The 57,671-nt window shown below is 43.1% G+C and carries 52 protein-coding genes and 4 tRNA genes (2 of these 56 running past the window's edge); 19 read left to right on the top strand and 37 right to left on the bottom strand.

The window, feature by feature from the left end; genetic code table 11:
* Positions 1 to 400 carry the 3' portion of a FadR/GntR family transcriptional regulator gene (locus tag ACSLUR_RS02430; RefSeq protein ID WP_448551467.1) on the top strand. The gene continues 329 nt to the left of window position 1, outside the view, so the window shows 400 of its 729 coding nt (coding positions 330–729); the start codon falls outside the window, past its left edge; the stop codon is at positions 398 to 400.
* A 717-nt stretch (positions 401 to 1,117) separates the two neighbouring features.
* Positions 1,118 to 4,072: a TonB-dependent receptor gene (locus tag ACSLUR_RS02425; RefSeq protein ID WP_448551465.1), complete on the top strand. Its 2,955-nt coding sequence runs from the start codon at positions 1,118 to 1,120 to the stop codon at positions 4,070 to 4,072.
* Between the two features lie 242 nt (positions 4,073 to 4,314).
* On the opposite strand, the gene ACSLUR_RS02420 is transcribed toward ACSLUR_RS02425, so the two are convergent.
* Complete coding sequence (locus ACSLUR_RS02420) at positions 4,315 to 4,938, bottom strand: CCXG family PEP-CTERM protein (RefSeq protein WP_448551463.1); 624 nt, start codon at positions 4,936 to 4,938, stop codon at positions 4,315 to 4,317.
* A 274-nt stretch (positions 4,939 to 5,212) separates the two neighbouring features.
* Between ACSLUR_RS02420 and ACSLUR_RS02415 the strand changes: the two genes are divergently transcribed.
* Positions 5,213 to 5,674, top strand: a complete 462-nt coding sequence (locus tag ACSLUR_RS02415; protein WP_448551461.1) for a nuclear transport factor 2 family protein — start codon at positions 5,213 to 5,215, stop codon at positions 5,672 to 5,674.
* Between the two features lie 122 nt (positions 5,675 to 5,796).
* Here ACSLUR_RS02415 and ACSLUR_RS02410 read toward each other — a convergent pair whose 3' ends face one another.
* The 4 genes from ACSLUR_RS02410 to ACSLUR_RS02395 form a co-directional block, all read right to left on the bottom strand.
* Positions 5,797 to 7,593, bottom strand: a complete 1,797-nt coding sequence (locus ACSLUR_RS02410) for a TIGR03545 family protein (RefSeq protein WP_448551459.1) — start codon at positions 7,591 to 7,593, stop codon at positions 5,797 to 5,799.
* Positions 7,590 to 8,111, bottom strand: a complete 522-nt coding sequence (locus tag ACSLUR_RS02405; RefSeq protein ID WP_448551457.1) for a TIGR03546 family protein — start codon at positions 8,109 to 8,111, stop codon at positions 7,590 to 7,592. The genes ACSLUR_RS02410 and ACSLUR_RS02405 overlap by 4 nt, the downstream gene beginning before the upstream one ends.
* Before the next feature lie 119 nt (positions 8,112 to 8,230).
* Positions 8,231 to 9,010 carry a peroxide stress protein YaaA gene (yaaA, locus tag ACSLUR_RS02400; RefSeq protein WP_448551455.1) on the bottom strand — a complete coding sequence of 260 codons (780 nt, stop codon included), beginning with the start codon at positions 9,008 to 9,010 and terminating at the stop codon, positions 8,231 to 8,233.
* A gap of 196 nt (positions 9,011 to 9,206) precedes the next feature.
* The gene (locus ACSLUR_RS02395; protein WP_116014928.1) at positions 9,207 to 9,440 is read right to left on the bottom strand and encodes a hypothetical protein; all 234 of its coding nucleotides are present in this window, start codon (positions 9,438 to 9,440) and stop codon (positions 9,207 to 9,209) included.
* 14 nt (positions 9,441 to 9,454) lie between these two features.
* On the opposite strand from ACSLUR_RS02395, the gene tal reads away from it, so the two are divergent.
* The 4 genes from tal to ACSLUR_RS02375 all read left to right on the top strand — a co-directional run bounded on the left by tal (position 9,455) and on the right by ACSLUR_RS02375 (position 12,199).
* A complete protein-coding gene (tal, locus tag ACSLUR_RS02390) occupies positions 9,455 to 10,405 on the top strand; it encodes a transaldolase (RefSeq protein WP_448551452.1) in 951 nt (316 codons plus the stop codon).
* A gap of 384 nt (positions 10,406 to 10,789) precedes the next feature.
* Positions 10,790 to 10,963 (top strand): DUF3545 family protein, encoded by a 174-nt coding sequence (locus ACSLUR_RS02385; protein WP_115999165.1) that lies wholly within the window; start codon positions 10,790 to 10,792, stop codon positions 10,961 to 10,963.
* A 162-nt stretch (positions 10,964 to 11,125) separates the two neighbouring features.
* Complete coding sequence (locus tag ACSLUR_RS02380; protein WP_448551449.1) at positions 11,126 to 11,632, top strand: DUF6942 family protein; 507 nt, start codon at positions 11,126 to 11,128, stop codon at positions 11,630 to 11,632.
* Positions 11,633 to 11,764: 132 nt separating this feature from the next.
* Positions 11,765 to 12,199, top strand: coding sequence for a hypothetical protein (locus ACSLUR_RS02375; RefSeq protein ID WP_448551447.1), 435 nt, complete (start codon positions 11,765 to 11,767; stop codon positions 12,197 to 12,199).
* A 37-nt stretch (positions 12,200 to 12,236) separates the two neighbouring features.
* Here the strand turns inward: ACSLUR_RS02375 and ACSLUR_RS02370 are convergent, their stop codons facing one another.
* Positions 12,237 to 13,250 carry an ABC transporter permease gene (locus ACSLUR_RS02370; protein WP_448551445.1) on the bottom strand — a complete coding sequence of 338 codons (1,014 nt, stop codon included), beginning with the start codon at positions 13,248 to 13,250 and terminating at the stop codon, positions 12,237 to 12,239.
* Between the two features lie 2 nt (positions 13,251 to 13,252).
* Complete coding sequence (locus ACSLUR_RS02365; protein ID WP_448551443.1) at positions 13,253 to 14,134, bottom strand: ABC transporter ATP-binding protein; 882 nt, start codon at positions 14,132 to 14,134, stop codon at positions 13,253 to 13,255.
* A 127-nt stretch (positions 14,135 to 14,261) separates the two neighbouring features.
* Here ACSLUR_RS02365 and ACSLUR_RS02360 point away from each other — a divergent pair, with 127 nt between their 5' ends.
* A complete protein-coding gene (locus tag ACSLUR_RS02360) occupies positions 14,262 to 14,450 on the top strand; it encodes a hypothetical protein (protein WP_448551441.1) in 189 nt (62 codons plus the stop codon).
* A complete protein-coding gene (locus ACSLUR_RS02355; protein ID WP_448551439.1) occupies positions 14,447 to 14,743 on the top strand; it encodes a hypothetical protein in 297 nt (98 codons plus the stop codon). The genes ACSLUR_RS02360 and ACSLUR_RS02355 overlap by 4 nt, the downstream gene beginning before the upstream one ends.
* Before the next feature lie 42 nt (positions 14,744 to 14,785).
* On the opposite strand, the gene ACSLUR_RS02350 is transcribed toward ACSLUR_RS02355, so the two are convergent.
* A complete protein-coding gene (locus tag ACSLUR_RS02350; RefSeq protein ID WP_448551437.1) occupies positions 14,786 to 17,275 on the bottom strand; it encodes a GNAT family N-acetyltransferase in 2,490 nt (829 codons plus the stop codon).
* A 238-nt stretch (positions 17,276 to 17,513) separates the two neighbouring features.
* Here ACSLUR_RS02350 and napE point away from each other — a divergent pair, with 238 nt between their 5' ends.
* The 9 genes from napE to pdxH all read left to right on the top strand — a co-directional run bounded on the left by napE (position 17,514) and on the right by pdxH (position 24,830).
* The gene (gene napE, locus ACSLUR_RS02345; RefSeq protein ID WP_115999158.1) at positions 17,514 to 17,684 is read left to right on the top strand and encodes a periplasmic nitrate reductase, NapE protein; all 171 of its coding nucleotides are present in this window, start codon (positions 17,514 to 17,516) and stop codon (positions 17,682 to 17,684) included.
* Positions 17,685 to 17,742: 58 nt separating this feature from the next.
* Positions 17,743 to 18,315 (top strand): ferredoxin-type protein NapF, encoded by a 573-nt coding sequence (gene napF / locus ACSLUR_RS02340; RefSeq protein ID WP_448551434.1) that lies wholly within the window; start codon positions 17,743 to 17,745, stop codon positions 18,313 to 18,315.
* Complete coding sequence (locus ACSLUR_RS02335) at positions 18,296 to 18,637, top strand: chaperone NapD (protein WP_448551432.1); 342 nt, start codon at positions 18,296 to 18,298, stop codon at positions 18,635 to 18,637. Before napF ends, ACSLUR_RS02335 begins: the two co-directional genes overlap by 20 nt.
* A gap of 1 nt (position 18,638) precedes the next feature.
* Positions 18,639 to 21,134 (top strand): nitrate reductase catalytic subunit NapA, encoded by a 2,496-nt coding sequence (napA, locus tag ACSLUR_RS02330; protein WP_448551430.1) that lies wholly within the window; start codon positions 18,639 to 18,641, stop codon positions 21,132 to 21,134.
* Between the two features lie 11 nt (positions 21,135 to 21,145).
* Positions 21,146 to 21,622 carry a nitrate reductase cytochrome c-type subunit gene (locus tag ACSLUR_RS02325; protein WP_448551428.1) on the top strand — a complete coding sequence of 159 codons (477 nt, stop codon included), beginning with the start codon at positions 21,146 to 21,148 and terminating at the stop codon, positions 21,620 to 21,622.
* 10 nt (positions 21,623 to 21,632) lie between these two features.
* Positions 21,633 to 22,220 (top strand): cytochrome c3 family protein, encoded by a 588-nt coding sequence (locus tag ACSLUR_RS02320; protein ID WP_115999153.1) that lies wholly within the window; start codon positions 21,633 to 21,635, stop codon positions 22,218 to 22,220.
* Positions 22,221 to 22,431: 211 nt separating this feature from the next.
* Complete coding sequence (locus tag ACSLUR_RS02315; protein ID WP_147301926.1) at positions 22,432 to 22,611, top strand: PA3496 family putative envelope integrity protein; 180 nt, start codon at positions 22,432 to 22,434, stop codon at positions 22,609 to 22,611.
* Between the two features lie 95 nt (positions 22,612 to 22,706).
* Positions 22,707 to 24,020 (top strand): amidohydrolase, encoded by a 1,314-nt coding sequence (locus ACSLUR_RS02310; protein WP_448551425.1) that lies wholly within the window; start codon positions 22,707 to 22,709, stop codon positions 24,018 to 24,020.
* A 147-nt stretch (positions 24,021 to 24,167) separates the two neighbouring features.
* The gene (gene pdxH / locus ACSLUR_RS02305; RefSeq protein WP_448551423.1) at positions 24,168 to 24,830 is read left to right on the top strand and encodes a pyridoxamine 5'-phosphate oxidase; all 663 of its coding nucleotides are present in this window, start codon (positions 24,168 to 24,170) and stop codon (positions 24,828 to 24,830) included.
* A gap of 118 nt (positions 24,831 to 24,948) precedes the next feature.
* Here the strand turns inward: pdxH and ACSLUR_RS02300 are convergent, their stop codons facing one another.
* The 13 genes from ACSLUR_RS02300 to ACSLUR_RS02240 form a co-directional block, all read right to left on the bottom strand.
* Complete coding sequence (locus ACSLUR_RS02300) at positions 24,949 to 26,079, bottom strand: sodium ion-translocating decarboxylase subunit beta (protein ID WP_115999149.1); 1,131 nt, start codon at positions 26,077 to 26,079, stop codon at positions 24,949 to 24,951.
* 9 nt (positions 26,080 to 26,088) lie between these two features.
* Positions 26,089 to 27,888 (bottom strand): sodium-extruding oxaloacetate decarboxylase subunit alpha, encoded by a 1,800-nt coding sequence (gene oadA / locus ACSLUR_RS02295; protein WP_448551421.1) that lies wholly within the window; start codon positions 27,886 to 27,888, stop codon positions 26,089 to 26,091.
* 14 nt (positions 27,889 to 27,902) lie between these two features.
* Complete coding sequence (locus tag ACSLUR_RS02290) at positions 27,903 to 28,169, bottom strand: OadG family protein (protein ID WP_115999147.1); 267 nt, start codon at positions 28,167 to 28,169, stop codon at positions 27,903 to 27,905.
* Positions 28,170 to 28,941: 772 nt separating this feature from the next.
* Positions 28,942 to 29,018, bottom strand: a tRNA-Arg gene (locus ACSLUR_RS02285).
* A 166-nt stretch (positions 29,019 to 29,184) separates the two neighbouring features.
* A tRNA-Arg gene (locus tag ACSLUR_RS02280) sits at positions 29,185 to 29,261 on the bottom strand.
* Positions 29,262 to 29,357: 96 nt separating this feature from the next.
* Positions 29,358 to 29,434, bottom strand: a tRNA-Arg gene (locus ACSLUR_RS02275).
* Positions 29,435 to 29,486: 52 nt separating this feature from the next.
* Positions 29,487 to 29,579: transfer RNA gene (locus tag ACSLUR_RS02270), tRNA-Ser, on the bottom strand.
* Between the two features lie 234 nt (positions 29,580 to 29,813).
* The gene (locus tag ACSLUR_RS02265) at positions 29,814 to 32,546 is read right to left on the bottom strand and encodes a M16 family metallopeptidase (protein WP_448551419.1); all 2,733 of its coding nucleotides are present in this window, start codon (positions 32,544 to 32,546) and stop codon (positions 29,814 to 29,816) included.
* A gap of 140 nt (positions 32,547 to 32,686) precedes the next feature.
* Positions 32,687 to 32,884, bottom strand: a complete 198-nt coding sequence (csrA, locus tag ACSLUR_RS02260; RefSeq protein ID WP_115999145.1) for a carbon storage regulator CsrA — start codon at positions 32,882 to 32,884, stop codon at positions 32,687 to 32,689.
* A 128-nt stretch (positions 32,885 to 33,012) separates the two neighbouring features.
* Positions 33,013 to 34,203 carry an aspartate kinase gene (locus ACSLUR_RS02255; protein ID WP_448551417.1) on the bottom strand — a complete coding sequence of 397 codons (1,191 nt, stop codon included), beginning with the start codon at positions 34,201 to 34,203 and terminating at the stop codon, positions 33,013 to 33,015.
* Between the two features lie 56 nt (positions 34,204 to 34,259).
* Positions 34,260 to 36,884, bottom strand: coding sequence for an alanine--tRNA ligase (gene alaS / locus ACSLUR_RS02250; RefSeq protein WP_448551415.1), 2,625 nt, complete (start codon positions 36,882 to 36,884; stop codon positions 34,260 to 34,262).
* A 20-nt stretch (positions 36,885 to 36,904) separates the two neighbouring features.
* Positions 36,905 to 37,342 (bottom strand): regulatory protein RecX, encoded by a 438-nt coding sequence (locus tag ACSLUR_RS02245; RefSeq protein ID WP_448551413.1) that lies wholly within the window; start codon positions 37,340 to 37,342, stop codon positions 36,905 to 36,907.
* A 177-nt stretch (positions 37,343 to 37,519) separates the two neighbouring features.
* Entirely contained in the window at positions 37,520 to 38,371 is an 852-nt protein-coding gene (locus ACSLUR_RS02240; protein ID WP_448551411.1) for an MBL fold metallo-hydrolase, read from the bottom strand.
* Positions 38,372 to 38,615: 244 nt separating this feature from the next.
* On the opposite strand from ACSLUR_RS02240, the gene ACSLUR_RS02235 reads away from it, so the two are divergent.
* Positions 38,616 to 40,316 carry a methyl-accepting chemotaxis protein gene (locus ACSLUR_RS02235; RefSeq protein WP_448551409.1) on the top strand — a complete coding sequence of 567 codons (1,701 nt, stop codon included), beginning with the start codon at positions 38,616 to 38,618 and terminating at the stop codon, positions 40,314 to 40,316.
* Positions 40,317 to 40,405: 89 nt separating this feature from the next.
* Here ACSLUR_RS02235 and ACSLUR_RS02230 read toward each other — a convergent pair whose 3' ends face one another.
* The 16 genes from ACSLUR_RS02230 to ACSLUR_RS02155 all read right to left on the bottom strand — a co-directional run.
* Positions 40,406 to 41,545 carry a PAZ domain-containing protein gene (locus ACSLUR_RS02230; protein ID WP_448551407.1) on the bottom strand — a complete coding sequence of 380 codons (1,140 nt, stop codon included), beginning with the start codon at positions 41,543 to 41,545 and terminating at the stop codon, positions 40,406 to 40,408.
* Entirely contained in the window at positions 41,520 to 42,944 is a 1,425-nt protein-coding gene (locus ACSLUR_RS02225) for an MBOAT family O-acyltransferase (protein WP_448551405.1), read from the bottom strand. The genes ACSLUR_RS02230 and ACSLUR_RS02225 overlap by 26 nt, the downstream gene beginning before the upstream one ends.
* A gap of 349 nt (positions 42,945 to 43,293) precedes the next feature.
* Positions 43,294 to 44,358 carry a DNA polymerase IV gene (gene dinB, locus ACSLUR_RS02220; protein ID WP_448551402.1) on the bottom strand — a complete coding sequence of 355 codons (1,065 nt, stop codon included), beginning with the start codon at positions 44,356 to 44,358 and terminating at the stop codon, positions 43,294 to 43,296.
* A 181-nt stretch (positions 44,359 to 44,539) separates the two neighbouring features.
* Positions 44,540 to 45,328, bottom strand: coding sequence for a tetratricopeptide repeat protein (locus tag ACSLUR_RS02215; RefSeq protein WP_448551400.1), 789 nt, complete (start codon positions 45,326 to 45,328; stop codon positions 44,540 to 44,542).
* Between the two features lie 197 nt (positions 45,329 to 45,525).
* On the bottom strand, positions 45,526 to 45,747 hold the full coding sequence (nqrM, locus tag ACSLUR_RS02210; RefSeq protein ID WP_116014970.1) for a (Na+)-NQR maturation NqrM: 222 nt from the start codon (positions 45,745 to 45,747) through the stop codon (positions 45,526 to 45,528).
* Between the two features lie 200 nt (positions 45,748 to 45,947).
* Positions 45,948 to 46,979: an FAD:protein FMN transferase gene (locus tag ACSLUR_RS02205; protein WP_448551398.1), complete on the bottom strand. Its 1,032-nt coding sequence runs from the start codon at positions 46,977 to 46,979 to the stop codon at positions 45,948 to 45,950.
* Between the two features lie 112 nt (positions 46,980 to 47,091).
* Positions 47,092 to 48,315: an NADH:ubiquinone reductase (Na(+)-transporting) subunit F gene (gene nqrF / locus ACSLUR_RS02200; protein ID WP_115999136.1), complete on the bottom strand. Its 1,224-nt coding sequence runs from the start codon at positions 48,313 to 48,315 to the stop codon at positions 47,092 to 47,094.
* A gap of 66 nt (positions 48,316 to 48,381) precedes the next feature.
* Positions 48,382 to 49,005: an NADH:ubiquinone reductase (Na(+)-transporting) subunit E gene (nqrE, locus tag ACSLUR_RS02195; protein ID WP_115999135.1), complete on the bottom strand. Its 624-nt coding sequence runs from the start codon at positions 49,003 to 49,005 to the stop codon at positions 48,382 to 48,384.
* Between the two features lie 5 nt (positions 49,006 to 49,010).
* On the bottom strand, positions 49,011 to 49,634 hold the full coding sequence (locus ACSLUR_RS02190) for an NADH:ubiquinone reductase (Na(+)-transporting) subunit D (protein ID WP_115999134.1): 624 nt from the start codon (positions 49,632 to 49,634) through the stop codon (positions 49,011 to 49,013).
* Positions 49,634 to 50,407 carry a Na(+)-translocating NADH-quinone reductase subunit C gene (locus tag ACSLUR_RS02185; RefSeq protein WP_115999133.1) on the bottom strand — a complete coding sequence of 258 codons (774 nt, stop codon included), beginning with the start codon at positions 50,405 to 50,407 and terminating at the stop codon, positions 49,634 to 49,636. The genes ACSLUR_RS02190 and ACSLUR_RS02185 overlap by 1 nt, the downstream gene beginning before the upstream one ends.
* Complete coding sequence (locus tag ACSLUR_RS02180) at positions 50,397 to 51,608, bottom strand: NADH:ubiquinone reductase (Na(+)-transporting) subunit B (RefSeq protein ID WP_448551395.1); 1,212 nt, start codon at positions 51,606 to 51,608, stop codon at positions 50,397 to 50,399. Before ACSLUR_RS02180 ends, ACSLUR_RS02185 begins: the two co-directional genes overlap by 11 nt.
* Positions 51,609 to 51,610: 2 nt before the next feature.
* Entirely contained in the window at positions 51,611 to 52,948 is a 1,338-nt protein-coding gene (locus tag ACSLUR_RS02175; protein WP_448551393.1) for a Na(+)-translocating NADH-quinone reductase subunit A, read from the bottom strand.
* A gap of 379 nt (positions 52,949 to 53,327) precedes the next feature.
* A complete protein-coding gene (fabV, locus tag ACSLUR_RS02170) occupies positions 53,328 to 54,518 on the bottom strand; it encodes an enoyl-ACP reductase FabV (RefSeq protein WP_448551391.1) in 1,191 nt (396 codons plus the stop codon).
* 122 nt (positions 54,519 to 54,640) lie between these two features.
* Positions 54,641 to 55,738, bottom strand: a complete 1,098-nt coding sequence (locus ACSLUR_RS02165; protein ID WP_448551389.1) for a TRAP transporter substrate-binding protein — start codon at positions 55,736 to 55,738, stop codon at positions 54,641 to 54,643.
* A gap of 65 nt (positions 55,739 to 55,803) precedes the next feature.
* Entirely contained in the window at positions 55,804 to 57,189 is a 1,386-nt protein-coding gene (locus ACSLUR_RS02160) for a TRAP transporter large permease (RefSeq protein WP_448552966.1), read from the bottom strand.
* Positions 57,189 to 57,671, bottom strand: the 3' portion of a protein-coding gene (locus ACSLUR_RS02155) for a TRAP transporter small permease subunit (RefSeq protein WP_448551387.1). The gene runs 93 nt beyond the window's last position; the window shows 483 of its 576 coding nt (coding positions 94–576); its start codon lies beyond the right edge, outside the window; its stop codon occupies positions 57,189 to 57,191. Before ACSLUR_RS02155 ends, ACSLUR_RS02160 begins: the two co-directional genes overlap by 1 nt.

Here is a 57,671-nt window from a genome sequence, read left to right as displayed (position 1 = left end):
ACTTGAAAAGTTAAATCAAACCTTAGTTGATATGGAGCAAGGTAAGAACATGGAGGCGGCTGATCAAAGCTTTCACCGTATTATTGCCGACGCAACACGCAATGAAGCGATGAAAAATTTGGTTAAAAACCTCTGGAGTTTGCGCGCCTCATCTATTGAAGTGATTCAAGATTACGACAGTGTTTGTAGTAAAGACAACAAGAAAACTATTGCTGAGCACAGGGCAATTTACAAAGCGTTGAAATTACGTGACGCAACCAAAGCGCGTAAAGCAATGCACGAACATTTTGATCGTTTAATCAACACCTTATTTGATGCGGAAGAAACGCGAGCGCTCGAAGAAATTAAGCGTAAGAGCAGTGAAAAGCGCGATCTTTACTCGATTCGCAGGGAAGCATAAGCAAGCCTCTGTTTATGGTAAATCAGCGCACGGCAAATCAGTTCACCGCAAATCTTTTCACCGAATAATAGTAAAAAACATAGCTGAGCATTAGGTGGCAGCTGTGTTTACTAGTAGTCTTTTTACTAGTACTTTTAGCACTCCGTTCTGATCAAAAGCGTTAGGTAGCGTATAAAATTCCTCTCTTGTTTTTATACGCCTCTACTGCGCTGTCTCCCCCATTTAGTAAATTTCAAATAGCCTTGGCACTATTAAAAATATCTGTTTAATCGATAACTTTTAACACGATGGTTGACCAAGTTGTACAGAGCTTTTCACTAGTTTTGTGCATTAACAATGGCCTCCCCTTAATACTTGAACTATATCTTGTATCACCACTTTAATAGTTGCCTGCAAACCTACTCTCATTTTTTAAAGTGGCTCAAAGTCAAATTGATGCATCAGTCATTTACCCCTTAAACCTTGGCCATTAACACTATGTTTTAATTATTTTTTGTTAGTTTATTGATTATCCACCAAACCACAAGGTAATACCAATAAATTTGGTTTTGGTAAAAATATATTTGAAATTGGTTATTATTTGATCTATAAAATTGCTACGTTCATAAGTTTTACAATATTTAATAATCATTACGATTAACAAAACACTTAGAACAAATCTTGGTCATACCAAATAAAATCAAGCAGGCCAAGGAAAACCAAAAGGGGAGAGTTAAAATGCAAAGAAAACTATCGAAGATTACGGTAGCCATTTTGTCTGTATCGACATTGGTGTTGAGTAACGCTAGTGCAGCGCAAGAGACTAACAGTGCTGATGACGTAGAAGTTATCGAGATCACAGGTATTCGTGGTTCACTTACTTCTGCACTGGCACAAAAACGCTCCGCAGAGAATTTGATTGAAGTAATCAAAGCAGAAGATATCGGTAAACTACCTGATCAAAATTTGGCTGAGGTGTTAGAAAACGTCACGGGTATTCAAATTACGCGCTCAGCTGGCGTCGGTACAGGGGTGCAAATTCGCGGTACAAATGCCAACCGCACAGAAATTAACGGTGTATCAACCGTTGGCTCTGGCGCAGGTCGAAGTGGTATTAACTTTGAGGATGTTTCTGCTGCCATTATTTCTAGTGTTGAAGTTGTTAAAGCACCTGAAGCAAAAACTATCGAAGGTTCCGTTGGCGGAACGATTAATTTGCAAACTATTAGACCCTTACAACTAGATGAGACACTCGCAGCTTTTCGAGTACAAGGTGAAGACAGCAGCCTATCAACCGATGATATTAAGCCACGTATTTCAGGCTCGTATGGCGACAATTGGGAAACTGACATGGGTAAGTTTGGCATTGTATTAAGTGCCAGTTACGCCGAGCAAGACGTCACTGCATTTCGCCCACGTGTTGACCGGGACAATATCGTTAGAGCCAATAGTGGCGACCCTAGCGCACAAGCCTTTGATTTTCTCCCCATTCAATTTCTCAACCAAGATTACGACAATTTTGAGTACGAAACTAAAAACTATGTCGCTACCTTAGAGTGGGCTCCCAACAGCAATGCCAAATTATGGTTTGATGCCGTTGTTAATCGCCAAGAGCGTTATGAAGAAAGTACTCGCGTGCAAGCATCAGGTGTGAGTAACTTAAGAGATATTTCAATTCCCGATGAATTTGAAACCATAGACTTCGGCTCATTAGATGGGCAAGACTTGGGCACCATTCAAGCAGCACTTCGCGGTGTCATACCGGTCGATTTAGCCAATGATGATGATGACCCTAACCTGCGTTTTTCGAGTGATACCAACTCGCGCGAAACCGATAGCGATATTTTCCGTATTGGCGGTGAATGGCATGGCGATCGCTTGCACGTGAGTATCGAAGCATCAACCTCGGAGTCAGAATCCAGCAACCCTAGAATCAATACCACACTGAACTTTATCAACCCTAACGCACCGCTAGACCCTGGTGGAGCAAACGACAATAGTATTCCGTTTGAGTACGACCTTACCGGCGGGGCTTTAGCGTTTGGTGTTGCCTTTGGTACGCCGTTTGCCCCTTCTGCTAGCGACTTGCTCGATCCGAACAATGTAGTCTTGCGCGATGTGCAAATAGCTCGCGATAAAGTGGAAAACTCCGAAGATGCGTTTAGAGCAGATTTTACCTACGATTTAGATTGGTCAGTATTTACCTCGCTTGAATTTGGCTATCGTTATAGCAAAGCAGCAAATACCACAGATGAAATTCGCTCGAATTTAGGATTGCGTAGTATGTCTGACAGCCCACGCGGCTCTTTATTCGCAGAACTCTTAACCGCTGGGCCAAACAATTTTGGTGATGCTGATGGCAGACAGCTGTTTGTAAGAGACTTTCTAATTGTAAACCCGGAGCTAGTTGCCTCAAACCCCGATTTTGTGCTGAACACCTTAAATGATGCTATTACTGCACATGGTGGCTCTAGACCCATTAACGATCCCACGTCAGGAGTTGACGCGTTCTTTGATATCGAAGAAAAAACACATGCGCTCTATGCGCAAGTAAGTTTTGAAACAGAGATGCTACGCGGTAATTTTGGCCTTCGCTATTTAAAAACAGATGTAGATTCGCTGGGTAACTCAGTAACGGAAGAGTCTGATGGCACAGAAACCATTACCCAAGTAGTGACTAAAAGCGATTACGATTTCTTATTGCCACGTTTTAACATTGTTGCTGATGTTCATGAAGACGTTGTAGTGCGAGCATCTTGGAGCAAAGACATACGCCGCCCTGATTTTAACGATCTATCAACCTCAGTTAAACTAAGTACTAGCCCTAACCCGGCGGTTAGTATTGGTAACCCCGACCTAGAGCCTGAAGAAGTTACTTCGTTTGATATCAGTGCTGAATGGTATTTTGATGAAGCAAGTGTCGTTAGCCTTGGTTACTTCCATAAAAAGCGCAAAGATTTACACGTTTCCCAGCAATCAAACCCGTTTGAAGACCCAAATACTGGCTTTCGTGATACTGAAGGACCAATTTGTGAGCAAGGCGGATTCTGGAACCCTATTGCTGACGTAAACGTTTTTGGTCCAGATGGCGGTGTAGGTGTCTGTGTACCATTATCAACGACTATCAACGACGACGGTGAAACCACCCAAAAAGGCTACGAGTTCGCCTTCCAATACGACCTTTCTAGCTTTGAAGATAAATTAGGTTGGGCATCTGGCTTTGGTGTTTTAGCAAACTACACTTACCAGCAATTTTCGGGTGGTAAGGCAGTTGATAATGCCACTAGCCGAGCTAGTGCGGTATTTGCTGCAACAACAGGAATTGATGATATTGAAGTCAGCGCCGTGCAATCGTTAATTGACCTGTCAGAGAACGCTTACAATATCACCTTATACTATGAAAAATACGATATTTCAGCGCGTATGCGTTACACCTGGCGAGAAGCTTATCGCTCTACTGATTTTGGCAGTACGTCGAGCTTTCCTTGGGGATTTCCAGTCGTGCAGGATGATAGAGGCCAGCTAAACGCTAGCGTTAGCTACACCGTTAACGAAAACCTGACACTAGGTGTTGAGGCGGTCAACATTACGGAATCAGACGTTGACCAATACTGTGTTAATGAAGGTGCCCTACTGTGCTTCCAAGGGCTAACAGATCGCCGTATTACTTTTGGTGCTAGCTACCGTTTCTAAAAGTATTCGCCCAACAGGCAATGGTTTGCATGTCGGGCGCTTTTATTTTTGCTTCTTCTTTATCGTTTTTACTGTCGATATGTCAGCGATAGATAGAATGCAACTCCACTCTCTAAATGATTAGCAATAAGTGTCATGTGTGAAATCATGCGACGTCCTTGTCTTGTCAAACTCGTTACCTAGTTAATCTAGTCTTTGCTCGCCAATCGTGTTTTGATTACGCTTTTCCGAAGCGAACAGTTTTAATGCGAGTAACGACGTTTAAAGCTAGTAAAAAATAAACCAACTAAGGCTATCCCAAAAAGTGAAATTGAAACGGGATTTGGAATTTCAAATGAGCTCAGTGCCGCTCGATTTAACACCGAAGTAACACCTGAACTTTGCTCGATAAATCTAATACTATTAAAGCCGTTACAGCAGTTTTCTAACCAATAAAATTCAAGTTGATGTGAGCCTTGGCTAAGGCTTAGATTTTCAATTTTAACCGTATCGCTATGATTCCAATTATACGCCCACCACAGGTCGGTGCTGTCTTTAAAAATAGATAAGCCATCCAAATAAACTTGAGCCCCTAAACCCGCGTCTAAGCCTGCTTGCAGTGTCCAAACAGTGTCTTCTGCAAGATTCAGATCAATGGTTAGATGACTAAAGGTTTGATTGCCCGACCATACCCTCTCAAATTCATAAAGCGACTGTGAATTGATATCACCATCTAAACTGAGCCAGATGGTTTTCAAGTCTAAACTGGAAAAATTGCCTGTAAAGCCTTGGGTTTCATAAGTAATTAATGCCGCCTGAGTTTTGAGAGAAACTGCACAGCAGCACAATATCAACCCCAACAACATGTTTGATAAACTAGCCTTCATCACAGCCACTCCTTACCGCTTACGAGGTTTCAAACTCGTGTATAGTTGTTAAAACGATAAAACATTACTGGCAATACACTGTTTAACTCACTAGCCACGTAACGCTTTACACAACATTTGTTAAAGCAAAACTAACGCCAAAAAATTTAATCAATATTTTTCAATCAGTTAGACAACAAGGCGAGTGAATTAAAATAAGCTATTTGCACATTGCGAGAGATCATCATTGCATTTTGCAATGAAAGATTGGGTCGTATGCCAAAATGGGAATATTATGAAAAGGTCACAAATGAATGCCGATGCAAATACCGATGTAAGTACCGATGTAAATACCGACGGTGAGACAGAAAAGACAACGTTCGCATCACCTAAAAAGATAGTAAAACAGTGGGTTGCTGCATTTAATAACGGTGATGCTGAACTGCTGAGTAGTTTTTATCACAGTAATGCGGTTAACCATCAAGTCGCGAATGACCCCGTTGTTGGTAAGCAGGCGATTTATCAAATGTTTCGCGAAGAATTCGCCAATGCCGAGATGGTGTGTATCGTCGAAAATATTTTTCAAGACGGTGAATGGGCAATATTGGAGTGGAAAGATCCAATTGGCTTAAGAGGCTGTGGCTTTTTCCATATTCAAAACGCTTTAATTGTGATGCAGCGTGGCTATTGGGATAAGCTGAGCTTTCTAAGAGCGCATAACTTGCCCATTCCCTCAACTAAAAGTCCTAACAATTAAAGTGCACAGCCGTTTGTAAATAGCAGAAAAAAGAAAAGCCCACTGTGGGGCTTTTCGTTCTAGTGACTTGTACTAGTGACTGGCCTTGTCACTAGCTAAGGTAAAGCTCAATTAAGCTACTCTTAACCGCCAAACAGCTTACCTAGCTTGTCTTTAATTTTGTCTTTCGCTTTATCTTCTAGCTTTTTACGTTGCTGTTTTACTACATCGTTATTCGCCAAATTCTCAAAGGCTTTATCGCTGTCATTAAGCAAGGTTTCAAAATCGAGCAATTCGCCCAACTGCCCTTCACCAAGCGATAATGAGCCTGCCATTTTGTCATTTAGCCCAGCTTGCAGCTCACTCTTAAAGCCAGCCAGTTTAGTTTCTACTTGTTGCGCTAGCGCATTCCCCAAAATATTGTCTAAGTCTGAGCTGACGCCCCAGTCAGGTGATAGCCAGTTGCCATTAGCATTAACGGTTAAGCCCAACGCTTGATTCGCTTTAAGGGTATCGAGTACCACATTGGCAATTTTTGAATCGGCACTACCATCAAATTGGCTACTGGCTAAATCAAAGTCACTGGTGAGTGCCAGCTCGCCGTTATTGACTGACATATTCCCTGCGACCGACAGTAGCGCAGAAACCAGTTGCAGCGTTAGGTTATCGGTTTCTTGTAAGCCAATATTTTCCAGAGGTAGCTTAGCCAACTGCCAATTACCTTGACTGGTCAGTTGCTGGCTAGCATCGAGCGTGAAATCCAGAGCCGCATCTAATGCTCCCTGACCTTGAATCCCATCCGCAGCGATTTTGATATCACTGGCCTTGTCGATTAGCCAATGTTGCATCGTAATATCGCTGAGCTTAGCTTGATAACGCGCATCACCTGCAACCACTTCTACGCTGCCTTGTTTTAGCCAGAAATCAGGTAGCGGAGAGTCTTCCTCAAAATGCACAAATCGACCTTGTTCTTTAGCAAGGGCTGTTTGCTCACTTGCTGCTTGCTCACCATCAGCTTTATTCGCGAGTAAGGGTTTAACATGAGCAAAAACAATATCCGCCCATTGGTAATATTCACGTGCTTTTTCACCAAATAAAATATGCGCAAAATCTTCCGCTTCTAGCGTTTGCAATTGGTATTGCTGTGAAATATTTTGCCAATCTTCACTCGGCGCATTCTTAAGCGCAACGACTTGCTCGCTTAACGTATTTTTAGCCGCAATAACATCTGCTTTTGCTTGTTTGATCTTCTCGCGCTCTTGCTTAAAGTCGGCTTTTAACTTGTCAAAATCAGCTTTGATTTTTTCAATATCAGCCAGTGACTTTACTTTTACGTCGCCTAAAGCTTTAACGCGAGCTTGATAATCTTTTAAGGTTTCTTTGGTTGGTAATTTAGCTTTGGTGCGCTCAACTAAATCTTTTTCTTGCTGGTAAGTAGCTTCCAGTGCTTTGGCTCGTTGCACCGTCAGTAAGTTACTTTGTGCAAGCAGCTCATTGGGATCAGGTAAATTGGCCTGTATATCGTCTTGCCATTGCTCAGTCATATTGCCAATCGCAGATTCGTCTGGCGCTCGATAAACACGGCCAGCCGATTGACGGGCAGTGTTAAAGCTCAGCGCCTTAACTTCGATATTCTCAACAATAGTTTTGCCAAATAAGAATGGCCACAAATCAACGCTTGCGTCTGCATGTTCAAAAGCGACCATGTTTTGCTCTGGTGCTTTTGGGTCGGTTGCTTGCAGCTGCCAAATTTCGACACCAAAAGGTGCGAAGTTTACATCGACCCTGTCAACATTTACTTCTGCACCAGTGTAATTGCCTCCGAAGCGTTCAATCGCCATTTTGGCAATCGGCCCAGCAAATAGCACCACAGAGCCAAGAATAAGCGCCAGAATAACGACAAAAGCGATTAGCCCTTGCCAGCGGATCACTTTGCTCATGCTCGACCTCCCAGCTTTGGCAATTCCTGATAAATAGCAAATACACGGCTCGCTTTGAGGGCTTTGACTATCGCCAAGCGCTCGAAGAAAGCTTTAATATGCTCACGATACTTATCAATTAAAACTTTAGTGACAAAGTACAGCGGAATAGCCAAGGCAATACCAAGTATTAACGCCCCTAAATTGAAGGTATGATGTAATTGCGCCAGCTTAAATACGTCGAATTGATACAAGCCAGTAAATAGGCTTTGCAAACTGGCGTTGGTTAATAAGCTTTCACCAATACCTATGATGGTAGTGTTGAGTATCACCCTCACCCCTTCAAATACTGTGATGGCCACTAAAAACGACGCCAAATGAACGCGAATCAGTAGCACAATAAATAAAATGAAAAAGGCTTGTAACGAAAGCAAAGGGGATAATGCAAAAATGAGCGCTAACGCGACCGCGGCAGCAATTTGGCGTGTTGAATTTTCCGAATGTAACGCCTGAAATAACTTAGCTAAAATTGTGAGCATATACTCTCCTGTCACTCACGAGGTTAAAGAGTAATATTATCAGTAAGATAGTTATAAAGCACGAAAGCTACAGAATAAGCTCTCGCGCTTTATCTTACCGTGAACTTAACTATGGCCTGTTAATCTTGTTCACGGCGGGTAAAGACAAAATCATCGCCTTTGGTTAATTCTTCATTATAGCTATAGCCAGCTAAGTCAAAGCCTTTTAGCTGTTCAACATCTGTAATTTGATTTTGAATAATATAACGCGCCATTAAACCACGAGCTTTTTTCGCAAAGAAACTGATCATTTTGTATTGACCATTCTTCCAATCTTTAAACTGTGGAGTGATCAAACGCTCAGCTGTTAACGACTTTTTCTTTACTGATTTAAAGTACTCTGTTGAGGCAAGGTTAACCAGCACTTGATCACCCTGAGCAGACAATGCTTCGTTCACTTTGTCTGTGATGATCTCACCCCAGAACTGATACAAGTTAGTGCCGCGATCATTAGCCAGTTTAGTACCCATTTCTAGGCGGTAAGCTTGCATTAAATCAAGCGGTTTTAATAAACCGTATAAACCTGACAAAATTCGCAAGTGCTGCTGAGCAAAGTCAAAATCTTGCTCAGAAAAGCTTGCCGCATCTAAACCAGTGTATACGTCGCCATTAAACGCAAGCACTGCTTGGCGCGCATTGTCTTGAGTAAAAGGCGTTGCCCACTCACCAAAACGCGCGGCATTTAAGCCGGCAATTTTGTCACTTACGCCCATTAGTGAACTAATATCGGCTGGTGTCAATGTTTTACACACTTCAATTAACGCTTGGCTGTGCTCCAGTAACTCTGGCTGTGTATGGCTTTGCGTTGCCAGTGGTGATTCGTAATCTAAATTTTTTGCAGGTGAGACAACAATTAACATAAATATCGCCTTTTCAATCAATTAATGGTGACACTATACCACAGCAGATTTTACGTAAACATGGCAGATGCCTGCTAAATAATTGATAAGAGTCATCAACAAAATAGAACGTAAGTCTTCAACAAAATAGAACGTAAGTCTTCAACAAAATAGAGCGTGTGTTTTCAACAAAATTAAATGTCAGCAATCTGGAAAACTACACAAAGCTAAGTGTTAAAATGCCATTATTGAGCAATCGGTCAATTATTCTTAATAATTCCAATTTATTCTTGGCTAAGCGGTAGGCAAAGCGCCGTAAATTTGATAAAAATACGGCAACAAACCACTTGTTATCGGTTAAATAACCAACAGTCTCAAACAACTCAACAGCAGATTGTTGTAATTTTTCATCATCTGGCCGATCACTCTGTTTTTCATATTCATATTTCATGTAGAGGAAAATCCATGAATCAATTAGATCAACTAAAGCAAATGACGACAGTTGTTGCCGATACTGGTGATATTGAAGCCATTGCTAAATTTCAGCCGCAAGACGCAACGACTAACCCGTCTTTACTCTTAAAAGCTGCATCACTGCCAGCATATCAACCGTTACTAGAGCAAGCTTGCGCATGGGCAAAAGCTCAATCTGATGACGCCGCTCAGCAAGTTATCGATGCTGCAGATAAATTGTCTGTACTTATCGGTTTAGAGATTTTGAACGTTGTACCTGGCCGTATTTCAACTGAAGTTGATGCACGTTTATCGTTTGATACCGCTGCAAGTGTCGCGAAAGCAGAAAAGTTAATCGCACTTTATAACGAAGCAGGTATTAGCAACGATCGTATTTTGATCAAACTTGCTTCAACGTGGGAAGGCATTAAAGCAGCTGAAATTCTAGAAAAGAAAGGTATCAACTGTAACTTAACGCTGCTATTTAGCTTTGCACAAGCACAAGCCTGTGCCGAAGCGGGTGTTTACTTAATCTCGCCATTCGTCGGTCGTATCTTAGATTGGTTTAAAGCAAACACTGATAAGAAAGAGTATGCGCCGTTAGAAGATCCAGGCGTAGTTTCGGTGACTGAAATCTACAACTACTACAAAGCTAAAGGCTATAACACAGTTGTTATGGGTGCGAGCTTCAGAAACACAGGTGAAGTATTAGCATTAGCAGGCTGTGATCGCTTAACTATTAGCCCACAATTAATGGATGAGCTTGCAGCAAGTGACGCGCCAGTAGAACAGCAGTTATCAAGCGAGCAAGCAGCAATTGCTGCCGAGCCTGCACTAACCGAACAAGCTTTCCGCTGGGCAATGAACCAAGATGCAATGGCGACTGAAAAATTAGCTGAAGGTATTCGCAATTTTGCTGTTGACCAAGAAAAACTTGAGCGCCAGTTAGCTGAATTATTTTAATCTATACGCGCCAAATCGACTCGCTTAACTAAGCGAAAATTTGCGTCAATAAAAGGTGGCTTAGTTCGTTTATACAACGACAGTCGCCTTTTTTATTACCCTTTCAAAACTCCCAAGTACGTTAATTAAAACTATTCGCCAAGCCTTATTTATAAAGTACTAACGCTAACCTTCCCCACTACGTACCCTGCTTAATTTTCGCTTTTCGCAACCCTAATTTGAGACTTTTTATTAGCACTTTGAGCCAAATCAAATTTGTGACTTTGTGTAACCAATTAGTAATCAATGTTCATTTTTCTGTCAAAAAAAGATCACAAAAACTGTTTTATTATGCGCGCAGGTGTGATATTTAAAACATGCAGTTGTAGAAAAAAGGAGCATTCCATGGATAAACTTCAAGCAGTATTGGACTCGTTCGAAAAACAGCCGAAGGCCAAAGCAAGTACTAACAAAAAACGTAAGTGGCGTGAAATTGAACAACTGAAAGAGAAGTTCCAACTAGAGAAAGAATTGAGGGCTTATGAAGACTCGTTGGAATATATGTTAGATGAATTTTAAGCGCTATTAATTAATTAAACATTAACAAAGCTAAATAAAATCAACTAATCATGCAAAAACCCGGTATCGCCGGGTTTTTTATTGCTTCTTGTTAAAAGCAGCTTGTGAGTAACCGTTCAGGCTAGCGATAATAGCTAGCTATTTCCATTCACCTACATTGTTATGCATTATGTTGGCTTGGGCTCGCTCGACGCCCCAATTTACTTTTATATCGAGAATATTCCTCCGCTTCCTTTTTATCAAAACCTCGATGAAATGTTCGGTATGCAAGGAGAAGATATCTATCAGGTTGGCCAACAAACGGGTAACCATTGGCGAAAAGTTTTCAATGTTTTTGCTAAATTAGAGTTTGAACGCAACCCAAATGACTTTATGACTTGGCAACAATTAAGAGATACCAATTTGCTGCATTGCAACGGCCAACAATGTTTATTATTCAATGGCAGTGAGTCGTATCAACCAACAAGCGCTAATCACTTGGAAAGAATTCACATTGTGATTGGCAAAACCTATGCAGATAAATTAGGTGTTGCTGCTCATTGTCAGTGGTTAAACGAATTTTTTGCTATCAATACAAACACTCGAACAATTGTCTGTCCCTATTTCGATTATCGGCAGTTATCAAATATAAAAATCAGCCAGTTAGTACGCCTAATTCAACAGCTATAAGCGTACATAAAGGCTGTTCTAAATAAAGGTGTTAACAGGCTGTAAATATTAAAAAATAAAGCTTGTTTAACGAATTTATACGAGGTAAATTTCGCCTTTAGTTTGTAATCAAATGTAATTGAAGTAAGTAAGTTGTCTACCTCATCAGCCATTTTAAATGTTGCTCACGGAAAGTTTCAGTTAGCGATAGAAGAAGATATTCTAAGTATCATCCTACGTGGTGAAGCTAATGAGCAGTCGGCTGCCAAGTACATTGATTGTGTTGCGACACAAGTAAATAAACTCAGCCACAAGCCCTTTGGTATTTTAATCGATACTTCTGGCTTTAGAGGCGCAACTCCAGGCGCTTTTGAAGTTTCTAATCGCTACAATAAACAATTGCTGAACATGCCGAGCTTTGCTGGTAAAGCCGTTGTTTGCTCGCCATCAATGTCTGCTGTCTACAATATTTCGGTTGCTCAACAGCACCACGCACAGCAGCAAGTAGAGCAAGGGCTACAAAAACGATTTCATGATACCGCCAGCGCAAGCCAGTGGCTGCGCCAGCAAATTATCGAGCGTTACTAATCTCGCTTGTTAGTCGTTTGTATACAACCACTGACCGCTAGCGATCAGTATTCCAACTAAACAAATATGCCCCTAATGCCAAAAACACGCTGGTCATAATCGCGAGCACAGTTACATGGTAACTAACATCGACAAGGGTTGCGCCTTCGGTCATGATCTCGCGCGCGGCACTGACTAAATGGGTAAGCGGTAACACATCAGCAAACCATTGAACTTCTTTCGGTGCTCCTTCTAAACTAAACCAAACACCAGAGAGCAACATCATTGGCCAAGAAGTTAAATTTAACAAACCACCAATTAACTCTTCACTTTTACTGCGCGAAGCCACTAATAACCCCAATGTAATTAAACTCATCGCCCCCAGCATAGCAACAATAAGCAAGTCTACGTAGCTACCCAGCATGTAGAAGTCAAACATAAAGTTGCAGCCAACAAACACAACGGTCGACATAAAGGTGACAATAAACAAGCGAGAGAGTAGTTGTGCTGAGACAAATTCTAATGCCGACAACGGCGTTGCCTTTAAGCGTTTGAGAACATGGTTTTTACGATAGCGAACAATCACATAGCCAACCCCGAATAAGCAGCTAAACATCATGTTCATGCCCAAAATCCCTGGTAGCACCCAATCGACGTAACGAATGGCTTCGCCCGCTACTGTCTTTGCGCTAAAAGAAGCTTCCTCGGCGAGAAAGAGCTTTTCGGTGAAGTAACTATTCGTAGATAACTCATTGCGCCAGTATTCGCGATTGTCGAAGTCAATCAACAGGTCAACACTATGGCGGGTTAGCTTTTGTTTCGCTTTTTCTATATCACCATACTCGATAAACTCAATGTGTTTGACGGCTAAAAAAGCATGCTCAGGCTGAGTTGCTGTGTCCGATAACACCAGACCCACTTTATAAACCGCTTTGTTGTCGTCATTAAAAACAAAGGCGAACCCCACCAAGAGCAATACTGGAAAAATAAGGTTCCAACCGAGCGACGACTTATCTCTGAAAAACTCTAAATTACGTGCTTTAAATACGGCAAAAAATCGATTGAAATTCATCACTACTCCCGCAAAGAATGGCCGGTAAGTTTTAAAAACAAATCATCTAAGTTAGCTGATTTCACTTGTAGTTGTTCCAATGGCACCTGTTTGGCAATAAGCATGCTTAACGTTGATTCAACATTCTCGCTAACGATTTCAACTTTGCCATTGTTCACTTGCCAACTATGCTCACTTACCAATTCACTAGGTACTTGCTCGGTTGGTAGGTACACAAAAACATGGCCAAAATGCTTGTTGAGCAAATCATTTGGGGTGCCTTGCTCTATTATTTTACCGTGATCCATCACGACTACCTGGTCACACAACTGCTCGGCTTCATCCATGTAATGGGTGGTTAACACAATGGTTTTATTTTGCGCTTTGATATTTTGGATAAGCTGCCAAAAATTGCGTCGAGCTTGTGGATCTAACCCCGTTGTAGGCTCATCTAAAAACACGACTTCTGGATCATTAATTAAGGCCAATGCCAATAACAAACGTTGACGCTGACCGCCGGAAAGCAGTCGGTTGTCGCGGTTTAAAAATTCCGACAGATCACACAGGTCTATCAGTGTCTCATGCGGTAACGAATGCTGATAAAACGATGAAAATAAATCTAACGTTTCTTTTACCGTTAAAAAATCCTGTAACGCGGTATGCTGAAACTGAATACCTATTTGTTGCGCTATCGCCGAAGTAACGGGTTGCCCTTGATAAAGCACTTGCCCTGAACTGGCCTTGATAATGCCTTCCATAATTTCGATAGTGGTTGTTTTACCTGCCCCATTGGGGCCCAGTAATCCAAAACACTGGCCAGCTTCAATGGCAAAGCTGACATCATTAACCGCAAACAATTCGCGATATTGTTTGACTAAATTTTTAACCTCTAAAATCGGTTGCATTCCTTCCTCATTGTCAATGGCTATCACTTAGCTGAACTACAAAGCAACAAATGATAATAATTATCATTTACAAAAATAATTTTGTCAGCTAGATTATTAAAAAAGAGATAAACAGGGTAACGAAACTATGCCATCAACTCATACCGCAATACCAGCGAAAGTCAAAATAGAGATGTCGAGTGATTTACTGATGCAGCTTATTTATCAAGGACAAGTCAAAGGGAACGACTGTCGCTGCTTAGATGCTAATGCCAAAAAAGTGCTCTGGTTATCACTGCTTAATAGTAGTGTTGATACTGATGAGGTGAGCTTATGAAGTGTTCAATGCAAAAAGTTAGTCAAGACAATAAAGGCACTCATGAAGCCACTATCAAAAATACTCATGAAGAAAAAGAAAGCAACACCAAAGCACTATCGATCATGGAGCAATGGCTACAGGTACTTTTACTGAGCTACCAAACCTCACCAGAAACACAGATTGTAAAATACATTAACTACTACTTAAGCCGAATTTTATCCCATGAAGAGTGCCAAGCAATTAAACAGAAACACTGCCAATACTTGCGCATGCAAAGGTACTGGCAATGGCATATGCAGCAGTCCTTGTAACAACCCTTGAGGCAATCCTTGAAGTAATAACAGTAATAAGCGCTAGCTCAGCTTTATTAGCTGTTGAAAGTGCTGATAAAGGGCTTTTTTGCCAGTAAAGCCAAAGCGCTGGCAAATATCGCCATCTTGATGAAGCATTAAACATTTGGCAACCATGGGTTTGAGCGCGGCTAATTGTTTTGCTTTATCTTCTTGAGCAAGGTTGTTTTGGTCAACGTTACCATGATCAATGTTAATTTGTGCAACACTAACCTTTGCAATAGATGCTTGTATCCAGCGAGCAATACTTGGCCGAGCAAGTCGATACAAGTTTGCATTATTTTTAAAGGCGAGCAGCTTTTCACAATCACGAGCTGTTATTGGCGACAGGCTACTTTTAGGTGCTATGGCCAGAAGTTTCATCACCAATGAATAATCAAGCTGACTAAATTCATCTGCTAGCCAGTAACTAAGTGCTTCATAAAATTCGGCAGAGACTTGCTGTACAAATTTTTGTTGCGCAACTTGTAAGCTCGTATCATTAAGCATCACTAAAGAATGCTCACCACTTGAGGCATCTCGATTAAAGCCAAGCTTAACCGGCGTAAAACCATTTTTTTGCCAGAAGTTAACGACATTTGAAGACGCTGCAAAACTTGTTGCGACAAAATCAATACCTGCCTGCTGAGCATAACCCTTTATTTCTTTTATCAATGCGCTGCCAAAGCCTAGCCCTTGCGCACTTGGATGAACCGCAATTCTCATCACTCTTAAATAGCGAAACTCTAACGCTTGAGGTAACTGGCTTTGTTGCGCAAGTGATTGCGGTATTAATTGCCCTTTGAGCCTACGCTGACCGCTAACGATTGCGCTATGAAGCGCTTTATCAACCACTTGCTCTTCAATCAACAAAGCAACAGCGACCACTTGCTGTTGAAACAACTGAACGGCAACTGTAATACTAGGATCGTCTAACAGTAGCTTTAAGTCGCTTGGCTTGGTTTGGTAGTGAGCCGTCACTAAAATCGCAAATACTTGCACTAGCAATTGTTCATTCTGAGCAAGCTCATCGCCGGTAAAATAGCGATACTCAGGTGCGAAGCCTTGCTCTTTGACAGCACACACATCTAACTCGTCCAAACTCGCGTTTAGCAAACAAGTCTTGAAAATTAACTGCTCAAGCGGATCATGATTTGCCCAACGGATAGGTTCGTTTAAGGTCAGCGTTTTTACTTGCAAGCCTTTAGCTGACAACATTGGGATAAACTTGCCAGTAAACCCTTTACCGGCTCCCTCATAACCATGAATAGTTGAACTAAAAACGATGCGGTGATGCTGCGCCACTAACTTATTGAGCAGATATACCGGAATTCCAGCGGCTTCATCAACCAGCAATAAGTCAGGGTTAGATTTAGAATGATGTTTACTGCGCAACAACTCATCCACGGCCATAAAAGTTAAGCTGTGTTGTCGCCAAGTAATTTGATGATCACTCATGTGATATTTACTTTCCTGCGAACCATCTAACAGCTTGCGCAGCTGAGTAAAATAAATGCCTAGTGCCATTTTATGTGGCGCAGTGATGACGATATTAAGCGCTCGCTCACTGGCAAAAGCTCGCTTGCTAGAAAAAAACAGTTGCGCGGTGGCAAGTGCTAAAGCGGTGGATTTTCCTCGTCCTCGATCGGCGGTTAACACTAAAGGTTTATTACGCCCGCCCGTTAATACTTTTTCGATATATTTTACGGCAATCAACTGCTCAGCAGTCGCTTGCGCTTTTATGGCTGGTAACAGAGCATCTGACGGTAGTCCCGCTTCTCTTGCAACAGGGAATTGATCAGATGATTTATTTTTTGCTTTGTCTTTTACAAGCTCTTTTACTCTGTCTTGCTCATCGTCTTCTTCATTACCGAGCGCTGCACTTTCATCTTTTGAATATCGCCCAAAGATCGCGTGTTCAGTTTGGCTTTGGCTTTGGCTTTGGTAAATATGGTAAATACCTTGTTGAGCAGCCGCATATGCTTTCAGTCGCCGAAGAAAGTTAGAAGTATTAACTTGCTCAGCTTCATCAACATTTGGTTCATCACCAAGCCAAATATACATAATACCACCCGCGACAAGCGTGCCACTTAACGCGGCGAACGCATCTAGGTTAAATGCTGGGTCGGCAAAAAAAATAGCGTGATTCTCGCGCCCTAGGTGATGTCGATATGTTTTGCTCGTAATAAAGTTAATTGGTAGCTCATCACCACTTTCAAGTTTATTGAATGCGCGCCATTGCGCGCAGAAGATATCACTTAACGGTTCACTTGCTGCTTCGCAAAATATTGCACCAAGCTTGGTTGGTTCAGCTTGTTTAGCCTCGTTAATCTTCTCTGAGAGTTGGTCTTGAATTTGATTCTGAGTCTGAATCTGGTAACAAGTGTGATGCCTGAAATACCAATCTACCGCCCAGGAAAAACTGCCGGACAAAAAAATTGCACCGCGATGACGAGCGTCAACCAAACCTGCGCTGAATTCGGTAAAACCTTTGGAGATAGAAGTTTCTAACATTAACTTGATAACAAAAATATCTAGGCATCTGATAAATAAGCTTAATTTACTAGTACTTATTTAAATCGTGAAAAGCTGACATTGTAATCTAAACTTAAATCTATGTACTAGCGGCTAGTAATAAAACTTAGATTATAAGTGGGCACTTACACATACGTTTTACTATTTAATCTAGATCAAGTTTTGTTCGCTCAACTTTTATTAGACTGATTGCATATTCAATCCAAGGGCACAGGTTATGAATATCGACACTAACTCTCAAGAGCAAGCGCTTGAAAAAAAATACGAGCGTAACCTTTTCATTTTTATTGCTGTTTTTCTCGGTCCGATTTTGGCTGTGATGATTGTCGGCGGTTACGGCTTTATCGTCTGGATATCACAAATTTTAACTGGGCCACCAACTTCCTAAACTCCCATTCTAAGCACTTTTACGAATAACGCTTAGTTGCAAATTAGGGTGAATGGTGATGGAACAAGTTGCTAATCGAGCACGTCGACAACTGTTAAAAGGTCGATTTAAAGCTCAAGTAGAAAAAGCCCCAATACGCTTGCCGTGGACAGCTAGCGAAGCGGTTTTTACCGCGACCTGCACACAATGCAATAAGTGTGTTGAGCACTGTGAAACACAAGTTATCAAACGCGACCGTATGGGCTTTCCATTTCTTGATTTTAGTCAAGCGGAATGTACCTTTTGTGGTGAATGTGAGCGCCAGTGCGACCAGCCGTTATTCATCGCACAAGCACATCGCGAAGCCAATCGACCATGGCCAGCCGACATTGAAATCAACAGCAGCTGTTTAGCGACTAACCAAGTTTACTGCCAAAGCTGTCGCGATGTTTGTGACAGCCGCGCCATCAGCTTTCAATTTATTACCAGCGCGATTCCAGTACCCGTTATTAAGAACGACGATTGCACGCTCTGTGGCGCTTGCATTTCCACCTGCCCGCAAAAAGCAATTGCCATCAACCACAATACTAACAGTGCTGGTTATTCAGCATCTCAATTTGAGGAGCTCAACCATGAGCCAATCCAACGCTAATCACCAGCAAGCTAACCACCAAAAAGCAAATGACCAACAAACAGGTCAGGCTAACGAATACCATATCGCCAGCTTTGTTGCACAAGCACCACCACAGTTGGTTGAAGCATTAAGCCATTTTGTTAATAGCTACCAAGGCTGTGAGGTTCATGGCCATAGCGAACAAGGAAAAATCGTTTTTACCGTTGAGGCTACTAGCCAAAAGGCTATCGCCAAAATCGTGGATCAAATCCGTCTAACCGACGAGTTTTTAAGCATTTCGCCGGTTTACCACCAATTTCTCACTGAGCCACAAGCGCCAGTAACAACCGAGGTGAACTAAGATGACACTAAATCGCCGAGAATTTATTAAAGCTAATGCCGTTGCAGCCGCTGCTGCGGTAGCCGGAGTTTCCATACCTGCACAAGCTTCCAACTTAATCACTGCCAGTGATATCACCAAAATCAAATGGGACAAAGCACCATGTCGTTTTTGCGGTACAGGTTGTAGCGTTAACGTGGGTGTGATGGACGGTCAAGTTGTTGCCACCCATGGTGATATTAAATCACCAGTCAACAAGGGGCTGAACTGCGTTAAGGGGTATTTCTTATCCAAGATTATGTACGGTAAAGATCGCTTAACGACACCACTGCTTCGCATGAAAAACGGTAAGTACGACAAAAATGGTGAGTTTACGCCAATCACGTGGGATAAAGCATTCGATGTGATGGAAGAAAAAGCAAAGCAAACGCTAAAAGATGTTGGCCCAACTGGCGTTGGCATGTTTGGCTCTGGCCAGTGGACAGTGCATGAGGGCTACGCTGCTTCGAAACTAATGAAAGCTGGCTTTCGTTCAAACAACATTGACCCGAATGCTCGTCACTGTATGGCTTCTGCGGTTGCAGGCTTTATGCGTACCTTTGGTATTGATGAACCAATGGGTTGTTATGATGACATTGAAGCAACAGATGCTATGGTGCTATGGGGCTCCAACATGGCGGAAATGCACCCGATTTTATGGACCCGCATAACCGATCGTCGCTTAAGTGCGCCACATGTTAAGGTGGCTGTGCTATCAACATTTGAACATCGCAGCTTTGATTTGGCCGATAACGGTATGATTTTCGTACCGCAAACCGATCTTGCCATCTTGAATTTTATTGCTAATTACATCATCCAAAATAACAAAGTGAATCATGACTTTGTTAACAAGCACACCAAATTCGCCATGGGCAACCAAGATATTGGCTACGGTTTACGCCCTGAGCACGTGCTAGAGAGAAAAGCGAAGAACAATACCAAAGCGGGTGGTTCAAAACCGATTTCATTTGATGAGTACGCTAAGTTTGTCAGCAAGTACACACTAGAGTATGCGTCAGAGCTTTCTCATGTACCCAAAGACAAGCTAATTGAACTGGCAGAGCTCTATGCCGATCCAAATCGTAAAGTGTGTTCTTTCTGGACCATGGGCTTTAACCAACACACTCGTGGTGTGTGGGCCAACAACATGATTTACAACATTCATTTGTTGACGGGTAAAATCTCTACGCCGGGTAATAGTCCATTTTCATTGACTGGCCAACCATCTGCTTGCGGCACTGCGCGTGAAGTGGGTACTTTCGCCCACCGTTTACCGGCAGACATGGTAGTGAAGAATCCAAAACATCGCGCAATTGCTGAGAAGAAATGGAAACTGCCAAAAGATGTTATTCCACCAAAGCCTGGTTACCATGCCGTGCTGCAAAACCGCATGCTTAAAGATGGCAAGCTCAATTTCTATTGGGTGCAATGTAACAACAATATGCAAGCGGCAGCCAACATCAATGAAGAAGGTTACCCAGGTTATCGCAACCCGAAAAACTTTATTGTTGTCTCAGACCCCTATCCAACCGTGACAGCACAAGCTGCTGACTTAATTTTACCAACTGCAATGTGGGTGGAAAAAGAAGGTGCGTACGGTAACGCTGAGCGCCGCACGCAAGCTTGGTATCAAATGGTAGAAGCGCCAGAAGGTGCGAAGTCTGATTTATGGCAACTTGTTGAGTTTTCAAAGCGCTTTAAAACCGACGATGTGTGGGAAAAGAAAACCTTAGATAAAAACCCAAGTTACAAAGGCAAAACCTTGTTTGAAGTACTGTTTGCCAATGGCCAAGTCAACAAATACCCACTAAGCGAAGTACCTGACGACCGACTGAATCAAGAAGCCCGTGATTTTGGCTTCTACATTCAAAAAGGGCTGTTTGAAGAGTACGCTTCGTTTGGTCGCGGTAAAGCGCACGACTTAGCTCCTTATGATAGATACCACCAAGAGCGCGGCCTGCGCTGGCCTGTGGTTGACGGGAAAGAAACCTTATGGCGCTTTAAAGAAGGCTCAGATCCTTACGTTAAACCAGGTTCGGGCTTTGAGTTCTATGGTAAGCCAGATGGCAAAGCGATTATTTTCGCCCTGCCTTATGAGCCAGCCGCAGAGTTCCCAGATAAAGAATACGATTTGTGGCTATCGACAGGCCGAGTGCTTGAACATTGGCATTCTGGTTCGATGACACAACGTGTACCTGAGCTTTATCAATCGATGCCAGACGCCTTGGTTTATATGCACCCTGACGATGCTAAAAAGCGTGGGCTGCGCCGAGGCGATGCGGTGAAAATTGTTTCTCGTCGAGGTGAAGTGGAAACCCGAGTTGAAACCCGAGGCCGTAACAAACCACCAATTGGCTTAGTGTTTATGCCTTGGTTTGACGCTAGCCGCCTAACGAACAAAGTGACACTTGATGCCACCGACCCCATCTCTAAAGAAACCGACTTTAAAAAATGCGCGGTTCGCATTGAGAAAGCATAAGGAGCAAAATTATGAAAAAACTCATTATCTGTTGTTTATCTGTGCTGCTTAGCTCGCTCGGTGCGCAAGCGCTAGCTAATGACGATGGCAACATCGCCACGCTAAGACACAGCACAGCCATTGACACACAAGAGTCAACCAAGAAAATTCCAAATGTGATTAATAGCGATATTAAACAAACACGTAATTACCCAATGCAACCACCGGTTATTCCGCACACCACGCGTAATTACGAAGTGAACCTAAATAGTAATAAGTGTATGTCTTGCCACAGCCGCGAGCGCACTCAAGACTCACAAGCTCCGATGGTTAGTGTCACTCACTTTATGGATAGAGAAGGAAACTTCTTGGCTGAGCTGTCGCCGCGTCGCTATTTCTGTAATCAATGCCATGTTAATCAATTTGAAGCTAAGCCACTCATTGATAATAGCTTTGTTGATATGCACACACTCACCTCGCAGAAAGTTAATAGCGGCGAGCAAAAATAGGAGATGTTAGATGAAAGATATCCTAGTAAAAGCATGGCAGACGATTAGAAAGCCAAGCGTTCATTACAGTTTAGGCTTTCTAACACTCGGTGGTTTTATCGCGGGTATAATCTTCTGGGGTGGTTTTAACACAGCCCTTGAAGCAACGAATACCGAAACATTCTGTATTTCATGCCATGAAATGGAAGACAATGTTTATGAAGAGCTAAAAACAACCATTCACTTTACTAACCGCTCGGGTGTTAGGGCCACTTGTCCAGATTGCCATGTGCCGCATAACTGGACAGATAAAATTGCTCGTAAAATGCAGGCTTCAAAAGAAGTGTGGGGCAAAATATTTGGCACAATTAACACCCGTGAGAAGTTTTTGGCAAATCGCAAACGCTTATCTGAACACGAATGGGCAAGATTAAAAGCGAACGACTCGCTTGAATGTCGAAACTGCCATAATTTCGATTACATGGACTTTAGCGTGCAAAGTCAGCGCGCCGCGCAAATGCATTCAACCTCATTGGCCAGTGGTGAAAAAACCTGTATTGACTGCCACAAAGGGATCGCTCATCGCCTGCCTGATATGCAAGGAGTCGAAGGCTGGTAGATATTAGACAAGTGCTTGGTAAGCATAAGCTAACTAAGCTAGAGGGCTTTTACGAACACAGTATAGTGCTAACAAATTAACAAACCTTTTCATTTTTATTTGAAAAAGCCAAATTTGTTGCCTATTTTCAAATTAATGCCGACCATGCTGATTTTTAAGGCATTGTCGGCTTTTTTATGTCTGTTAACTACTGCCAATGGGTGAGATAAAGATGACTTATCGTGACAGCAAGCACACACAGCACAAAGCCGATTTACCAGACTACGAAAAAGACTTAGCGAGCAATGAGCAATCGATTAAAGAGTCAAAAGTACGTAAACGCATTGACGAGTTACTCGAAGAGAAACGCCTAAAGCAACTGCTGGATAACTCAGACGACTGGGAGGTTTAATCGATAACTCGCGCAATATCGAAGATAGATGGTTAGCAAACACCAGCGCTTTGCAGTATGGTTAAGCTATCTTCAACAACAAAAACAACTTCAACATGAAAAAACTTCTATTAGCTGCAAGCATTGCTGTTGCTTGCTCATCATTGCAAACCGCCGTAGCAAATACGAGCTCGTTTAAAGCAGACGTCGCCGATATGGCAACCAAAATTGAACCACAAGTTATCAAGTGGCGCCGTCATTTCCATCAACATCCTGAACTCTCTAATCGTGAATTCGAAACAGCTAAAACCATTGCCAAGTATTTAACTGAGCTTGGTTTAGATGTACAAACAGGCATCGCAAAAACAGGCGTTGTTGCCGTACTTGATTCAGGTAAACCTGGGCCAGTGGTTGCGCTACGAGCCGATATTGACGGCTTACCAGTGACAGAAGCAACAGGTTTACTTTTCGAGTCTAAAGTCAAAGCGGTGCATGAAGGTAAAGACGTCGGTGTGATGCATGCCTGTGGTCACGACACCCATATTGCCATGCTAATGGGCGCCGCCAAAATTCTTACTGACAAGAAAGACCAATTAACCGGTAAAGTGAAGTTTATTTTCCAACCAGCTGAAGAAGGCGCACCACGCGGTGAAGTTGGCGGTGCTGAAGTGATGGTTAAAGAAGGCGTACTCAAAAACCCAGATGTCGACGTTATTTTTGGCTTACACATTAGTTCAGGTCAAGATGTCGGCACCGTAGAATACAAAGAAGAAGGCATTATGGCAGCGGTTGACCCATACCGCATCGTCATCAAAGGCCAGCAGTCACATGGTGCCTATCCTTGGTTAAGCGCTGATCCTATTGTTTCGGCTGCGCAAGTAATTATGGGCTTACAAACCATTGTTAGCCGCGAAGTTAAGCTTATTGACAGCGCAGCCGTTGTCACTGTTGGTATGATTAACGGCGGTAATCGCTCGAACATCATTCCAAGCGAAGTTGAGTTGGTCGGCACCATTCGCAGCTTAAACCCTGATATTCGCAAGCATATTCACGAAGCCGTGCATCGCAAAGCAACCAACATTGCGGCGAGTATGAATACCACTGCAGAAGTAACGTTACCACTAGATTACAGCTACCCAATCACTTACAACGATCCAAAACTTATGCAAACTATGCTGCCAACTTTAGTCGCCACCGCTGGCGAAGGTAATGCTGTAGCAACCAAAGCTGTAACAGGTGCTGAAGACTTTTCTTTCTTCCAAGAAAAAGTGCCGGGTTTGTATTTATTCGTTGGTGGCAAAAGCCGCGATATTCCAGAAGATGAAGCACCGGGTCACCATACGCCAGAGTTTAAAATTGACGAAAGCGGCATGAAGTTAGGTGTTGAACTACTAACGAACTTAACATTTGACTATATGCAGATGAATTAGGCGCAGATGAACTAAAAACCCTTTCTGCCAGTAGTATAATTGCATTCTACATTAAGTAATTTATGCTACTGGCTTATCACTTTCATTGTGGTAATCCAGCATGCTAAATTGCTAAAATAAGCTCAACCATTAATTGCTGTTATCATTATGACTTTCCTAGAAAAAATTCGTTGTTTATTTACTTTTGGCCAAGGGGTTGCCCTGTCATTACCTGAATTTGATGATGCCAGCGATCCAATCGCCCTATTTGACACTTGGTTTAATGATGCCAATAAATCTGGGATCTTATTACCTGAAGCAGTCTCGGTTAGCACTTGTAGTAAAGATGGCCAGCCAAGCTCGCGTATGGTGCTAATGAAATCTTTCGACGAGCGAGGCTTCGTGTTCTACACTAACTATGGCAGTCGCAAAAGCCATGAGCTTGAAGACAATCAAAAGGTCGCCTTGTTATTTCACTGGAATGTCTTACAACGCCAAGTACGTATTGAAGGTACCGTTGAAAAAACTACCATGGAAGAATCAGCTAATTACTTCAACAGCCGCGACCGCGGCAGTAAAGTGGGCGCATGGGCATCCAAACAAAGCCAACAACTCACTCACCCCAATGAGCTTAAGGAACGCGTACAGCAGTTTGAACAAGAGTTTTCAGGTAAAGATGTTCCACACCCTGAGTTCTGGGGCGGTTGGCGCGTAAAACCACATTACATGGAATTTTGGCAAGGCCGTGCAAGCCGCCTACACGATAGGCTGTGTTTTGAAAAAAATGACCAAACGAACAACGACTGGCAAACTTTTAAGCTACACCCTTAGCTCCTCTCTCCTAGAAAAAAGCACAATACATAAAAAAGCCCAAGCCCTAAGCAGTATTGCGTGGGGCTTGGGCTTTTTGTTTATTAATTTATCAGCTTAGCTCATAGAGCCAGTTACTTTAACCGACAAGTGCTAACAGAATACCCGCAGCAACTGCCGAGCCAAGTACACCAGCAACATTTGGTCCCATCGCATGCATTAGCAGGAAGTTGTGTGGGTTTGCTTCTAAACCAACCTTATTCGCCACACGTGCAGCCATCGGTACCGCTGAAACACCCGCTGCACCAATCAGTGGGTTGATCGGCTCTTTCGACAGCTTGTTCATTAGTTTCGCCATCAATACGCCTGACGCAGTGCCAATCGAGAATGCCACCGCACCTAAGGCTAAAATACCTAACGTTTCTACATTTAAGAAGGCATCTGCACTTAGCTTCGAACCAACACCTAGGCCTAAGAAGATGGTGACGATATTGATCAACTCATTTTGCGCAGTTGAGCTTAAGCGATCTACCACGCCTGATTCACGCATCAAATTACCTAAACAGAACATACCAACCAGTGGCGTTGCTGCTGGCAAGAAGAAAATCGCCATTAACAGTACTGCCAGCGGGAAGATAATCTTTTCTATTTTGGTCACGTGACGCATTTGAGCCATTTCAATTTTGCGCTCTTCTTCATTAGTGAATAGCTTCATAATTGGCGGTTGAATAATAGGTACTAACGCCATGTATGAGTATGCCGCAACCGCAATAGCACCAAGCAATTCAGGCGCTAATTTAGACGCCAAGAAGATCGCCGTAGGGCCGTCAGCACCACCAATGATGGCAATGGCTGAAGCATCTTGTAGCGTAAATTCGAATCCAGGAATGGCGTTTAAGGCAATTGCACCAAACAGGGTAGCAAAAATACCAAACTGCGCAGCGGCACCTAAAAACAGGGTTTTAGGGTTAGCAATTAACGCACCGAAGTCAGTCATCGCACCAACGCCCATAAAGATCAGCAGCGGGAAGATGCCCGTGTCGATCCCTGCATAATAAACATAATGCAGTAGGCCACCAACTTCAGAGAAGCCAGCGACAGGGATATTAGTTAAAATCGCGCCAAAGCCCATAGGTAAAAGCAGCAGCGGCTCAAAGTTTCTCGCAATTGCTAAATACAATAAGCCACAACCAACGAGCATCATAACGATCTGGCCAACTTCAAAGTTGGCAAGACCTGTGGACATCCAGAGTGTTTGTAACTGCTCCATGTTATGCCCCTATGATAAGCTCAGTAACACGTCGCCAACAGCAACGGAGTCACCTTCACGGACATTTAAGCTAACAACCGTACCACCTGTTACTGCGCGTACTTCGGTTTCCATTTTCATTGCTTCCATGATGATAACCACATCACCTTCCGCCACTTCTTGGCCTTCGCTAACCAAGACTTTGAAAATATTACCCGCAAGTGGTGCATTCAGCGTTTCTTCGGCTGAAACTGATGCGCTTTGTTTAATTGCAGCGTCTGTCGCCGAGGCTGGTGCTGAACTTGGCGCTACCGAGCTAACACTGCCGCTTGGGCCAACAACCACTTCATAAACTTTACCATCAACCGCAACGGAATAGTTTTCAGTACCACCAGTACTGCTAGCTGAAGGTGCAGGCGCTGCTTTCGGTGCAACATCAGCTTTACTAGGTGCAGGTTCAAAAGCATCTGGATTATTGCGATTCTCTAAGAACTTCAAACCGATTTGAGGGAACAACGCATAAGTAAGCACGTCATCAATAACATCGTCTGCTAAATCAATGCTTTTCTCTTTAGCCAGCTGCTCTAGTTCCGCCGTCAATTTATCCACTTCTGGATCGAGCAGATCTGCAGGTCGGCAAGTAATGGCGTCACTACCATCAAGCACACGTGCCTGCAGCTCAGCATTAACCTCTGCTGCCGTTGCACCGTATTCGCCTTTTAATACACCTGCGGTTTCTTTGGTAATGGTTTTGTAGCGCTCGCCAGTCAATACGTTTAGCACCGATTGGGTACCTACAATTTGTGAGGTTGGGGTGACTAGCGGAATATAACCTAAATCTTTACGAACTTTAGGAATTTCGGTTAGTACTTCGTCTAAACGATCAGCTGCACCCTGCTCTCGTAATTGATTTTCCATATTGGTTAGCATGCCGCCTGGCACTTGAGCTAACAGAATACGCGCATCAACGCCCTTCAAACTACCTTCAAACTTGGCATATTTTTCACGAACATCACGGAAATAGGTTGCCACTTCTGCCAGCTTATTCATGTCTAAACCTGTGTCTCTCGGCGAACCTTCAACTGCCGACACAATGGTTTCTGTTGGTGAGTGACCGTAAGTCATACTCATTGATGAAATTGAAGTATCAATAACATCAATGTCAGCATCAATCGCCTTCATATGAGTAGCAACACTTAAGCCAGTGGTAGCATGGCAATGTAATGAAATTGGCAGCGCAACGGTTTCTTTTAATTTTGTAATGAGCTCTTCTGCATAGTAAGGCTTAAGCAGACCTGCCATGTCTTTAATACATAGCGAGTGCGCGCCCATATCTTCAAGTTGCTTGGCCATTGTTAACCAACCATCAAGCGTGTGCACAGGGCTTTCAGTAAAGCTCAGTGTGCCTTGGGCATGAGCACCTACTTTAACTGCCGCTTTAATCGCTGTTTGTAAGTTGCGAACATCGTTCATCGCATCAAAAATACGGAAAACGTCGACACCATTAATGTGTGCACGTTCAACGAACTTTTCCACGACATCGTCAGCGTAGTGGCGATAACCTAGAATATTTTGCCCGCGAAATAGCATTTGTTGCTTGGTATTTGGCATCGCTTTTTTCAGCTCGCGAATGCGATGCCAAGGATCTTCACCTAAGTAGCGAATACACGCATCAAACGTTGCACCGCCCCATGATTCAATTGACCAAAAGCCTACTTCATCTAACACTGGAGCGATTGGCAACATATCTTCTAAACGAAGTCGGGTTGCTAACAGGGACTGATGTCCATCTCTTAGTACAAGCTCTGTGATACCTAATGGTTTTGTCATGACCATGCTCCTATCTATTCTTTATTATGCTTTTGGCGGTATTGTGAAACAGCGGCAGAAATAGCCGCTACAACTGAAGGTGAGACACCATCATTAGCCGCAGATTTTTTAACTGGTGGGCGAGTAACGGCCGGTGCTACAGGGTCGGGAAACTTATTTGCAAGTGGTGCTAATACGGTATTAATGATCACCACAAGAATGCCAAGAAAGGCGAAAACAAACACCATACCAGCAAGCATCAATGTGCCCGCTTCAATAAACAATTGGCTGAGTGATTCCATTTGTTACTCTCTTATTATTTTCTTTGTCTGGCTAGAATAATCACTCCAATATTGAAAATGCAATCAAGAAATAGCCATTTAAGATAAAAAAAAAGATGTCAATAGCTCAAATCATCATTTTCACTATTCATTCATAATATTTTGATATTTATGCAGCCAAAAAACAGCAAAAACAGTTTTTGTATACAATATTTTTTATCTAATTATTCTAATTTCACTGACTTACAATGAAATTGTATACAATATCGATAAAAAAGCTGTCTATACAATTATGCAATTTTTTCGTTGATTGAAGATGATCTTCATGCTTTTTAGTTATAGCTAAGCCTAGCTCGACGATGATGAATAGCAAGAAAACCCAATTACACTCAATCTCACCATGATGGGTTCAAGTACTCTCATTCGAAGATCGATTTTGTTGTTAAGTTTAAAAGGGAAGTGAAGCTCAACTATCGAGTTATCCGATACCAATTAATTCAATTGGTATTAGTTCTTTGAGGGAGAGCAAAGTGTCCATAAGTCGCTTCATAAGCACACTGACGACTATTGATGATGCGTTAACAATTGCGAGGTAGGCGTTAGGCAATAATGAGGATTACAAGGTTTCTAGGAAGTGAAGCTTAATATAGCCACTTTGATTTTATTTCAGGCTACCCAGCTAAGCCTTTGGGCAACTGCAACAAAACCCTGATCATCTACTAGATTTGCTGTGAACTTTCTACAGGCGAAAAAAAACCAGTCTAATGACTGGTTTCTTCTTTTTCAAGTTATGTGGCGGACGCGGCAGGAGTCGAACCTGCGACCGCCTGGTTCGTAGCCAGGTACTCTATCCAGCTGAGCTACGCGTCCGCGGTCAATCGATATTTTATATCCTGAGGTAAGGATAGCGAACCAGTTCGTAGCCATCTAAGTCAAAGCATACTGCCTATCAAGCTGAACTCTGTGTTCACAGTTAATCGTTATTTTATATCCCGAGGTAAGGATAGTATTTATTGCTTAACCACTTTAAAGAAAGTGGCGGACGCGGCAGGAGTCGAACCTGCGACCGCCTGGTTCGTAGCCAGGTACTCTATCCAGCTGAGCTACGCGTCCGCAATAAAAGTATTATTAATTTATTTTACCAGCCTTAATATTAGCTGTTTTTCAATGCTTAACCAGTTGTTAAAATCATTACCACTTTCGAGAAAGTGGCGGACGCGGCAGGAGTCGAACCTGCGACCGCCTGGTTCGTAGCCAGGTACTCTATCCAGCTGAGCTACGCGTCCGCATAATTAACAGTTTTACATCTTAGTTAACATAGATGCCATTAAGAAATAATGGCGGTGAGAGAGGGATTTGAACCCTCGATACGGCTACAAACCGTATACTCCCTTAGCAGGGGAGCGCCTTCAGCCACTCGGCCATCTCACCAGTGGCTGCGAATATTAATGATTCTGAAAAATAAGTCAAACAGTTTTTTAAACTTTTTATTTCGTTTGCTCACAATTAATACAACACGTCGATATTTAGGGCAAAAACGTGATTAATCGAGCAATATTTTGATGAATTAAGTTTGTTTTTAACATCAGCCCAGCAGCTAATATTGCCCGAATTAAAAAAGGCTACCTGCAAGGTAGCCTCTCAAAACTATAAATAAATGTTCATTTATTCAACTTTACTCATATCACCACCTTTAATGATAGAGAAATCTTTCAGTTTGAAATATTTCTTCACCACTTTGTGTAGCTGCTCAGGTGTTAACGCTGCAAGTTGCTGTTCGTATTTTTTATCGAACTGCATACTCTTGTTGTAATACAAGTTGCCATTTAATTTAGCGACTAACTCTCTATCTTGTGAGCGACTAACGCGCTTACCTTGCAATAGGCCTGATTTGGCTGCTTCAACTTCTTCAGCAGTGAAACCATCTTTAATTAAACGCGCAAGCTCTTCTTTGAAGCCCACTTCAACTTTCGCTAAGTTTTGCGGTGCACAAATCGCATATGCGCCCATTGAGGCACGAGCGTCATTGCTGCTCATACGAACAAACGAGCCAGCGCCGTAACTTAAACCGTCCTTTTGGCGCAAACGAGTTGCTAAGCGGCTATTTAGGAATCCACCACCGAAAATGTAGTTTGCTAGCTCAAGTGCTGGCGCATCTTTACTGTTAACCCCTACCGGCAAAGTAGTTGAAGCAACAAATACGGCATTTTCTTTATCTGGTGTATTAAAGCTTTGATCTTTGCTTGGTTGCTTGTGGTAAGGATGGGTAATGCGTTTATAAGCCTGATCCGACGCCCAATCGCCGAATAAGTCGTTTAACGCTTTAACCACGACCATTTCGTCAAAATCACCAATAACACTAACTTGCATGCTGTTAGCGCCGTAGAACTGCTTATGGAAGGCTTGTAAGTCAGCTAACTTCACTGTCTTTAAGTTTGCTAACTGTTCTTCCATCGTTGCAATATAACGCGGGTGTGACGCGTCAAACGGGTTTTGACGGCGCGAGAATTCTCTAAACACAATAGCTTGCGGGTCTTGCAGTTGTTGCTCTATATCAACTTCGGTTGTTGAAACAAGTTGGTCGAACTCTTTGGCATCAAACGAAGGCTGTTTTAACACTTGTGCCATTAGCTTTAAGGCAGGCACTAAATTCGCTTTAACCGTTTCTAAACGCGCTGAAGCACCTTCAGCATCGCCGCCAATAACCGCATTGGTTTTCAGCTTGTCGAACTCGTCTTTAAGCTGCTCTCTTGTGAACGTCGTGGTACCACGCATCAACATGCTACCCGTTAAATCACCAATTAAGCCCTTACTTTGCAACGAATCTAAGTCGCCCATTTGAGTCGCTACGCGAACAACAACAGACTCACCACGTGTTTTCTTCGCCAATAACGCCACTTTAATGCCGTTGTCTAACGTCACCATCTTAGTGCGACTATCGATATTATCGTGACTCGGGTCGAATGCCTCACCTTGAGCGATATTTTCACGACCTTTGTAGCCTTCTAACATCGCAGCAACACTTTCAACTTGAGGAATTTCAACACGCTCTGGTTTGTCGGTTGGAATGTAACGACCTACCGTACGGTTGTTTTTCACAAAATAAGTATCTACAACGCGCTTAACATCAGCCGTTGTCACTTTTTCAATGCGGTCACGGTTTAAGAAAAGCAAGCGCCAATCACCCATGCCAACCCATTCGCTTAACCCTAAAGCAATGCGCTCAGACGAGTTAAAAGTCAGCTCTATTTCTTTCAAAAGAGTACGTTTTGCACGCTCAACTTCTTCGTCGGTAAATGGCTGCTCCATGGTCTGCTCAATCGTTTTTAGCAACTCAGCTTGAGTAACCGCTAAATCTTGATCTTTGTCTACTTGCGCGAAATACAAAGCAACGCCAGGCTCTTCCCACTGGAAGTTAAAACCAAATGCGCGGCTAGCAAGCTTTTTCTCAACTAATGCTTTGTGCAAACGACCGGTTGCTGCTGCACCAAAGATCTCGGCGGCAACATCTAACGCGGCAAAGTCTTCATGCGACCCCGCAGGCACTTTGTAAACACTGCCAACAAGTTGTACATCGCCAACACGGCGCACTGTCACTTGACGCTCGCCGTCTTGGGCAGGGTCCAATGTGTATAATGGCTCAATCACACGTGTTGGTTTAGGAATTACACCAAAGTACTTATCAACCAACTTAATCATGCTGTCGTTTTCGAACTTACCAGCGACAATCAGTGTGGCATTATCAGGCTGATAATATTTTTTATAGAAAGCTTTTAAACGGTCAATAGAAACATTTTCTAAATCAGCGCGAGCCCCAATCGTCGACTTACCGTAGTTGTGCCACTCAAAGGCACTTGCCATGGTGCGTTGCAATGTCACACGAAATGGGCTGTTTTCACCGCGCTCGAACTCATTGCGTACAACAGTCATTTCGCTGTCTAAATCTTCTTTCGCAATGAACGAGTTAACCATGCGATCCGCTTCCATATCTAACGCCCAGTTAATGTTTTCAGGCGTAGCAGTGAAGGTTTCGAAGTAATTCGTGCGGTCTGTCCAAGTTGTACCATTAGGACGCGCACCATGAGCGCTTAATTCAGCGGGAATATCTTTGTGACGAGGTGTTCCTTTAAACACTAAGTGCTCAAGTAAATGAGCCATACCGGTTTCGCCGTAGTTTTCGTGTTTAGAGCCAACATGATAGGTCACATTAACGGTCACGGTTTCCTTGGTTTGATCAGGAAATAGCAATACTTGTAAGCCATTGTCTAAGTGGTATTCAGTGATACCTTCAATGCTGGTGATTTCATTAGCGGCAGATGCTGACCAAGAAATCGCACTCAAACTGCTACAGACTACAGAAGCAACCAGCCAGCGTTTGGTGGGTTGGGTTAAGAACATCCCGTTCTCCTTGTTGTTTTTATAGAAATTAACATCAATTTAACAATGTAAAGGAAATCGACATCGTTGGAAATAAAAAGGCAAAAAAAAGGCCAGCAACATGCTGACCTTATTTGTATCAATTCTTCTCAAGTTCTACATTAGAACTGGTTACCAGAAGGCTCTGAATCGCCTTTCTCAGCTTGTATGCGCATATAGATTTCTTCACGATGCACAGAAACTTCTTTCGGTGCGTTTACACCAATACGTACTTGATTACCTTTAACACCTAGTACTGTGACAGTTACGTCGTCACCAATCATCAAGGTTTCACCGACACGGCGAGTTAATATTAACATTCTTCGATTCCTTTAAGTATGAATTGAGATCCACTAATTTTTTTAAGCTAGTTTTTGGTCACTGACCTTATCTAAGTTAGTCTAAATTTGAAATTTATCCATAAAAACAATGGTTAAAAATAGATAACTTAGTTCGACGAATCTAAACCGAATCCGCTATGCAGTATTTGAGCTGCTTGAACCAGATTAGTTTCATCAATTACAACAGAACATGAAATTTCTGAGGTTGAAATTAATTCAATATCAATTTCAGCAGACGCGAGCAGTGCGACAATTTTGCCAACCACTTTGGTGTGACTATTTAGGCCAATACCAACTGCTGATATTTTAGCAACTGATTCGCGGCTGCGGATAGTACCAAATTTGTTAAACATTGTAATCTCTTGTAGTGCATTTCTCGCATACTCCAGCTTATCTCTACTCAGTGTAAACAAGAGCTGCTTAGCGAGTGATGACTCACCTACTAACTGCACCATATCAAGTTCAACATTGGCTTTTTCAAGGCAGTCAAAGATTGATGAAACCGCATTATCGGCGACATCAGTTAAGCAAATTAGTGCCTGTTGTTGGTCATGCACAATACTAGACACAGGATTATTGCTTTGGCTTTCAGCTAATGCCTGGCTTTTTGGCAACACAAGTGTCCCCTCCCCTTGACTAAAACTGCTTAATACACGAATGGGCATTTGATGCTTAAACGCATATTCTACGGCACGATTTTGCAACACCTTAGCACCTAAACTCGCCATCACCAGCATTTCATCAAAGCTTAAGCATGGGATGCGTTGTGCTTTGGCAACAATGCGCGGGTCAGCACTATAAACGCCATCAACGTCGGTAAAGATCTGTGCTTCTGCAGCATTTAACGCGACTGCTAAGGCAACCGCGCTAGTATCAGAACCACCACGACCAAGTGTCGTGACATTATGCTCAACGTCTTGTCCCTGAAAGCCAGCTACAACAATGACTTGCTCTTGCGACAGTGCCTGCGTTAAGCGCTGAGTATCAATTGCCTGTATGCGAGCCGCACCAAAGCGATTATCAGTTTGAATACCCACTTGATGAGCTAATAAAGAGATAGCGGAAATGCCGCGCTGCACTAAGGCGATGGCGAGCAATGAAATGCTGACTTGTTCGCCGGAAGCGAGCAGCATATCCAGCTCTCTGCTAGCCGGTGTCGCATCTAATTGCTGTGCCATTGCCAGCAAACGATTAGTTTCGCCTGCCATGGCTGATAGCACGACAACAACCTGATGCCCTTGCCTAACCGTGGTGATAATATTTTCTGCGACCGCTTCAATACGCGAAAGGGAACCCACCGAGGTTCCCCCATATTTCTGAACGATAATCGCCATGTAAAATTACAGTGAGCGAATTAGCCCAATTTTTCAGTTAGCCACGGCTGAACAGATGCTAGCGCAGCGGCAATATTTTCAGGTTGGCTACCACCTGCTTGCGCCATATCAGGACGACCGCCACCTTTACCACCAACTTGCTGCGCCACCATGTTGACTAACTCGCCTGCTTTCACTTGGCCAGTCAGATCTTTGGTTACACCAGCAATTAGGCCAACTTTGTCACCATTGGCGGTTGCTAGCATGATAATACCTGAGCCCATTTTCACTTTGAGCTCGTCAACCATGCCACGTAGTGCTTTAGATTCAACACCGTCTAAATCAGCAATCAATGCTTTAACACCATTGATATCGACCGCTTGACTAACTAAATCACCGCTAGCTGCTGATGCCAATTGTTGCTTAAGCTGTGCAATTTCTTTCTCAAGCTGCTTAGCGCGTGAAATCATTTGCTCAACTTTACCTGTTGTACCGGCAACGTCAGACTTCACCATTGAGGCGATGGTTGCTAGCGTATCAGCTTGGCTATCAATAAAGGTTAGTGCCGCTTCTGCGGTGACCGCTTCAATACGACGAACGCCGGCAGCAATACCTGATTCAGAAGTAATTTTTAACAGGCCAATATCACCAGTGCGATCAACGTGAACACCACCACACAGTTCTGTTGAGAATTCACCAAGGGTTACTACGCGCACTTCGTCATCGTACTTTTCACCAAACAGTGCCATCGCACCTTTTTCTTTGGCTTCATCAATTTGCATTAACTCAGTTTCGCGTTTTACGTTACGCCGAATTTCGCTATTGACCATATGTTCGATTTGGCTTAACTCGTCTGCGGTAACCGCCTCAAAGTGCGAGAAATCAAAGCGTAGCTTGTCAGGGTCAACCAATGAACCTTTTTGCGTCACATGCTCACCAAGCACCTTGCGCAATGCAGCGTGAAGAATATGTGTTGCGGTATGGTTTTTAACAATTTTCTCACGACGTGCAACATCAATTTCTGCTTTCACACGGCGGTTAAGGCCAATCGCAATTTGTGCTGTGCCGTGATGAGCAAACGCATTACCCACTTTGACAGTATCGGTAACTTCAAACGTACCGCCGTCTAAATGTAAAACACCTGTGTCACCTACTTGACCACCTGATTCGGCGTAGAATGGCGTATTGTCTAGCACCACAACACCTTTATCACCCGGCGCTAATTCAACAACCGCCTCACCTTCTTTGAAAAGCTCAACCACAGTACTTGAGTACTCGTGGTTAGTGTAACCTTTAAACTGAGTTAGTTTTTCAGACTTAAGCTGTTCGTTGTAGTCAGTGCCAAATTGGCTTGCTTGCTGCGCGCGCTCACGTTGTAAGCCCATCGCAACATCAAAACCATTGTGGTCGATGCGCAATTGACGCTCACGGGCGATATCTGCAGTTAAGTCAGCCGGGAAACCATAAGTATCGTAAAGTTTGAAAACATCATCACCGTCAATCACATCGCCTGTCATGTTAGCGATAATATCTTCTAACAATGCCATACCGCGATCGAGTGTACGGCCAAACTGCTCTTCTTCAATACGTAGCATTTTTTCAACAACCGCTTGCTGCTGAACCAGCTCAGGGTACGCTTCACCCATTTGCTCAATTAACGCCGCCACTAGTTTATGGAAGAAGAAATCTTTGGCACCTAGCTTGTGACCATGACGAATTGCACGGCGAATAATACGGCGCAACACATAACCACGGCCTTCATTCGATGGCATTACGCCATCAGCAATCATAAAGCTGCATGAGCGAATGTGATCGGCAATTACACGCAATGATTTATTTTCTAAGTCATCACATGCCAACAAGTTTGCAGCAGCGCCGATTAAACCTTGGAAAATGTCAATTTCGTAGTTGCTGTGCACGTCTTGCATGATCGCAGAGATGCGCTCTAAGCCCATACCGGTATCAACAGATGGCTTAGGTAAAGGCTCCATAGTGCCGTCAGCATGGCGATTAAACTGCATGAAAACTAAGTTCCAGATTTCAATGAAGCGGTCGCCATCTTCTTCAGGTGAACCCGGAGGACCGCCCCAAATGTGCTCACCGTGATCATAGAAAATTTCAGAACAAGGACCACATGGGCCAGTATCACCCATTGACCAGAAGTTATCTGAGTCGTATTGCTTAGCGCCGTGCTTGTCGCCAATGCGAATAATTTTTTCTGCTGGCACGCCGACTTCTTTGTGCCAGATATCAAACGCTTCTTGGTCGGTTTCATACACGGTGACTAACAGCTTCTCTGTTGGCAATGCCAGAACCTCAGTCAAGAACTGCCACGCGTACTTAATCGCGTCTTGCTTAAAGTAATCACCGAAGCTGAAGTTACCTAACATTTCAAAGAAAGTGTGGTGGCGTGCGGTATAACCAACGTTTTCTAAGTCGTTGTGTTTACCACCGGCGCGAACACAGCGCTGTGACGAGGTAGCGCGTGTATAGCTGCGCTTCTCTGCGCCTAAGAAAACATCTTTAAATGGCACCATACCGGCGTTTGTAAACAACAAGGTGGCATCGTTGCCCGGCACCAATGAGGCACTTTGAACAATTTGATGTTGTTTGGAGGCAAAGTAATTTAAAAATGCTTTGCGAATCTCAGCACTACTTCTAATCATGGTTTTTCCAACACTTTCGGTTAATTTGCATTCAATGCCGTTAAGCACTCGTCCATCGAGAAGCCACGGTATTGTAAAAATCGTAATCGCTTGGCTTTGTCTTTTTGATCTTCTATGGGTGTTTCACCAAATCGCTTGCGGTAGGCTTGCTCTGCTTGGGTGTACCAATCGACATTCAACTCGTCTAGTACACTTGTGTAGATATCGCTATTGATCCCTTTTAGCTTGAGCTCTTGACGAATCGCATTCCAGCCATAACCTCGGCTTACTTTGTTGCGAATAACGCTCTCGGCAAAACGGATGTTTGACAAGTAATCTTCATCGAGTAAGAAGTTGATCACTTGTTTGATATCGTCAGATGAATAGGCCTTCTTGCTTAGCTTTTGCGTTAACTCTTTAGTCGAGTGTTCTCGGCGCGATAATAGCCCGATGGCGGAGTGTAAAACGTCTTTGTTCAAAAAATATAAAAGCCAGACAAATAATAGTCGGTATTCTACCTAAACCAATGAAGATGTGTAGTGGTTTTTGCTGTGCATTTGCAGAGTTTTAGCGGCAATTGGCGATTCCTGTGCAAATCTGTGTGGAATCGCCAAACTCAAATGAAAATGAATATTTTTTCAGGCTGGATTGCTGGCTTATTTATAGGCTGCAATCAGTGTTTTTAGCCAGCGCTCTTCGGTAATAAAGTTCCAAGAAAGGGCTTTGTATTCTTGCGCGACACCCGCTTTTAAAATATCGGCTTCGCTCTTGCCTGCCCTAAGCTGTGCTTTCACTTGTTTGCTTGTGTCGATCATCATGGCGACAAACTCTTTCATGCCCGCTTTGTCTGTCAAATTGCCATGACCTGGAATTATCACCACATCATCGGGAAAGTTGTTAACCATGTAACTCACATTGGCAATATAACCATCGACGGAGCCACCACCATTGGTGTCTACGTAGGGAAAGCGCCCTTCAAAAAATAAGTCACCTGTGTGCAGCACGTTAGCATTTTTAAAATACACAATAGTATCGCTGTCAGTATGTCCTTTCGGCAAATGCGTTAATTGCACTTCTTCATTCGCTAAGTGAATCGTTACGCCTTTGTCGTAAGTGACCACAGGTAAGGCATCCTTGGTTAATCTGTCATTGCTTTTTAGTCGATTGCGGACATTGTGGTGGGCAAAAATCGGCGCTTTGTGTGAAAAGTAACTGTTACTGCCGGTATGATCACCGTGGTAATGCGTGTTGATAACGTATTTTAGATCTTGATCAACAATCGCCTTCATCGCGTTTTCAATCTTTTCAGCCAGCGGTGCAAATTTGTCATCCACCAACAATAAGCCTTCACCCGTGGCTAACACGCCAATGTTACCACCTGGACCGGTCAGCATATAAACATCGCCCGCCGCTTTACTGGTTTCAATTTTGACGTCACTAAAGTCGCGCGCGGAAACAGTAAAACTTGTTGTCGCGGCTAGTAATATTAAAGAAAGTTTTTTTAGCATTAGTTGTTCTTCTTCATGTAAGCAGAATGTTAATCAAACTGTATAAAATAACCGCTTGTTTGTACAGAACGGTACAAAATTTAGCATTAATAAAATGTAAAAATCATGAGCTAGCCATTTGATTAACCTGAACTCCTTGAGTATGTTAAGAGCTTGAAGCTGATAAAAGGATGAAAAGCTAACTAGCAGGGAATTAGCAAAAACAATTATTAGTCAATTGGCGATTATAAGTAGAGATACCTCGATGAATTTTTTATCCAAAAGTATTCTTTGGAAATTACTATTACCCACCATTAGCTTTTTTCTCTTTGTTATTATTGGCTTTGCCGTATTGCTCCCCAATACGCTCAGCAATAATACCCAAAGTGAAACGGTCGACGGCGCAGTACTTACCGCCCAACAATTTAAGAAATTACGTACCTACTACTCAAAAAATATCGTCCAATCTGTCATAAACCCTGATAGCCCGATCAAAGCATCCACTGAACACAAAGACAAAACTGGCGTGATTCCTGTGCCTGCCACTTTCTTACATGATGTGAGCTATGAAATGAGTAGTGAAGACACGCAGTTCTCACTGATCAGTCCATACCCTTTTGCTAACCGCAGTGGTCGCAAACTTGATGACTTTAATAAAAAAGCGTGGGAGTTTTTAACTAAAAACCCTGATCAAGCCTACTCAGAATTAACCAAAGTAAACGGTAAACAGATAATGCGTGTCGGTGTCGCTGATAAGTTGACCGCGCAAAACTGTGTAAATTGTCACAACAGTCACCCAGATTCACCCAAAACTGACTGGCAGCTCGGAGATGTGCGCGGCATCTTAGAGATGAGCATCGACATCACTGAGCAGCGCGCCGCTGATAACAAGCTAGCATGGATTATCATAGGCACTCTGCTGCTGTTGCTAGTGATTGTCGTTGTTGTGGTCAACATCAGCTTCTCACGCTTTATTCAGCAAAAAGTGAAATCAATTACCACAGCCGTTGATAATGTTGTTGATGGCGACTTAACCACAGAGTTAGATCACCAACAATCAGAAGACGAGCTAGCGGTTATCATGAAATCAGTGAACCGCATTACTCAGCAGTACAAACAAACCATCGAGCTCATTAGTGATTCAGCGAACCAGCTCAAAGACAAGGCTGGCGATCTGAGCACTATTACTTCAGAAGCAAAAGACGGTACTGAGCGTCAATCGCACTTAACCGCAGAAACCGAGCAATCAATGACGGCCATGTTAGACACGGTTAGTGAGGTAATTAACAATTCAACACAGGCAAGTGAAGCGGCGCAAACAGCACAATCAGCAACCCAGCAAGGCCAGAGTGTTGTAGATAACTCGGTATCCGTCATTGAGCAAATGTCAGAACAAGCAGAAGCTGCAATGGCGATTATTAATCAGCTACAAACTAACGTAGAAAAAATTGGTACGGTTTCAAGTGTTATTGGCTCTATCGCTGAGCAAACCAACTTACTTGCATTAAACGCTGCGATTGAAGCTGCTCGCGCAGGCGAGCAAGGCCGAGGCTTTGCTGTCGTCGCTGATGAAGTACGTGCACTTGCCAGTAAAACCATGAACTCTACCGGTGAAATTGACAACATCATCAATCAGCTACAAAACACCACTGAAACTATGGTCAGTACGATGACCACCAATAATGAGCAAGCAACAACGGCAGTTGAGCAAATTCAAGAAACCAAGCACTCATTATTGAAAATTGGTGAGCAGGTTGATGATATTTCCGATGTAAACCAAAGCATTAAGCAATCAACGGAAACACAGACTTTGGCAGCGAGCAGTGTTAATGACAACATTTCGCAAATTGCTGAAATCTCACAAAGTGTTGAGCAAGGTACACTGCAAATTTCAAACAGTGCTAGCCAGTTAAACGAGCTTGCTGAACAAATGCACCAAGTATGTCAGAAGTTTAAAACACGCTAATTTACAGCATAGACAAACAACATCAGTTAAAAAGGCAGTAAGCTACAAGCTTCTGCCTTTTTTATTGCTCAAGCCACATATTTCGAACGCTACTTATGTTGAGTGCTGGGCATTAATATAGTATCCAATGGCACACCACGAAACTCTTGATACACCCGTTTAATATGCCCCGTGATATTGGTGCTCCACTCATCTTGGCTATGGCGGGAAAAATGAGACCACTCTGGAATTTCTAACGCCGTAGATAACTCGGGAAAGTCGAAACAATCGAGGTATGGCGCATTTAATTGCGTGACCGTTGGCAGCCAAAAGCGCTCAGTATAATCATTAAGCAACTCCTCTTTGCGGTAGTCTCCCGATGACGGCATACGAATAAAAATAATATCACCGCCTTTGGCTTGTTGTTTTTCAACAAGCGGCTTTAAAAACTTTGCCAAACTTTGGTTCATTTCCTGTTGTTTCTCTGCAGGAATGGGCTTATCAAGATCAATTCCCGGTGACCAAAAGTTTAAAATTTGTTGGTGGTCAAAGGAGCCGACTTGTTCAATGGGCGGCCACATATCAGTCTGTCGATCAGCAAATACATTGCCTAGTTTCCAACCCCTCTGGTTAAGAACTTTCGCGCCATGGCGTTGCGGTAAATGAATATAATGATCTTTTAGCTCAGGCAGCGAAAAAGCTTCATCCATAAACGCGAAATAATTAGATAAAAAGTTATGGAGGTAAAAGCTCGATACGCCAGCTGGTGAAGGGTTATTGTAAAACTCAAGCGCTGGGCCACCAAAATACCCAGGGCCAATCCAATTGACAAGAAATGGGGTTATTCCCACCACAATAAGACCATCAAAACGAGTATTATTCACAATATCTTCGACGAAAATCGCAGGACTAGTACCCGGTAACGCTAACTGTAATGGCCTAGTCCCAAAACCTTGCTCCAAAATATCAAGATCTGCTGCCCACAATATTCTGCTAGAGCCAGCAATAACGATCCGGAAGTCGTTTGGCCCATCAAGCTTGCGGCGCTCTTGCGCCCACATTTCTTTAAACCCAGTTTGATAGCTGCCCGGAATATGGTGCATTGAGCGCGCAAGTAACTCCCAGCCAATAAAGACAATAAACGAGCATATTGCAGCAATAAGCATAACTTTCGCCCATGGCTGAGCTGGCACATCTCGGTAAGGAATGTCAGTTTTAGCCGACTTAGAATTGGAAGTAGATGAATGCATTTCCGGTTCCTTGCGTAAGGATTATCGCGCTGATCATTAGCGTCAAACATAAAACCGTTAACCATACTGGAAATTTGCCAACCACAGACTCCAAAGAGGTGTCTCGCATTTTCCAGTGGGCGAATAGCAATAAGCTGATGATCACGCAAACTTCAATGATATATAAGTTCGGCAGTGGCGTACTGGCGTCAACGGGCGCAAAGCCAAACATGGATGAAATTAGTCTTCCTGAAGTGTCAAAGTCGGCGGCACGAAAGAAGACCCAAGTGATATTAACCGCCAAAAATGTGAAAGCTGCCATTAACAGGTTAAACCAAAGCTGTTTATTTAAGCCGAGATGCCCCCAGCGGTTGGCGCAAAGCCGCTCGATAGCAAGATAGCTGCCATGCAAGCCGCCCCAAACAACGAAATTCCAGCTAGCTCCATGCCAAAGGCCACCTAACAGCATAGTTAACATGAGATTGATGTATGTTCGCATAGCACCTGAGCGGTTGCCCCCGAGCGGAATATAAAGATAGTCTCTAAGCCAAGAAGAAAGCGATATATGCCATCGACGCCAGAAATCGGAAAAGCCAATAGCGGCATATGGAAATCGGAAATTAGTTGGCAGTGAAAACCCCAAGCACAAGGCCACCCCAATGGCTGTGGTTGAATAACCAGCAAAGTCAGAGAATATTTGCCCAGCAAAAGCAAAAGTGCCTAACCATGCGTCTACAAAACTCACTGCTTGCTTTTGATCATAAACGGTCTCAGCAATCGGCGCTAAGAAACCGTCAGCAATGACAACCTTCTGAAACAAGCCCAAAATAACTAACACTAGCCCCCAGCAAAACTGATTAAGTTTAGTGAGATGAGGTGCAGCAAACTGTGGAATGAGATGTCTGGGGCGAACAATGGGCCCCGCAACTAATTGTGGGAAAAAGGTAACAAATAAGGAAAAGTCTAAGAAAGATTTTGTAGGTTCAGCGCGCTTAAAATAAATATCTAGGCTGTAGGCCATGGTTTGAAACGTATAAAAGCTGATCCCCATGGGAAGAATAATTGACCATTCAGGCACCTGATAGTCTACACCCACGCTAAGCATCAAATTTTGCCAGTTTTCAAGTAAGAAGCCACCATATTTAAAATACCCTAAAATGCCTAAATTGGTGGCGAGACTAAACATCAGCAGTAACTTTCTTTTACTTTGCTTTTGCTCTTGAAAAATCCATTTCGCAACATGCCAATCCACCAAAGTAGAAACCCACAAGAGAACGACAAATGGTGGATTCCATGCCGCATAAAAAAGATAACTCGCCACCAGTAAATTGGCTTTTTTAACCGTCCAAGATAACGGGGAGTAATGAAGTGCGAGTACCAGCGCAAAAAAAACTATAAAGGTGAGAGAGTTGAATAACATGCTTGCTGTACTCCGGTTGGTACAAGCTGTTTACAAATAGACAACTCCTAGTAGGACTGAAATGAAAACATGTTGATTTTAGATGAAGTTTAGCAGAGAAAAGCTCACTCTCAATATAACTGTAATTACGCTAGCTTCCTGTTTGTAATAATAAAACCAATGAGCAAATCATTATACGATTAAGACTAAGCGCTATCGCAGGCAAGGAATAAGCACTATTTGTTAGTTACAAGTATCGTCGATTACTTATTACCATGAAGTAACGTGCTCTTGCCAGATGCTGCAGCTTTGCTTTTACTAGCAACTAACTGATTGAAGGACACTAATAGAAAACAATGTAAACACTGACTTAGTCAAATACTAAGCCTAATTGTGCTGTCTGCTCTTCGGGGGCTTGTAAACCAATATGGATACCCAACAATCGTACTGGTTTACCCTGCCCACGATGCAGCGCTTCTTTTAACAGTTCATTCAGCAGTGGCAAGCTAATTTCATGGCTCTTTTGATCTTTGGTGGTTTGAACAAAATCATTAAATTTAATTTTTACCCCAAGCTTGTTCATTCCAGAGTTTGCTAGATACTTTTCTGAACGGCGATAAAGCTCGGGCAATAACTTTTGCGCCATAATTTCGCTAAGCTCATCATAGCTCGCAATATCATATTCAAAGGTGCGCTCAACCCCTACAGATTTTCGCACGCGCGACACCTGTACTTCACGCTCGTCAATACCATGGCTACGCGCCCAAAGCACTCGCCCATATTTGCCAAATTGACTAACTAAGTAAGCCTCTTCAGAGCGACGAATATCACCGCAAGTATTAAAACCTAACTGACTGAGCTTTTCTGAAGTGACCTTACCGACACCAGGAATTTTACGCAGCGATAAGTTTTCTAAGAAATCCCAAATGTCATCTGGGGCTATCGTACACTGGCCATTGGGTTTATTCAGGTCGGAGGCAATTTTGGCGACAAATTTTAATGGTGCAATACCCGCTGAGGCGGTGAGTCCGGTTGCTTTAACGATTTCTTGGCGAATTTCTTGAGCAATTAAAGTGGCAGAGCCTTGATGTAATGTCGAATGCGAGAGGTCCAAGTAAGCTTCATCGAGCGACAGCGGCTCAATTTTGTCTGTATAACGTTCAAAGATGCTGCGAATAATCTCGCTGACTTCTTTGTACACTTGCATTCGCCCTGGCACGACAACTAAGTCAGGACATTTTTTACGAGCCAGCGCAACTGGCATTGCCGAGCTCACACCAAACTGGCGGGCAATGTAATTACAGGTTGATAGTACGCCTCGGCGATCTGATTTACCACCAACCGCAACAGGTTTATTGGCTAATGCTGGATTGTCTCTGATCTCGACCGACACATAAAAGGCATCCATATCTATATGGGCAATTTTTCTTTGCATCGTTACCTTAAAACTCTGCCTAACAAATACTGAATACTATTCGAACCTAGCCGCTATGTAATCAGTAACTACTGAATGAAACTCGGTCTCTACCTTTATGTCTAATAGAATTGAAGAGAACATAAAAAAGAGCTTAACTGTATATTAATACAGTTAAGCTCTATCTAAAACTTAAAACTCATTATTTTATTCTTATAAATGGAAAGTCACTCAGCCCTTCTGCACCACCAGTAGAGTAACACCCAAATTGATTTTTACACTGACTGTTTGGTAACCGTGAGCCCAACGCTTTGGCAGGGCGTCGATAGAGTACTAGTTGCTCGGTTAGCACCTCTTCTATCGGCGGCGAAGTTATAGTAATAACTTCAGTTTCATCATGTGGCCATACCAAGCTACCATGTTCATTTTTAGCTAAGGGTTGGTTAGCTAGTGCTAGGGAAAGGTCAGGAAAGCTCTCCGCAGTGATAGGCTGTGATGTTTGAATTAGCTCAATCACGGCTGGCATATCAGGGTGATTATCTTGATAAGACTTGGCTAGATAGCTATCTGCTTTTACCAAGTCGTGCAAACCAAAATCTTTACTTAGGTAAGCAATACCTAGTAAAAAATTTGCGTTTTTATAATTTTTTTTGGCAGCGGTTTCTAAATAACGAACACCTTTGTTTAAATCTTTGAAACCTGGGTCACTGAGATAAACAAGACCGGCTTTATAGTGAGCGGCAATATCGCCGCCTTTTGCTGCTTTCTTATAATAATGCAGTGCTTTTTTGATATTAGCTTCTATACCATAACCCGCTTGATAAAGCTGACCCAACAAGCTCATAGCACCGGCATGACCGCGCGTTGCCGCTGCTTGATATTGTTTAAAATACTCAGCACAAGTGTCGGTATTACATTCAGTTAATTTACTCGCCTTGGCTTGAAATACCAGAGTACAAGTAACGATTAGTACTAAACTTAACTTATTCACATTTTTTTCCTTCTTAGTTAGCCTTCCTAGTTGGAAATACCCTTTCACAATACTAAAAATTGAACAAACAACAAGGTCACTAAAGCTCTATGTGATTGATGGCCGATTATTTGTGATCAGCCAAGATGTTATGGCTATTCGACGGGTATAAAAAAGGCCGCAAATGCGGCCTTTTCAGAGATTAGATGGTGTATTGCTTACAGCGTTTTAATATCAATGCTGTTTTTCGTCATAGCGGCTTTGCGCTCTCGCTCTTGACGTTTTTCGCAAGGGTTATCACAGTTACAGGCTTTATCGATCCCTAATGAGCCTAAACCACCGCAGCTGCCCGCCAATGATTTTTGCTGGAAGATATAGCCCACCGCCATTCCAGCAACGACTAACAAAAAGAAACCAAGCGTAATTAAAAATAATGTCATCATAATTCCAAGCTAACCCAAGCAATCGGTTGTGCCCAATAGCCCAGTATGTCTCACTGAACTATTTCAAAACTTAAAAACAGTGCGATTTTACCGCATTTGTTACATCAACACCATGTTCAGCGATGTTGCGCTTATAACTATTTAATACCTCTTTTAAAAAGCAATCTAACAGACTAAGTAACTAGTTTACCGACTGCCTATTTTAAAAACGGCATAAATTTCTTGGTATTGATCTCTTCAAAACCCTTATCGGTTTTACTGATCATCATTACCGCCAAGTCGTGCTTCTCAGCAAAAGCTAATCCCTTTTCTGGCCCCATTACCATAATGGCTGTTGATAAGCCGTCAGCGGTCATTGAAGACGGATGAATCACAGTCACCGACACTAAGCGATGATCAATCGGTTTACCTGTTTTAGGGTTAATAATATGCGAGTAACGCTTACCATCAACTTCAATATAGTTACGGTAATCACCTGAGGTGGCTACTGCGTTGTCTTGCGGCACGATCACTTGATGTACGCTACGCTCTGTGGTGATTGGTTTTTCAACCGCGATATGCCACAAGGTACCATTGGCTTTAAAACCTTTGAGGCGCATTTCACCGCCGATTTCTACCAAGTAGTGTTGAATGCCTTTGCGTTCAAGTAAATCAGCAACAACGTCAACACCCCAACCTTTGGCAATGGTCGATAAATCTAAATATACATCTGCTTGCGTTTTCGCTAAGCCCTGTTCAGTCAACAACAACTTGTCTAAGCCAATACGGGCAAAAGCTGCGGCCTGTTCTTCTGCTGACGGCACTTTTTCAGGTTTTAAGTCGGGACCAAAACCCCATAAGTTAACTAATGGCCCGACTGTAACATTTAGCATGCCATCGGTGATATCACCTAATCTCAATGCCTCGCTAACAACAGTTCTAAAGCCTGTTGAAATGATGGTTGGTTCGCTACCTTGGCCATTGTTGAATACTGTGATTTCAGAGTCTTGCTGATACGTAGACATCTGATTATTCACTTCTACTAAAGCTGCGTCTATATCTTGCTGTAACTGAGTTAGATCATACTGCGCTTGCTTGGCCACAACTTTGATATTGTAAGTCGTGCCCATCGTACGGCCTTGCAAATGAAATTCCTGTTTAGCGTCTTCTGACGGCGCAGGAAAACAGCCAGCAAGTAGCAAGGTAAATACTGATACAAGCAAAGTTGTTATAACAAGCTTAAACTTCATTTTATAAACCCTAAAATATGTCGATTGATACAAAAAGAGCGGCCAATGCCGCTCTTTAATAGGTTGCTAGCTAGATCACTAAATCACTCGCTAGCTAACCATGAAATATCGCTTAACCACCGAAGTCGTCAAGTAAGATATTTTCATCTTCTACACCAAGGTCTTTCAGCATGCCGATAACAGCCGCGTTCATCATTGGTGGACCACACATGTAGTATTCACAATCTTCTGGTGCTTCATGATCACGTAAGTAGTTTTCATAAAGAACGTTGTGAATGAAGCCAGTCATACCATCCCAGTTATCTTCTGGTTGCGGATCTGACAAGGCAACATGCCAGTCAAAGTTTTCATTTTCAGCAGCTAAGCCATTGAAATCATCTTCATAGAACATTTCACGCAATGAACGCGCACCGTACCAGAAAGAGATCTTACGCTTAGAGTTAAGACGCTTAAGCTGATCGAAAATGTGAGAGCGCATCGGTGCCATACCTGCACCACCACCGATAAATACCATCTCGTTGTCAGTGTCTTTCGCGAAGAATTCACCGAATGGACCTGAGATAGTCACTTTATCGCCAGCTTTTAAGCTCCAGATAAACGATGACATTTTACCCGCTGGTAAAGATAGGTTATTAGGCGGCGGCGTAGCGATACGCACGTTCAACATAATAATACCTTCTTCTTCTGGGTAGTTCGCCATTGAGTAGGCACGAAGCGTGTCTGTGTCAACTTTCGATTCAATATCGAAGAAGCCAAAACGCTCCCAGTCACCACGATATTCTTCTGGAATATCGAAGTCTTTGTATTTCACGTGATGCGCTGGTGCTTCAATTTGAATGTAACCACCGGCACGGAAAGGTACAGACTCGCCATCAGGGATCGCTAGTTTAAGCTCCTTGATGAAGGTTGCTTTGTTGTCGTTAGAAACAACAGTACATTCCCACTGCTGAACACCGAAGATTTCTTCTTCAAGTTCAATGTCCATGTCTTGCTTAACCGCAACCTGACATGATAAACGACAGCCTTCTTTCGCTTCACGCTTAGTAATGTGACCTAATTCAGTTGGTAGAATATCGCCACCACCTGAGTGAACGTGCACACGACACTGGCCACAAGTACCACCGCCGCCACACGCTGACGGTACAAAAATACCTTGGTCAGCTAATACGCCCAGAAGTTTGCCACCAGCACCTGCTGTTACCGCTTTTTCTGGGTCACCGTTAATTGAGATGGTTACATCGCCCGTTGATACTAACTTAGATTTGGCAAATAAAATTACCAAAACAAGTGCAACAACAATTGCTGTAAACATCGATACGCCGAGAATAATTTCCATCGACTTTTCCTTAGCACTTATCTTGAGAAGGCTTAGCTAAACGCTTCACCTTCTGCATTAATCTTATTACAACGAAATACCACCGAAAGATAGAAAGCCGAAAGCCATCAATCCAGCGGTAATAAACGTGATACCCAAACCTTTAAGGCCATCTGGTACATCAGAGTACTTCATTTTCTCGCGTAAGCCCGCAAGTAAAACAATCGCTAATGCCCAACCAATACCTGAACCGATACCGTAAACTACAGACTCACCTAAGGTTAGGTTCTTGGCAACCATAAAAGATACGGCACCAAAAATCGCACAGTTCACTGTAATTAACGGTAGGAAGATACCTAACGCGTTGTATAACGGCGGGAAGTACTTATCTAAAACCATCTCTAGAATTTGTACTAGTGCCGCGATCACACCGATAAAGGTAATGAATGATAAGAAGCTTAAATCGATAGACTCAGTTGGATCAGTAATACCCAACACTGCATCTAATGCACCTGGTGCCAAGATTGCTTGGTAGATAATTTGGTTAGCAGGTACCGCAATACCTAGTACCACAACTACCGCCACACCAAGACCAATCGCCGTGCTAACTTTCTTAGATACCGCTAGGAAAGTACACATCCCAAGGAAGAAAGATAACGCAATGTTCTCGATGAAAATGGTTTTAACTAAAAGTGATAAATAATGTTCCATCGTGCTTAGTCCTTCTCAACCTGCTCTGGCTTCCACTGGCGAATTGCCCAGATGATTAAGCCAATAATGAAGAATGACGAGAATGGTAGTACTAATAAACCGTTCGCTTGGTACCAACCACCGTTTTGAATTAACGGTAGGATTTCAATACCAAATAACGTACCGAAACCTAATAATTCACGGAAGAAAGCCACGGTAATTAGGATAAAGCCGTAACCTAAACCGTTACCAATACCATCCATAAAGCTCACACCTGGCTTTTCTTTCATCGCGAAAGCTTCAGCACGACCCATAACGATACAGTTAGTAATAATCAAACCAACGAATACCGACAGTTCTTTCGATAATTGGTATGAGAATGCTTTTAGTACCTGATCAACCACAATTACCAATGACGCGATAATCGCCATTTGCACGATAATACGCACACTTGATGGAATGTGGTTACGGATAATAGAGATAAATAAGTTAGAAAATGCTGTTACGAAAACAACCGCTAAGGTCATTACTAACGCATTTGCCATTGAGCTAGTTACCGCTAACGCAGAACAAATACCTAATACCTGTAAGGCAATTGGGTTGTTGTCTACGATCGGGGTAGTTAATACCTTTTTAGCTTCAGAAGCCATTAGTTAAGCCCTCCGCGATTTTTCTTGATGTAAGGCAAGTAGCCTTCTTCACCAAACCAGAATTGCAGTGTGCGTGTTACGCCGTTACTGGTTAATGTCGCACCAGATAACGCATCAACACCGTGCATGTCGCCAGATTTAGCGCCACCTTTTACAAGGTTTGCTTTAACAACATCGCCTTCGCCGTAAATTTTCTTACCTGGCCACATAGCGATCCACTTAGGGTTCATTACTTCCGCACCTAGGCCCGGAGTTTCTTTGTGATCAGAGTAGATTACGTTTTTCACTGTGTTTAAGTCAGCTTCAAGACCAACGTAACCAAACATTAAGTCCCATAGACCAGAACCTACGATTGGTAGTACTACAGTTTCAACTTCACCAGCACCGTTACGCACTAAGTAAACAACTGCGTCGTGTGAACGACGGTTGATACCAGCGATATCATTTTCAGGCTTGTCTGATTTTTGCGCATCACGAGAGTTACGACGCTCGTCAAACAACTCAGGGTTACCGTCAATATACTCACCTGAGTCAAGGTCGATCATTTTCGCTTCCACGAATTGATCGAACGTGCTGTTCACTGAGCTCTTATTCACTTTCTCTGGCAAAATACCAGCGGCTTCTAAGATCTTAGTTTGTTGATCAAGTGCTTTGTTGTCGATTTGCTTTTGTTTTAAGCCAACCGCTGCTGTTGATACAACCGCTGCACAAACAATACATACCGCTAAAACGAAGCCGACCGTTTTGCCAAAAGTTTCTTTATTAGCTGACACGTGCGATCCTCCGTTTAACATTGGCTTGCACTACAAAGTAGTCAAATAATGGCGCGAATAAGTTAGCGAATAAAATCGCTAGCATCATACCTTCAGGGAACGCTGGGTTAACCACACGTACTAGTACAACCATCACGCCAACTAAGGCACCGAACCAGTATTTACCAGTATTAGTAAATGACATAGTTACTGGGTCTGTTGCCATAAACATCATACCGAACGCGAAACCACCAACAACTAAGTGCCAGTACCAAGGCATTGCAAACATAGCATTAGTATCGCTACCAATCATGTTAAATAGCGTTGCTGTTACCGCCATACCTAGGAATACACTTAGTACGATACGCCATGAGGCAATACCTTTGTATAGGATGTATGCACCACCGATTAAAATAGCGGCAGTAGACACTTCACCCATAGAGCCTGGGATAAAGCCCCAGAATGCATCGAACCATGCTTGGTTCATGCTGTAGTCAATTGCGCCTACTTGTGCTGCTGCGCCCGCTGCTAAGTGCGTCGCACCAGAGAAACCATCAACAGCAACCCATACTGCGTCACCTGAGATTTCCGCTGGGTAAGCGAAGAATAAGAAAGCACGACCCGCTAGTGCTGGGTTTAAGAAGTTTTTACCTGTACCACCGAAGATTTCTTTAGCGATTACAACACCAAAAGTAATACCGATAGCCACTTGCCACAATGGAATTGAAGCAGGCAAAATCAAAGCAAATAGAATTGAAGTAACGAAGAAACCTTCGTTTACTTCGTGCTTTCGCACTGCCGCGAATAACACTTCCCAGAAACCACCAACGATGAACGTTGTTGCGTAGATTGGTAGGAAGAAACAAGCGCCGTACAGCATCATAGTAAACCAGCCAGCGTTTGCTGTTAGCTCACCACCTAGCATTTGGAATAAACCAACTTGCCATGAATCAGGTAATGCATAACCTGCTTGTAGTGCTTCAACGGCTTGGAAACCGATGTTGTACATACCAAAGAACATCGCAGGGAAAACCGCTAACCACACAGTGATCATAATGCGTTTTAAGTCGATGCTGTCACGAATGTGAGTTTTGCCTTTGGTGACGTAACCAGGGGTAAATAAACCCGTCGCTACGGCTTCATATAGGGCAAACCACTTCTCGTGTTTACCGCCTTTTTCAAAATGCGGCTCAATATCTTCAATAAACGTTTTTAAGCCCATGTCTAACCTTCCTTCTCAATCGTCGTCAGGCAGTCACGAAGTAATACGCCGTAATCTGTTTTGCCTGGGCAAACAAATGTACATAACGCTAAATCTTCTTCGTCTAGCTCTAGCGCACCTAACTGCTGTGCACTGTCAGTATCACCCGCGGCTAAATCGCGTAGTAATAAGGTCGGTAAAATATCTAATGGCATCACACGCTCATAGTTACCAATTGGCACCATGGCACGGCTTGAACCATTAGTGGTGGTTGTCATGTTAAACAACTTACCTTTAAAGAAGTGCGACATGTAAGCGCGAGTAACCGAGAACTTGTTCGGGCCTGGGTACATGTAACCGATGAATTCTTTTTCACGACCTTCAAGTAAAGCAACCACTTGGTTGTGGTAACGGCCTAAATAACCGTGAACAGTTTTTGCTGTTTGACCTTGTAATAAAGAGCCAGACACTAAACGTACTTCACCGTCAGTAGTTTCACCAGCAGCTAACTCATTAATGTTAGCACCTAGTACTGTACGTACTAAGCTAGGCTTTTTAGCCGCAGGACCAGCGAAAGAAACAACGCGGTTACTGTTTAGTTGACCTGTGGTGAATAACTGACCAAAGGCGATAACGTCTTGGTAGTTTAAGTGCCAAACAAACTTGTCAGCACCAACAGGCTTAAGGAAGTGAATATGAGTGCCAACAAGGCCTGCAGGGTGTTTACCAGCAAATTCGGTAACCACTTCGTTAGCATTAGTTGGAATATTAGCGCCAGGAGCTTTTGATACGAACACTTCGCCTTCAGTTAAGCGGCTAAGTACCACTAAACCTTGTTTGAACGCTTCTGTTTGCTCGTTAATAATAACTTCTGGATTCGCTGCTAATGGATTGGTATCCATGGCACTAACGAAAATTGCTGACGGTACAGCATCAATCGCGGGGATTTTACTGTATGGACGTGTACGCAATGCTGTCCATAAACCTGAGTTGACTAGGTTAGCAACAACATCTTCGCGTGCAATTGACGCAAGTTCATTAGCTGAGTAGCTGTTGAAGGTTTCTTGCTCGTCGCCATCTAATTCGATAACAACGGATTGCAAAACACGCTTCTCGCCACGGTTAATCTCGGTAACAACACCGGCTGCTTGAGCTGTGAATTTAACGCCAGGGTTCTTTTTATCTTCAAAAAGTACCTGACCTTTTTTAACACGGTCGCCTACTTTGACGTGCATAGTAGGGCGCATGCCCACAAACTCTTCACCCAATGTTGCAACGGTTTTGATGGACGGACCATCATGGATTACTTGCTGGGGAGCACCCTGTACAGGAACATCCAGACCTTTTTTGATTGTAATCATAAACACTTGCACTACTTTGACGGGAGTATAAAAACCAACTAACAATAATCTTGCTAAGCACGCTTATCGTTAAGTGATTTCAGTGTATTTCAGTGGTTTCACAGCCTTTGCATCGACTACCCGACGAAAATCAATAGATTATCAGCAGATAATTTCAACAAAAGTTATTAGCCACCAGACTTAAGTTAAAAATTTCAGCGGCGAATTTTAGCACGAAAAAAGAGTATTATGCTATCCGCGCTCGTCACTTTTCGTAACAAATATACGTAAACTACGGCCGACTCAGGTTAAATTCTAGTCAAGATATTAAAATATGCTGCCCATAAAAAAACCAGCTAATGAAATAGCTGGCTTTTTCAGACACTTAAAATATCAGTAGTTAACTCAGATGGTTAATCTCAGCCAATGGGCTAACATCTGCGTCGTAATCAACACCCTCAACCCCAAAACCGAATAGTTTCAGGAATTCTTGGTGGTAACCCACATAGTCGGTTAGCTCGTCGATTGTATCTGTTTCAACTTTATCCCAAATGGCTTGCACGCGATCTTGCACGCTATCTTCTAGCTCTTTGTAGTTCTGGCTTAAGCGGCCAGCTTCATCTAAACGCGGTGAGTCACCGTATAGGTTCTCACGGAAAAGATCTTGAATCTGTTCAATGCAGCCTTGATAGCTGCCATCGCCTTTCATCACTTTAAACATCGCTGAGATATAAAGCGGCATAATTGGAATTGCAGAACTCGCTTGCGTAACCACAGCGTTTAATGAGGTCACGTAAGCTTGACCAGCTAGGCTCGCTGTCGATGTATTAATCGCTTTGGCAGCGCGATCTAAATCTTCTTTCGCTTTACCTATGGTGGCATGTCCGTAGATTGGCCAAGTTAATTTTTTACCAATGTAAGTGTAAGCAGTGGTTTTAAAGCCTTCGGCTAACACACCAGCATCGCCTAAAGCCTTGATCCACAGTTCCCAATCAGCACCGCCCATGACATCAATGGTACCTTGAATTTCAGCATCATTCGCTTGTTCTACCGTAACCTCGTCAACGACGCGTTTTGACGTGTTTAAGTTCTTAGTCGTCACTGTTTCGCCAATTGGCTTCAACGTTGATGAGTAGACTTCGCCGGTATCTGGATCGGTGCGACGCGGCGATGCTAGTGAATAAATCACTAAATCTACTTGGCCTAAATCCGCTTTAATTGTTTCAATGGTTTTCGCTTTAATTTCGTGAGAAAACGCATCACCATTAATGTTTTTTGACCATAAACCCGCTTCATCTGCCGCTTTTTGAAAAGCCGCAGTATTGTACCAACCAGCACTGGCTGTTTTCTTTTCTGTTGGTGGTTTTTCAAAAAATACGCCTAAGGTTTTTGCACCGTTGCCAAATGCTGCGGTAATGCGCGACGCTAAGCCGTAACCTGTTGAGGCGCCAATCACTAACACATTTTTGGGTTTTTGCGCTGCTTGCGATTGGCTTTTTACATAGGCGATTTGCTCTTCAACATGAGCTGCACAGCCTGTTGGGTGGGCATTTGTACAAATAAAACCACGGATTTTCGGTTGAATAACCATAAGAAACCTTTGTTAACCTTGTTCTGATCATTATTTTTAAAATTGCTGCCTAGTGTACCTGTCTTTGCAGTAAAAGAGGTACGAGCAGCAATTTTCAATGAGTTATTTAGGGCGTATTGAACTTATCGATTGTTTAAGTACTGCTTTAACGTTGTATCGTGATACTGACGAATAGACGCCATAAATTCGCTGTATGATTGCCAAACACGTGCAAAATCCTTGTCAGCCACGACTTGCTCGTTAATCACCTCATCAGTATGCGCTTTTAAGCCGGCCAACACGGACTCAGGCAAGGTGCGCATTTGCACATTGTGCTTTTCAATTAACGTCTGCATTGCCGCATTATTGCGGGCATTGTATTCATCTAACGTGTCTTCATTAACGGCTCTAGCCGCGACTTCAATTATTTTTTGTAAGTCTTTTGGCAGCGCTGAAAACGCTTTTTCATTGATCAGAAACTCTAAGCCCGTGCCTGGTTCATGCCAAATTGAAGAGTAGTAATATTCAGCCGCTTGATAAAAGCCAAAAGCTAAATCATTGTATGGGCCAACCCATTCAGTGGCATCAATCGCACCGCTTTGCAGTGACGAGAATATTTCACCACCAGTTAATGTGACTGGAATTGCACCAGCGCGTTTTAGCACTTCACCACCAAGGCCGGGAATACGCATTTTCAAGCCTTCTAAGTCTGCCATTGAATTAATTTCTTTTTTAAACCAACCTGCAAACTGCGCTCCTGAATTACCACCTGCCAGCGGAATGATGCCGAATGGTTTGTAGAGCTCTTGCCATAGTTCAAGACCACCGCCATGATGTAACCAAGCGTTTAATTCAGTGGCAGTCATACCAAATGGAATAGCGCCAAAAATAGGTGACGCTGGAATTTTACCTTTCCAGTAATACGAGCCTGAGTGCCCCATTTGGACTGTACCTTGCGAAACTGCATCGAATACTTCAAACCCTGGCACTAGCTCGCCAGCGCCATAAACCTGAATGGTTAATCGGCCATCGCTCATTTCACCAACCATCGCAGCGAATTTCTCTGGCGCAACACCTAAACCGGGAAAGTTCTTCGGCCAAGAGGTCACCATTTTCCATTGGAAAGTTTGTTGCGTTGCTAAGCTCTGTGAGGATGCGGTTGTGGTTGCTTGCTCACCGCATCCAGCAAGTAATACCACTAACAAGATACTAGAGAAAAAATAAGAGAGAATACGCTGCATGTTTTGTCCTTGTTTTAATTTTTCATTAACCCTATGTCTGCCGTGAATTAATATTTAGCCCTAAATTAGCCATACATTATTTGAGGCAGCCAAGTTACCAAATGTGGCCAGATTGCCAAAATAATCAGCAGTAACAGTTGAATCGCAATAAACGGAATAACGCCGCGATAAATGTCTGCTGTTTTGACTACTTTATCGGCAACACCGCGCAAATAAAACAGGGCAAAGCCAAAAGGTGGTGTTAAGAAGGAGGTTTGTAGGTTAATCGCAATCATGATCCCCAGCCAAATTGGGTCTAGCCCCATCATTAATAGCACTGGCGCAACGATTGGAATAACAACAAAAGTGATTTCAATAAAATCGAGAATAAAGCCCAGTAAAAAAATCACCAACATGACGATTAATGTCGCGCCAAGCACACCACCTGGCATTTGTTGGAAAAAGCCATGCACCAGTTCTTCGCCACCGAAGCCGCGAAACACCAGTGAAAAAAGGCTAGCGCCAATTAAAATCAAAAACACCATAGAGGTAATTTTAACTGTGCTGTCCATTACAGCTTGCAAGTTGACCTTGCTTAATTGACCTTGTATCAAAGCCAATAACAAAGCGCCCATAGCGCCTACCCCCGCCGCTTCAGTGGGCGTTGCAAAACCAAATAATATTGAACCTAACACAGCAATAATCAAAAACAATGGCGGTAAAAGCGCTGTTAACATCAATCGGCTCAGCGATTGCTGCTGATCCAATTCATCAATATCTTCTTTCGCAACTTTCGGCGCAGCTTTAGGATTAAAAATAGCAACCGCAAGGCAATAGCCAATATAAAGCGCAACAAGCAGCACCCCAGGAACTACTGCACCGGCGAAAAGCTCCCCTACCGACACAGTTTCTGGACTGAAAATCCCCATTTTTAGCTGCGCCTGCTGGTAGGCACTGGAAAGCACATCACCCAATAACACCAGTGCTATTGATGGCGGAATAATTTGTCCAAGCGTCCCTGTTGCACAAATAATGCCTGTTGAGAACTTAGGATCGTAGCCGCGTTTAAGCATTGTCGGCAGTGATAATAACCCCATAGTAACGACTGTCGCCCCCACTATACCTGTACTGGCCGCCAGCAACATTCCCACTAACGTGACCGCAATAGCTAACCCGCCTTGAAAGCGCCCCATTATTAACGACATTGCCGTTAATAAGTTTTCCGCTATTTTTGCCCGCTCCAGCATTGCCCCCATAAACACGAAAAGTGGCACGGCTAGCAAGGTTTGATTATTTATCACGCCATACAATCGACTTGGCAAAGCATTTAGAAATAAAGGTTCAAAAACTCCAGTAGCGACGCCAAAACCAGCAAAAATCAAAGCGACACCCGCTAGTGTTAGCGCAACGGGATAGCCAATGAGTAAAATCAGGCAAACGCAAACAAACATCAATAAAGGGATATAGCTCATCATAATTTATCCCCTTGTTGGCTTTGTGATTGTGTATCACTGTTGCCATCTGATTGCTCCCGCGCTGACTCATCACTTAACAGCGTTTTTAAATTGCGAATAGTCTCAGCTATTCCTTGCAAGCCAAATGTTATAGCAAATAACCAGAGATACGTTTTACTGAGATAAACAAACGGCAAACCACCGGCTTCAGACGATTTTTCGGCAATACGCCAAGACGTTAAGATGTAATCGAAACTGACAATAAAAACAAAAATAACCACAGGAAGTAACAGGATTAGCGTGCCCATTAGGTTAACCAGCGCTTTTTGTTTGGCAGTGTAACCTTGGTAGAAAATATCCACTCGGACATGACCATCAGCTTTTAAGGTGTAAGCTGCACCCAACATAAACACTAAGCCATGGAGATAAAGTACAGATTCTTGCATGGCAATCCAGCCAATATTGAATCCATAACGCAACACAACAATGGCAAAGGTGAG

It is taken from the genome of Thalassotalea montiporae, assembly GCF_053485855.1.
This window is presented reverse-complemented; position numbering and strand designations above follow the sequence as displayed.

Excerpts from the sequence above, each read along its gene's own strand:
- ACSLUR_RS02325 (WP_448551428.1), top strand. The coding sequence starts at position 21,146 with ATGAAAAAACTCATTATCTGTTGTTTATCTGTGCTGCTTAGCTCGCTC.
- fabV (WP_448551391.1), bottom strand. The coding sequence starts at position 54,518 with ATGGTTATTCAACCGAAAATCCGTGGTTTTATTTGTACAAATGCCCAC.
- ACSLUR_RS02225 (WP_448551405.1), bottom strand. The coding sequence starts at position 42,944 with ATGTTATTCAACTCTCTCACCTTTATAGTTTTTTTTGCGCTGGTACTC.
- ACSLUR_RS02350 (WP_448551437.1), bottom strand. The coding sequence starts at position 17,275 with ATGTTAGAAACTTCTATCTCCAAAGGTTTTACCGAATTCAGCGCAGGT.
- ACSLUR_RS02165 (WP_448551389.1), bottom strand. The coding sequence starts at position 55,738 with ATGCAGCGTATTCTCTCTTATTTTTTCTCTAGTATCTTGTTAGTGGTA.
- ACSLUR_RS02290 (WP_115999147.1), bottom strand. The coding sequence starts at position 28,169 with ATGGAATCACTCAGCCAATTGTTTATTGAAGCGGGCACATTGATGCTT.
- pdxH (WP_448551423.1), top strand. The coding sequence starts at position 24,168 with ATGACTTTCCTAGAAAAAATTCGTTGTTTATTTACTTTTGGCCAAGGG.
- ACSLUR_RS02300 (WP_115999149.1), bottom strand. The coding sequence starts at position 26,079 with ATGGAGCAGTTACAAACACTCTGGATGTCCACAGGTCTTGCCAACTTT.
- ACSLUR_RS02385 (WP_115999165.1), top strand. The coding sequence starts at position 10,790 with ATGGATAAACTTCAAGCAGTATTGGACTCGTTCGAAAAACAGCCGAAG.
- ACSLUR_RS02395 (WP_116014928.1), bottom strand. The coding sequence starts at position 9,440 with ATGAAATATGAATATGAAAAACAGAGTGATCGGCCAGATGATGAAAAA.
- ACSLUR_RS02265 (WP_448551419.1), bottom strand. The coding sequence starts at position 32,546 with ATGTTCTTAACCCAACCCACCAAACGCTGGCTGGTTGCTTCTGTAGTC.
- ACSLUR_RS02205 (WP_448551398.1), bottom strand. The coding sequence starts at position 46,979 with ATGAAGTTTAAGCTTGTTATAACAACTTTGCTTGTATCAGTATTTACC.
- ACSLUR_RS02425 (WP_448551465.1), top strand. The coding sequence starts at position 1,118 with ATGCAAAGAAAACTATCGAAGATTACGGTAGCCATTTTGTCTGTATCG.
- ACSLUR_RS02235 (WP_448551409.1), top strand. The coding sequence starts at position 38,616 with ATGAATTTTTTATCCAAAAGTATTCTTTGGAAATTACTATTACCCACC.
- ACSLUR_RS02320 (WP_115999153.1), top strand. The coding sequence starts at position 21,633 with ATGAAAGATATCCTAGTAAAAGCATGGCAGACGATTAGAAAGCCAAGC.
- ACSLUR_RS02180 (WP_448551395.1), bottom strand. The coding sequence starts at position 51,608 with ATGGGCTTAAAAACGTTTATTGAAGATATTGAGCCGCATTTTGAAAAA.
- dinB (WP_448551402.1), bottom strand. The coding sequence starts at position 44,358 with ATGCAAAGAAAAATTGCCCATATAGATATGGATGCCTTTTATGTGTCG.
- tal (WP_448551452.1), top strand. The coding sequence starts at position 9,455 with ATGAATCAATTAGATCAACTAAAGCAAATGACGACAGTTGTTGCCGAT.
- ACSLUR_RS02420 (WP_448551463.1), bottom strand. The coding sequence starts at position 4,938 with ATGAAGGCTAGTTTATCAAACATGTTGTTGGGGTTGATATTGTGCTGC.
- ACSLUR_RS02230 (WP_448551407.1), bottom strand. The coding sequence starts at position 41,545 with ATGCATTCATCTACTTCCAATTCTAAGTCGGCTAAAACTGACATTCCT.
- ACSLUR_RS02370 (WP_448551445.1), bottom strand. The coding sequence starts at position 13,250 with ATGAATTTCAATCGATTTTTTGCCGTATTTAAAGCACGTAATTTAGAG.
- ACSLUR_RS02310 (WP_448551425.1), top strand. The coding sequence starts at position 22,707 with ATGAAAAAACTTCTATTAGCTGCAAGCATTGCTGTTGCTTGCTCATCA.
- alaS (WP_448551415.1), bottom strand. The coding sequence starts at position 36,884 with ATGATTAGAAGTAGTGCTGAGATTCGCAAAGCATTTTTAAATTACTTT.
- oadA (WP_448551421.1), bottom strand. The coding sequence starts at position 27,888 with ATGACAAAACCATTAGGTATCACAGAGCTTGTACTAAGAGATGGACAT.
- ACSLUR_RS02160 (WP_448552966.1), bottom strand. The coding sequence starts at position 57,189 with ATGAGCTATATCCCTTTATTGATGTTTGTTTGCGTTTGCCTGATTTTA.
- ACSLUR_RS02405 (WP_448551457.1), bottom strand. The coding sequence starts at position 8,111 with ATGCTCACAATTTTAGCTAAGTTATTTCAGGCGTTACATTCGGAAAAT.
- napA (WP_448551430.1), top strand. The coding sequence starts at position 18,639 with ATGACACTAAATCGCCGAGAATTTATTAAAGCTAATGCCGTTGCAGCC.
- napE (WP_115999158.1), top strand. The coding sequence starts at position 17,514 with ATGAATATCGACACTAACTCTCAAGAGCAAGCGCTTGAAAAAAAATAC.
- ACSLUR_RS02380 (WP_448551449.1), top strand. The coding sequence starts at position 11,126 with ATGCATTATGTTGGCTTGGGCTCGCTCGACGCCCCAATTTACTTTTAT.
- ACSLUR_RS02190 (WP_115999134.1), bottom strand. The coding sequence starts at position 49,634 with ATGGCTTCTGAAGCTAAAAAGGTATTAACTACCCCGATCGTAGACAAC.
- ACSLUR_RS02355 (WP_448551439.1), top strand. The coding sequence starts at position 14,447 with ATGAAGTGTTCAATGCAAAAAGTTAGTCAAGACAATAAAGGCACTCAT.
- ACSLUR_RS02415 (WP_448551461.1), top strand. The coding sequence starts at position 5,213 with ATGAAAAGGTCACAAATGAATGCCGATGCAAATACCGATGTAAGTACC.
- nqrE (WP_115999135.1), bottom strand. The coding sequence starts at position 49,005 with ATGGAACATTATTTATCACTTTTAGTTAAAACCATTTTCATCGAGAAC.
- ACSLUR_RS02365 (WP_448551443.1), bottom strand. The coding sequence starts at position 14,134 with ATGCAACCGATTTTAGAGGTTAAAAATTTAGTCAAACAATATCGCGAA.
- ACSLUR_RS02360 (WP_448551441.1), top strand. The coding sequence starts at position 14,262 with ATGCCATCAACTCATACCGCAATACCAGCGAAAGTCAAAATAGAGATG.
- ACSLUR_RS02410 (WP_448551459.1), bottom strand. The coding sequence starts at position 7,593 with ATGAGCAAAGTGATCCGCTGGCAAGGGCTAATCGCTTTTGTCGTTATT.
- ACSLUR_RS02240 (WP_448551411.1), bottom strand. The coding sequence starts at position 38,371 with ATGCTAAAAAAACTTTCTTTAATATTACTAGCCGCGACAACAAGTTTT.
- napF (WP_448551434.1), top strand. The coding sequence starts at position 17,743 with ATGGAACAAGTTGCTAATCGAGCACGTCGACAACTGTTAAAAGGTCGA.
- ACSLUR_RS02335 (WP_448551432.1), top strand. The coding sequence starts at position 18,296 with ATGAGCCAATCCAACGCTAATCACCAGCAAGCTAACCACCAAAAAGCA.
- nqrM (WP_116014970.1), bottom strand. The coding sequence starts at position 45,747 with ATGACATTATTTTTAATTACGCTTGGTTTCTTTTTGTTAGTCGTTGCT.
- nqrF (WP_115999136.1), bottom strand. The coding sequence starts at position 48,315 with ATGGAAATTATTCTCGGCGTATCGATGTTTACAGCAATTGTTGTTGCA.
- csrA (WP_115999145.1), bottom strand. The coding sequence starts at position 32,884 with ATGTTAATATTAACTCGCCGTGTCGGTGAAACCTTGATGATTGGTGAC.
- ACSLUR_RS02315 (WP_147301926.1), top strand. The coding sequence starts at position 22,432 with ATGACTTATCGTGACAGCAAGCACACACAGCACAAAGCCGATTTACCA.
- ACSLUR_RS02175 (WP_448551393.1), bottom strand. The coding sequence starts at position 52,948 with ATGATTACAATCAAAAAAGGTCTGGATGTTCCTGTACAGGGTGCTCCC.
- yaaA (WP_448551455.1), bottom strand. The coding sequence starts at position 9,010 with ATGTTAATTGTTGTCTCACCTGCAAAAAATTTAGATTACGAATCACCA.